Origin of the sequence: Pandoraea sp. LA3 (assembly GCF_022696215.1) — a bacterium.
In the GTDB taxonomy this organism is placed as follows: Bacteria; Pseudomonadota; Gammaproteobacteria; order Burkholderiales; family Burkholderiaceae; genus Pandoraea; species Pandoraea capi.
Genome location: NZ_PTPY01000030.1, coordinates 346030 through 403245 on the forward strand (window position 1 = coordinate 346030; position 57216 = coordinate 403245).

Annotated in this window: 50 protein-coding genes (2 of these 50 cut by a window edge); 20 read left to right on the forward strand and 30 right to left on the reverse strand. The window is 64.4% G+C overall.

What is annotated here, in order from left to right; translation table 11 throughout:
- The 3 genes in view from adeC to C5N93_RS11625 are tightly spaced (at most 15 nt apart) and all read right to left on the reverse strand, a layout consistent with a single transcriptional unit that may run on beyond the window.
- Positions 1 to 1111, reverse strand: partial view of an AdeC/AdeK/OprM family multidrug efflux complex outer membrane factor gene (gene adeC / locus C5N93_RS11615; RefSeq protein ID WP_069342658.1) — the 5' portion only. Its footprint begins 371 nt before the window's first position; only the first 1111 of its 1482 coding nucleotides appear in the window; it begins with the start codon at positions 1109 to 1111; the stop codon falls past the left edge of the window.
- A 3-nt stretch (positions 1112 to 1114) separates the two neighbouring features.
- The gene (locus C5N93_RS11620; RefSeq protein WP_242559375.1) at positions 1115 to 4294 is read right to left on the reverse strand and encodes an efflux RND transporter permease subunit; all 3180 of its coding nucleotides are present in this window, start codon (positions 4292 to 4294) and stop codon (positions 1115 to 1117) included.
- Positions 4295 to 4309: 15 nt separating this feature from the next.
- The gene (locus C5N93_RS11625) at positions 4310 to 5542 is read right to left on the reverse strand and encodes an efflux RND transporter periplasmic adaptor subunit (RefSeq protein WP_242559376.1); all 1233 of its coding nucleotides are present in this window, start codon (positions 5540 to 5542) and stop codon (positions 4310 to 4312) included.
- Between the two features lie 491 nt (positions 5543 to 6033).
- Between C5N93_RS11625 and C5N93_RS11630 the strand changes: the two genes are divergently transcribed.
- The 4 genes from C5N93_RS11630 (at position 6034) to modC (ending at position 9862) form a co-directional block, all read left to right on the forward strand.
- Complete coding sequence (locus tag C5N93_RS11630) at positions 6034 to 6702, forward strand: TetR family transcriptional regulator (RefSeq protein ID WP_069342655.1); 669 nt, start codon at positions 6034 to 6036, stop codon at positions 6700 to 6702.
- Between the two features lie 471 nt (positions 6703 to 7173).
- A complete protein-coding gene (gene modA, locus C5N93_RS11635) occupies positions 7174 to 8007 on the forward strand; it encodes a molybdate ABC transporter substrate-binding protein (RefSeq protein ID WP_242559377.1) in 834 nt (277 codons plus the stop codon).
- Positions 8008 to 8058: 51 nt separating this feature from the next.
- Complete coding sequence (gene modB / locus C5N93_RS11640; protein WP_242559378.1) at positions 8059 to 8757, forward strand: molybdate ABC transporter permease subunit; 699 nt, start codon at positions 8059 to 8061, stop codon at positions 8755 to 8757.
- Positions 8747 to 9862 (forward strand): molybdenum ABC transporter ATP-binding protein, encoded by a 1116-nt coding sequence (gene modC / locus C5N93_RS11645; protein WP_242559379.1) that lies wholly within the window; start codon positions 8747 to 8749, stop codon positions 9860 to 9862. Before modB ends, modC begins: the two co-directional genes overlap by 11 nt.
- 110 nt (positions 9863 to 9972) lie before the next feature.
- Here modC and C5N93_RS11650 read toward each other — a convergent pair whose 3' ends face one another.
- The 5 genes from C5N93_RS11650 to C5N93_RS11670 all read right to left on the reverse strand — a co-directional run bounded on the left by C5N93_RS11650 (position 9973) and on the right by C5N93_RS11670 (position 13178).
- On the reverse strand, positions 9973 to 10257 hold the full coding sequence (locus C5N93_RS11650; protein WP_242559380.1) for a pentapeptide MXKDX repeat protein: 285 nt from the start codon (positions 10255 to 10257) through the stop codon (positions 9973 to 9975).
- Positions 10258 to 10366: 109 nt separating this feature from the next.
- Positions 10367 to 11185, reverse strand: a complete 819-nt coding sequence (locus tag C5N93_RS11655; RefSeq protein ID WP_242559381.1) for a molybdopterin-dependent oxidoreductase — start codon at positions 11183 to 11185, stop codon at positions 10367 to 10369.
- 50 nt (positions 11186 to 11235) lie between these two features.
- Positions 11236 to 11871: a cytochrome b/b6 domain-containing protein gene (locus tag C5N93_RS11660; RefSeq protein WP_242559382.1), complete on the reverse strand. Its 636-nt coding sequence runs from the start codon at positions 11869 to 11871 to the stop codon at positions 11236 to 11238.
- A 154-nt stretch (positions 11872 to 12025) separates the two neighbouring features.
- Positions 12026 to 12541 carry a winged helix-turn-helix domain-containing protein gene (locus C5N93_RS11665; protein WP_242559383.1) on the reverse strand — a complete coding sequence of 172 codons (516 nt, stop codon included), beginning with the start codon at positions 12539 to 12541 and terminating at the stop codon, positions 12026 to 12028.
- 19 nt (positions 12542 to 12560) lie between these two features.
- Positions 12561 to 13178, reverse strand: a complete 618-nt coding sequence (locus C5N93_RS11670; protein ID WP_242559384.1) for a carbon monoxide dehydrogenase subunit G — start codon at positions 13176 to 13178, stop codon at positions 12561 to 12563.
- Between the two features lie 323 nt (positions 13179 to 13501).
- On the opposite strand from C5N93_RS11670, the gene C5N93_RS11675 reads away from it, so the two are divergent.
- Positions 13502 to 14554: an XdhC family protein gene (locus tag C5N93_RS11675; protein WP_242559385.1), complete on the forward strand. Its 1053-nt coding sequence runs from the start codon at positions 13502 to 13504 to the stop codon at positions 14552 to 14554.
- 266 nt (positions 14555 to 14820) lie between these two features.
- Here the strand turns inward: C5N93_RS11675 and C5N93_RS11680 are convergent, their stop codons facing one another.
- Positions 14821 to 15270, reverse strand: a complete 450-nt coding sequence (locus C5N93_RS11680) for a carboxypeptidase regulatory-like domain-containing protein (protein ID WP_242559386.1) — start codon at positions 15268 to 15270, stop codon at positions 14821 to 14823.
- 102 nt (positions 15271 to 15372) lie between these two features.
- On the reverse strand, positions 15373 to 16917 hold the full coding sequence (locus C5N93_RS11685) for a DegQ family serine endoprotease (protein ID WP_242559387.1): 1545 nt from the start codon (positions 16915 to 16917) through the stop codon (positions 15373 to 15375).
- A 306-nt stretch (positions 16918 to 17223) separates the two neighbouring features.
- Here C5N93_RS11685 and C5N93_RS11690 point away from each other — a divergent pair, with 306 nt between their 5' ends.
- Positions 17224 to 17610 (forward strand): hypothetical protein, encoded by a 387-nt coding sequence (locus C5N93_RS11690; RefSeq protein WP_150721343.1) that lies wholly within the window; start codon positions 17224 to 17226, stop codon positions 17608 to 17610.
- A 128-nt stretch (positions 17611 to 17738) separates the two neighbouring features.
- On the opposite strand, the gene C5N93_RS11695 is transcribed toward C5N93_RS11690, so the two are convergent.
- Entirely contained in the window at positions 17739 to 19157 is a 1419-nt protein-coding gene (locus tag C5N93_RS11695; protein ID WP_242559388.1) for an ATP-binding protein, read from the reverse strand.
- Complete coding sequence (locus C5N93_RS11700; RefSeq protein WP_242559389.1) at positions 19157 to 19879, reverse strand: response regulator transcription factor; 723 nt, start codon at positions 19877 to 19879, stop codon at positions 19157 to 19159. Before C5N93_RS11700 ends, C5N93_RS11695 begins: the two co-directional genes overlap by 1 nt.
- A gap of 365 nt (positions 19880 to 20244) precedes the next feature.
- Here C5N93_RS11700 and dacB point away from each other — a divergent pair, with 365 nt between their 5' ends.
- Both dacB and C5N93_RS11710 read left to right on the forward strand, forming a co-directional pair.
- Entirely contained in the window at positions 20245 to 21834 is a 1590-nt protein-coding gene (dacB, locus tag C5N93_RS11705; protein ID WP_242559390.1) for a D-alanyl-D-alanine carboxypeptidase/D-alanyl-D-alanine-endopeptidase, read from the forward strand.
- A 254-nt stretch (positions 21835 to 22088) separates the two neighbouring features.
- Positions 22089 to 23036 (forward strand): sterol desaturase family protein, encoded by a 948-nt coding sequence (locus tag C5N93_RS11710; protein ID WP_242559391.1) that lies wholly within the window; start codon positions 22089 to 22091, stop codon positions 23034 to 23036.
- A 73-nt stretch (positions 23037 to 23109) separates the two neighbouring features.
- Here the strand turns inward: C5N93_RS11710 and C5N93_RS11715 are convergent, their stop codons facing one another.
- The 5 genes from C5N93_RS11715 to C5N93_RS11735 form a co-directional block, all read right to left on the reverse strand.
- Positions 23110 to 24171 carry an L-threonylcarbamoyladenylate synthase gene (locus C5N93_RS11715; protein ID WP_242559392.1) on the reverse strand — a complete coding sequence of 354 codons (1062 nt, stop codon included), beginning with the start codon at positions 24169 to 24171 and terminating at the stop codon, positions 23110 to 23112.
- A 3-nt stretch (positions 24172 to 24174) separates the two neighbouring features.
- Positions 24175 to 25368: a 5-(carboxyamino)imidazole ribonucleotide synthase gene (locus tag C5N93_RS11720; RefSeq protein ID WP_242559393.1), complete on the reverse strand. Its 1194-nt coding sequence runs from the start codon at positions 25366 to 25368 to the stop codon at positions 24175 to 24177.
- A 41-nt stretch (positions 25369 to 25409) separates the two neighbouring features.
- Complete coding sequence (gene purE / locus C5N93_RS11725) at positions 25410 to 25916, reverse strand: 5-(carboxyamino)imidazole ribonucleotide mutase (RefSeq protein ID WP_069342641.1); 507 nt, start codon at positions 25914 to 25916, stop codon at positions 25410 to 25412.
- Between the two features lie 16 nt (positions 25917 to 25932).
- Complete coding sequence (locus tag C5N93_RS11730) at positions 25933 to 26823, reverse strand: phosphoribosylaminoimidazolesuccinocarboxamide synthase (RefSeq protein WP_150721403.1); 891 nt, start codon at positions 26821 to 26823, stop codon at positions 25933 to 25935.
- A gap of 159 nt (positions 26824 to 26982) precedes the next feature.
- Positions 26983 to 28686 (reverse strand): hypothetical protein, encoded by a 1704-nt coding sequence (locus C5N93_RS11735; protein ID WP_242559394.1) that lies wholly within the window; start codon positions 28684 to 28686, stop codon positions 26983 to 26985.
- A gap of 229 nt (positions 28687 to 28915) precedes the next feature.
- On the opposite strand from C5N93_RS11735, the gene C5N93_RS11740 reads away from it, so the two are divergent.
- On the forward strand, positions 28916 to 29485 hold the full coding sequence (locus C5N93_RS11740; RefSeq protein ID WP_242559395.1) for a hypothetical protein: 570 nt from the start codon (positions 28916 to 28918) through the stop codon (positions 29483 to 29485).
- A 112-nt stretch (positions 29486 to 29597) separates the two neighbouring features.
- Here the strand turns inward: C5N93_RS11740 and fba are convergent, their stop codons facing one another.
- From fba to C5N93_RS11765, 5 genes are all read right to left on the reverse strand, one after another.
- Complete coding sequence (gene fba / locus C5N93_RS11745; protein ID WP_042112359.1) at positions 29598 to 30662, reverse strand: class II fructose-bisphosphate aldolase; 1065 nt, start codon at positions 30660 to 30662, stop codon at positions 29598 to 29600.
- Positions 30663 to 30794: 132 nt separating this feature from the next.
- A complete protein-coding gene (gene pyk, locus C5N93_RS11750; RefSeq protein ID WP_150721349.1) occupies positions 30795 to 32228 on the reverse strand; it encodes a pyruvate kinase in 1434 nt (477 codons plus the stop codon).
- Between the two features lie 239 nt (positions 32229 to 32467).
- Positions 32468 to 33673: a phosphoglycerate kinase gene (locus C5N93_RS11755; RefSeq protein ID WP_069342637.1), complete on the reverse strand. Its 1206-nt coding sequence runs from the start codon at positions 33671 to 33673 to the stop codon at positions 32468 to 32470.
- Between the two features lie 86 nt (positions 33674 to 33759).
- Entirely contained in the window at positions 33760 to 34083 is a 324-nt protein-coding gene (locus C5N93_RS11760) for an AzlD domain-containing protein (RefSeq protein WP_069342636.1), read from the reverse strand.
- A complete protein-coding gene (locus C5N93_RS11765; RefSeq protein WP_242559396.1) occupies positions 34080 to 34943 on the reverse strand; it encodes an AzlC family ABC transporter permease in 864 nt (287 codons plus the stop codon). Before C5N93_RS11765 ends, C5N93_RS11760 begins: the two co-directional genes overlap by 4 nt.
- Before the next feature lie 425 nt (positions 34944 to 35368).
- On the opposite strand from C5N93_RS11765, the gene C5N93_RS11770 reads away from it, so the two are divergent.
- The 5 genes from C5N93_RS11770 (at position 35369) to C5N93_RS11790 (ending at position 39037) form a co-directional block, all read left to right on the forward strand.
- Entirely contained in the window at positions 35369 to 35563 is a 195-nt protein-coding gene (locus tag C5N93_RS11770) for a zinc-finger domain-containing protein (RefSeq protein ID WP_069342635.1), read from the forward strand.
- Between the two features lie 120 nt (positions 35564 to 35683).
- The gene (gene waaF / locus C5N93_RS11775; protein WP_150721352.1) at positions 35684 to 36709 is read left to right on the forward strand and encodes a lipopolysaccharide heptosyltransferase II; all 1026 of its coding nucleotides are present in this window, start codon (positions 35684 to 35686) and stop codon (positions 36707 to 36709) included.
- Between the two features lie 81 nt (positions 36710 to 36790).
- Positions 36791 to 37246, forward strand: coding sequence for a nuclear transport factor 2 family protein (locus tag C5N93_RS11780; RefSeq protein ID WP_069342633.1), 456 nt, complete (start codon positions 36791 to 36793; stop codon positions 37244 to 37246).
- A gap of 16 nt (positions 37247 to 37262) precedes the next feature.
- Positions 37263 to 38294, forward strand: coding sequence for an alpha/beta fold hydrolase (locus C5N93_RS11785; protein ID WP_242559397.1), 1032 nt, complete (start codon positions 37263 to 37265; stop codon positions 38292 to 38294).
- Positions 38295 to 38353: 59 nt separating this feature from the next.
- Entirely contained in the window at positions 38354 to 39037 is a 684-nt protein-coding gene (locus C5N93_RS11790; RefSeq protein ID WP_242559398.1) for a DUF2946 family protein, read from the forward strand.
- Positions 39038 to 39178: 141 nt separating this feature from the next.
- Here the strand turns inward: C5N93_RS11790 and C5N93_RS11795 are convergent, their stop codons facing one another.
- Positions 39179 to 40759, reverse strand: coding sequence for a M48 family metalloprotease (locus C5N93_RS11795; protein ID WP_242559399.1), 1581 nt, complete (start codon positions 40757 to 40759; stop codon positions 39179 to 39181).
- Positions 40760 to 41099: 340 nt separating this feature from the next.
- Between C5N93_RS11795 and moaC the strand changes: the two genes are divergently transcribed.
- Positions 41100 to 41579 carry a cyclic pyranopterin monophosphate synthase MoaC gene (gene moaC / locus C5N93_RS11800; protein ID WP_150721355.1) on the forward strand — a complete coding sequence of 160 codons (480 nt, stop codon included), beginning with the start codon at positions 41100 to 41102 and terminating at the stop codon, positions 41577 to 41579.
- A gap of 149 nt (positions 41580 to 41728) precedes the next feature.
- Here the strand turns inward: moaC and C5N93_RS11805 are convergent, their stop codons facing one another.
- Entirely contained in the window at positions 41729 to 42601 is an 873-nt protein-coding gene (locus tag C5N93_RS11805; protein WP_242559400.1) for an EamA family transporter, read from the reverse strand.
- Between the two features lie 78 nt (positions 42602 to 42679).
- Between C5N93_RS11805 and C5N93_RS11810 the strand changes: the two genes are divergently transcribed.
- Positions 42680 to 43240 (forward strand): MarR family transcriptional regulator, encoded by a 561-nt coding sequence (locus tag C5N93_RS11810; protein WP_242559401.1) that lies wholly within the window; start codon positions 42680 to 42682, stop codon positions 43238 to 43240.
- A gap of 175 nt (positions 43241 to 43415) precedes the next feature.
- Here C5N93_RS11810 and C5N93_RS11815 read toward each other — a convergent pair whose 3' ends face one another.
- Complete coding sequence (locus tag C5N93_RS11815; RefSeq protein ID WP_242559402.1) at positions 43416 to 44630, reverse strand: MFS transporter; 1215 nt, start codon at positions 44628 to 44630, stop codon at positions 43416 to 43418.
- Positions 44631 to 44732: 102 nt separating this feature from the next.
- Between C5N93_RS11815 and C5N93_RS11820 the strand changes: the two genes are divergently transcribed.
- Positions 44733 to 45737 (forward strand): LysR substrate-binding domain-containing protein, encoded by a 1005-nt coding sequence (locus C5N93_RS11820; protein ID WP_242559403.1) that lies wholly within the window; start codon positions 44733 to 44735, stop codon positions 45735 to 45737.
- Between the two features lie 186 nt (positions 45738 to 45923).
- On the opposite strand, the gene groL is transcribed toward C5N93_RS11820, so the two are convergent.
- The 3 genes from groL to C5N93_RS11835 form a co-directional block, all read right to left on the reverse strand.
- The gene (groL, locus tag C5N93_RS11825; protein WP_039396571.1) at positions 45924 to 47570 is read right to left on the reverse strand and encodes a chaperonin GroEL; all 1647 of its coding nucleotides are present in this window, start codon (positions 47568 to 47570) and stop codon (positions 45924 to 45926) included.
- 48 nt (positions 47571 to 47618) lie between these two features.
- The gene (groES, locus tag C5N93_RS11830) at positions 47619 to 47909 is read right to left on the reverse strand and encodes a co-chaperone GroES (protein WP_069343957.1); all 291 of its coding nucleotides are present in this window, start codon (positions 47907 to 47909) and stop codon (positions 47619 to 47621) included.
- A 278-nt stretch (positions 47910 to 48187) separates the two neighbouring features.
- Positions 48188 to 50695 carry a DUF4157 domain-containing protein gene (locus C5N93_RS11835; RefSeq protein ID WP_242559404.1) on the reverse strand — a complete coding sequence of 836 codons (2508 nt, stop codon included), beginning with the start codon at positions 50693 to 50695 and terminating at the stop codon, positions 48188 to 48190.
- 754 nt (positions 50696 to 51449) lie between these two features.
- Here C5N93_RS11835 and C5N93_RS11840 point away from each other — a divergent pair.
- Both C5N93_RS11840 and C5N93_RS11845 read left to right on the forward strand, forming a co-directional pair.
- A complete protein-coding gene (locus C5N93_RS11840; RefSeq protein WP_242559405.1) occupies positions 51450 to 52829 on the forward strand; it encodes a DASS family sodium-coupled anion symporter in 1380 nt (459 codons plus the stop codon).
- 166 nt (positions 52830 to 52995) lie between these two features.
- Positions 52996 to 54198, forward strand: coding sequence for a hypothetical protein (locus C5N93_RS11845; protein WP_242559406.1), 1203 nt, complete (start codon positions 52996 to 52998; stop codon positions 54196 to 54198).
- On the opposite strand, the gene C5N93_RS11850 is transcribed toward C5N93_RS11845, so the two are convergent.
- Positions 54182 to 55687 (reverse strand): HAMP domain-containing sensor histidine kinase, encoded by a 1506-nt coding sequence (locus C5N93_RS11850; protein WP_242559407.1) that lies wholly within the window; start codon positions 55685 to 55687, stop codon positions 54182 to 54184. The two genes, C5N93_RS11845 and C5N93_RS11850, sit on opposite strands and share 17 nt — an antisense overlap.
- On the reverse strand, positions 55684 to 56436 hold the full coding sequence (locus C5N93_RS11855) for a response regulator transcription factor (RefSeq protein ID WP_242559408.1): 753 nt from the start codon (positions 56434 to 56436) through the stop codon (positions 55684 to 55686). The genes C5N93_RS11850 and C5N93_RS11855 overlap by 4 nt, the downstream gene beginning before the upstream one ends.
- A 300-nt stretch (positions 56437 to 56736) precedes the next feature.
- On the opposite strand from C5N93_RS11855, the gene msrB reads away from it, so the two are divergent.
- Positions 56737 to 57216 carry the 5' portion of a peptide-methionine (R)-S-oxide reductase MsrB gene (msrB, locus tag C5N93_RS11860; RefSeq protein ID WP_242559409.1) on the forward strand. 159 nt of this gene lie beyond the right edge of the window, so 480 of the gene's 639 nt are visible here — the first part of the coding sequence; the start codon lies at positions 56737 to 56739; its stop codon lies off the right edge, out of view.

Genomic DNA, 57216 nt, shown 5'->3' on the forward strand with positions numbered 1-57216 from the left:
GATCGAGGTTGGCGATGTTCTGCCCGCCCGCGAAGATCGGCAGCGTGATGGTCGGTGCGAACGACCAGGCACCCTGCCCGCCCTTGAACAGATTGCTCAGCGACGCGCTCGCCGTGCCCGCATTCGCCGTCAGCGAAATCGACGGGAAGAACGCGGCACGCGCAGCGCCGATGTTGGCGTTGGCGCCCTTGAGCGTGTGCTCGGCGGCGGTCACGTCCGGACGACGCAGCAGCAGATCCGACGGCAAGCCGGCCGGCAGATCGGCCAGCAGGCCCTGCCCGTCGAGCGGACGTGCCGGCGGCAGATCGGCCGGCAACGGCTGACCGATGAGCAGCGCCAACGCGTTTTCGTCCTGCGCCACCTGACGCGTGTACTGCGCGAAGTTCGCCCGCGCCGTATCGACCGGCGTTTGCGCCTGACGCAGATCCAGCCCGGAAGCCGTACCCACGTCGAAGCTGCGCTTGGTCAGGTCGTAAGACGATTGCTGACTCTTGAGCGTGTCGGACGTCAGCTTGAGCAGTTCCTGATCGGCCAGCCACGTGAGATACGCCGTCGCCACTTCCGAGACGAGCGTGATGTGCGCTGCCTTGGCCGTGTCCTCGCTCGCCAGATACGTCTCCAACGCCTGATCCTTCAGGCTCTGGATGCGACCGAACAGATCGAGTTCGTACGACGTGAAGCCCACGCCGACCTGATAGCTACGGCTGATACCGGCACGTCCCGACGACGACAGATCCGCCGGCGAGCGCTGAACCGACGCCTGACCTGCCGCCCCCACCGAGGGCAGCAGCGCCGAGCGCTGGATCTGGTACTGCGCACGTGCGGCTTCGACGTTGAGCATCGAGACACGCAGATCGCGGTTGTTCTCCAGCGCGATCTCGATCAGCTTTTGCAGACGCGGATCGGCGAAGAACTCACGCCAGCCCAGCTCGGCGGCCACGACATTGCTGTCGGTGGCGCCGTTCTGGTTCGCCGCTGCGGGCGTCTTGTAAGCCGGGCCCGTGGGGAACGACGTGGCAACCGGTGCCTCGGGCCGCTCATAGTGCGGCGCGAGGGTACAGCCTGCCAGGAACGCTGCCGCCAAGGCAATCGGCAATGCTTTGTGCTTCATAGGTCAGTTTCCTTCCTTGGCGGGGCCGTCGGTTGCGTCCGGTTTTTCATGACGTGCTTCCGGATGCTCCACCGTATCCAGATCCTCATGTGCGAAGCGCTTGCGCACCAGCACGAAGAAGACCGGCACGTAGTAGATCGCGAGGAACGTTGCGGCCAACATACCGCCGATCACGCCCGTACCGATCGCGTGCTGCGAAGCCGAACCGGCGCCGTTCGAGATCGCCAGCGGCAGCACCCCGAGAATGAACGCCATCGACGTCATCAGAATCGGGCGCAGACGCAGTCGCACCGCTTCCATCGTGGCTTCCATCAGTGTGCGGCCCTGCTCTTGCAGATCCTTGGCGAATTCCACGATCAGAATCGCGTTCTTCGCCGACAGACCCACCGTCGTCAACAGACCCACCTGGAAGTACACGTCGTTCGACAACCCGCGCAGCGTCGCGGCCAGCAGTGCACCCAACACACCCAGCGGCACCACCAGAATCACCGAGAACGGGATCGACCAGCTTTCGTACAACGCGGCCAGACACAGGAACACGATCAGGATGGAGATCGCGTACAGCGCCGGCGCCTGCTGACCCGAGATGCGCTCTTCGAACGACAGACCCGTCCACTCCAGACCGATACCCGGCGGGAGTTGCTTGGCGATCTCTTCGACAGCCTTCATCGCGTCGCCCGACGACTTGCCCGGTGCCGGCATACCCTGAATTTCCACGGCAGGCACACCGTTGTAACGCTCCAGACGCGGCGAGCCGTAAGTCCACTTGCCGGTGGCGAAGGCCGAGAACGGCACCATCGTCCCGCTGGCGTTACGCACGTACAGCTTGTTGATGTCCTGCGGCAGCATCCGGTCCTTCGGTTCCGCCATCACGTACACCTTCTTCACACGACCGCGGTCGATGAAGTCGTTCACGTACGACGAACCCCACGAGGCCGACAGCGTCTGGTACACGTCGGAGATCGACAGGCCCAGTGCGGAAGCCTTTTCTTCGTCGACATCGACCTTGTACTGCGGCGTGTCGTCCAGACCGTTCGGACGCATGTTCGCCAGGTTCGGGTTCTTCGCCGCCATGCCAAGCATCTGATTCCGGGCCGCCATGAGCGCGTCGTGGCCGAGGCCTGCGCGATCCTGCAACTCGAAGTCGATACCGCCCGCGTTACCGAGTTCCGGCACCGACGGCGGGTTGATGGCGAAGATCATGGCGTCTTTCACGCTGGCGAAAGCCTGATACGAGCGCGCAATCACGGCCTGTACCTTGAGGTCGGACGCCTGACGGTCTTCCCACGGCTTCATCATCGTGAATGCCAGACCCACGTTCTGACCACGGCCGTTAAAGCCGAAGCCCGTCACCGTGAAGATCGAACGAACCGAATCCTTTTCCTTCTCGAGGTAGTGCTTCTCGACCTGCTTCATGACGTCGAGCGTACGTTCCTGCGTCGCACCCGGCGGCAATTGCACGAGGTTGAAGAAGTAACCCTGGTCTTCGTCCGGCAAGAACGCCGTCGGCATACGCACGAACAGGAAGCCGACCGCCGCCACGATCACGACGTAGACGATCATGAGCGGCGCGGTGCGCTTGAGCAAGCGCTGCACCTGACCCTGATACGCCTTCGAGCCGCTGTCGAACTTGCGGTTGAACCAGCCGAAGAAGCCGCGCTTCTCGTGGATTTCGCCCTTCTTGATCGGCTTGAGGATCGTTGCGCACATGGCCGGCGTGAGCACGATAGCCACCAGCACCGACAACGCCATGGCCGCCACGATCGTCAACGAGAACTGACGATAGATGGCACCCGTCGAGCCGCCGAAGAACGCCATCGGCACGAACACCGCCGAGAGCACCAGCGCCACACCCACCAGCGCGCCGACGATCTGATCCATCGCCTTCTTCGTCGCTTCCTTCGGACTGAGCCCCTCCTCGGCCATCACCCGTTCGACGTTTTCGACCACCACAATGGCATCGTCGACGAGCAGACCGATGGCCAGCACAAGGCCGAACATCGAGAGTGTGTTGATGGAGAAGCCTGCGGCACCCATGATGCCGAACGTGCCGAGCAGCACCACCGGCACGGCAATCGTCGGGATGATCGTCGCCCGCAGGTTTTGCAGGAACAGATACATCACCAGGAACACGAGCACGATACCTTCGATGAGGGTCTTGATCACTTCCTCGATCGAGATCTTCACGAACGGCGTGGTGTCGTACGGATAGTCGACCTTCATGCCCTGCGGGAAGTACGGCTCCAGCTCGGTGACCTGCTGCTTGACGGCAGTCGCCGTTTGCAGCGCGTTAGCCCCCGTGGCCAGCGTAATCGCCAGACCGGCGGCAGGCTTGCCGTTGTAACGGGCCACCACCTGATACGACTCACCGCCCAGCTCGATGCGCGCCACGTCACCCAGACGCACTTGCGAGCCGTCCTTGTTGACCTTGAGCAGAATCTTGCGGAACTGCTCCGGCGTTTGCAGACGACTCTGGGCCGTCACGGTCGCGTTGAGCTGCTGGCCCTTCACCGCAGGCGCGCCACCCAGCTCACCGGCCGAGATCTGCACGTTCTGCGCCTGAATGGCGTTCGAGACGTCGATGACGGTCAGGTTGTAGCCGTTGAGCTTCTGCGGATCGACCCACACGCGCATGGCGTATTGCGAACCGAACAGCTGGACCTGACCCACGCCGTTCACACGGCTGATCGGATCCTGCACGTTGGCGGCAATGTAGTTCGCCAGGTCGATGTCGGTCATGTTGCCGTCATCGGAATACGCGCCGATCACCAGCAGGAAGTTCTTGGTCGCCTTGGCCACCTTGATACCCTGCTGTTGCACCTGCTGCGGGAGCAGCGGCGTGGCGAGTTGCAGCTTGTTCTGCACCTGCACCTGCGCGATGTCCGGGTTAGTGCCTTGCGCGAACGTCAGCGTGATCTGAGCGGTACCCGAGCCGTCGGACGTCGACGACATGTATTCCAGGTGGTCGATACCGTTCATCTGCTGCTCGATCACCTGCGTGACCGTATCCTGCACGGTCTGCGCCGAAGCGCCCGGGTAGGTCGCGGTGATCTGCACCGACGGCGGTGCGATCGGCGGGTACTGCGAGACCGGCAGCTTCAGAATCGAAAGCGCGCCGGCCAGCATGATGACAATGGCGATCACCCAAGCAAAGATCGGGCGATCGATAAAAAACTTTGCCATGAATGAGGCTCCGCGTTATTGGGCTTTGGCGCCAGAGGCGGCGTCGGCCTGCGCTGCGCTCGCGCCGGCCGGTGCGCTCGCACCTGCCGGCGCCTGCGCCTGAGCACCCGGCAACTGCGCCGGCACTGCCTTCGCGGGCGCGCCCGGGCGCACCTTCTGAAGACCGGCCACGATCACCTGATCGCCTGCCGCCAGACCCGAACTCACCAGCCACTTGTCGCCGACCGCGCGGTCGGTCACAAGCTGACGCAGCTCGACCTTGCCTTCCTTGTTCACGACGAGCGCCGTGGGCTGACCCTTCTGGTCACGCGTCACGCCTTGTTGCGGCACCAGCAGACCACCGTCCTTCACACCTTCCTGGAGCTTGGCGTGCACGAACATGCCGGGCAGCAACTCGCGGTTCGGGTTCGGGAAGATGGCGCGCACGGTCACCGAGCCGGTCGTCTGATCGACCGTGATGTCCGAGAACTGGAGCTTGCCTTCGAGCGGGTACGTCGTGCCGTCTTCCAGCGTCAGCTCGACCTTCGCGGCGTTCTTGCCCGCGCTCTGGAGCTTGCCGTCAGCCAGTGCACGACGCAGACGCAGGCCGTCGGCGGCCGATTGCGTCACGTCCACGTACATCGGGTCGATCTGCTGCACGGTCGTCATGAGCGTGGCGGCGCCGGACTGCACGTAAGCGCCTTCGGTCACCTGCGACAGACCGGTGCGGCCCGAGATCGGTGCCGGCACGTCGGTGTAGCCGAGGTTGATCTTCGCCGTATCGACGGCCGCCTTGCCGGCCTGCACATCGGCGTCGGCTTGCAGGGCGGAGGCCACCGCGTTGTCGTAATCCTGCTTCGACACGGCTTCGACGGCGACCAGTTGCTTGTAGCGATCGGCCAGCAGCTTGGTCGATGCCTGATTCGCCACGGCCTTCGCGAGCGTTGCCTTGGCATTCTCGAATGCGGCCTGATACGTTGCCGGATCGATCTTGTACAGACGCTGGCCGGCCTTGACGTCACCGCCTTCGGTGAAATCGCGCTTGAGCACGATACCGTCGACACGCGCACGCACGTCGGCGACGCGGTAGGGCGCGGTGCGGCCAGGCAGGTCGGTCGTCAGCGTGACGCTCTGGGGTTGCAGTGTCACGACGCCGACTTCCGGCACCATGCCCTGCGGCTGCTGCGGCTTCTTGCCGCACGCGGCCAGGGTCAATACCGCGAGTGCGACGGCAGTGACCATCCCCAGTGAACTTCTCTTGACGTGCATATACGCCCCCGATAAATGGAATGCGGTCAAACAAAATGACGAATACGTTGCGACGATTGCGACGGCGAAGGCCGGTCCGCAATCCCGTCGCACAAAGGCGGGCGGCTAATGCCAAAAGGCCCGGGTGAGCGGGCCATCGGAGACAAGCCCGTCAGGCGGGCCAACAAGACGTCCCCGGGCGCGGCGTTCACCGCGCACGCTGGCACTCGTTTGAGATCGTCGAACAGGCTCCGGGACATCAGGCGACCCCGACTGGCGCACCTAACATCGATTCAGGCGGTGCGCCTTGGTCAAATCGCTTGCCCCGGTCAGGGAGTTTTCCCTTAGAGGAGGCAGCTTAAATGGTCCCTGTGCAATAGAGCAAGCGGCTGCTATTATAGATACATTCATGAATGTATGTAAATCACATTGCGTCGCACCATAGTGCGGCGCGGTTTACATGACATTTCACAAATCCCGGCGCCCTCCGGCGCTCGCCCTGTGACACGACGATGGCCCGCAGAACGAAAGAAGAAGCGATCGAGACCCGCAATCTGTTGCTGGATACCGCCGAGACGGTGTTCGCCCAGAAAGGCGTGTCGCGTACGTCGCTCGCCGACATCGCCGAAGCCGCCGGCCTGACCCGCGGCGCCATTTACTGGCACTTCAAGAACAAGATCGATCTCTTCAACGCCATGACGGATCGCATCCGCCTGCCGATGGAACGCATGATCGACGAAGAATGTACCGAGCCGGAGAACGGCGATCCGATGCAGCGCATGCACGAAATCTGCAAGCTCGTGCTCAAGGAAACCGCGCGCAACGAACGCCGCCGCCGTGTGCTCGACATTCTGTTCCACAAATGTGAATACACGAACGAGATGCTCTCGGTGCTGGAGCGTCAGCGCGAAGCCTGTGCCGACGGCAAGCAGCGCATCATGCGTGACATGGAGCGCGCCATCGAGCGAGGCCAGTTGCCCGCAGCCCTCGACACCCGCCGCGCCGCCATCATGCTGCATGCGCTCGTGGTCGGCATGATGTCGGACTGGCTGTTCCTGCCCGACTACGATCTCGGGGTGGAGTGCGACGCCGTGGTCGATGGCTTCTTCGACATGCTGCGCACCAGCCCGGCGATGCTCCGCCCCAGCGGCAAACCCGTACACAGCGCCCTGCCCGCCTGAAATCGCAGGGGCGATCGAAGCGGCACTTACCGCCCCTCGCGATTTACTACATATATTAATTAGCAGGCGCGCCGAATCCGGCCTGCCGGTCTCCGCTCGCACCACCCCGCTTTCCCGCACCTCATCACACCGATATCTGCCGCACGCTCGCGCCGCGATGTCTGGAATACGTGCACACTGTCCCGATTTTTTCGATTCGGTGCGCGGCGTCGCCGCGCCGGACGGCATTCGAGCGCCGTGATACGGCGTATACCTGTACAGCGTGGCAGCGTTATATATAATCCTACACAACGCGTTGCGCACCCCGCGCAACCGACGGTCCGGCCTCGCTGCCCGACCGTATCCATGCGCCGGCTCGCGGCAATTCGAAGGGGATCGAGGGTAATCAAGCGGGAAATCCGCCGCAACGTCACCCTCATTCGCGCCGATCATCGAGCCTGCCTTGCCCACCACACGCTGGAGACCACTTTCGTGAAAGCTGCTGTCGCAACCACCGTCACCGTTAGCCCGAAGTCCCAAGCCACACCGCGCGCCGGCACGATGCTGCGCCGCGTTCTGAGCGTTGCCGCCGTCGGCACGAGCCTGTTGTTTGCCGGCCACGCTGCGGCCCAGCAAGTGTTTGCCGCCGCCAGCATGAAAGACGCCCTCGACGATCTGTCGGCTGCCTACACCAAGGAAACGGGCAAGAAGCCGGTGCTGGTCTACGGCGCCAGCTCGACGCTCGCTCGCCAGATCGAAAAAGGTGCACCGGCCGACGTCTTCATCTCCGCTGACCAGGACTGGATGGATTACGCCCAGAAGCACGACCTGATCGACACCGGCACGCGTCGCAATCTGCTGGGCAACGAACTGGTACTGATCGCGCCGGCCACGACCACGGGCGACGTCGACCTCAAGTCGGGCGCGGACCTCGATGCCAAACTGGCGCAGGTGCCGAACGGCAAGCTCGCCATGGGCGACCCCGCACACGTGCCGGCTGGCCTCTACGGCAAGGCCGCCCTCGAGAAGCTCGGCATCTGGTCGAAGGTGCAGGGCAAGGTCGCCGCCGCCGACAACGTGCGTAACGCGCTGCTGCTCGTCGCGCGTGGCGAAGCCCCGTACGGCATCGTCTACAAGACAGACGCCAACGCCGAAAAACGCGTGCGTATCGCCGGCACCTTCCCGGCCGACAGCCATGCGTCGATCGTCTACCCGGTGGCCGTGACGAAGCAGGCCAACCGTGCCGACGCCGATCCGTTCTACAAATTCCTGCAAACGCCCACGGCGCAGGCAACGTTCCAGCGTTTCGGCTTCAGCCGTCCGTAAGCGCATCGTGCGGACAACGCTGACGCAACAAGCACCACGGAAATCACCGTCATGGGCCTGACCCCGGAAGAATGGGGCATCGTCGAACTCAGCCTGCGCGTAGGTCTGTGGGGCACGCTTTGCAGCCTGCCCTTCGCCTACGCTGCCGCCTGGCTGCTCGCGCGCCGTAGCTTTCCCGGCAAGGCGCTGCTCGATGCCATTCTGCATTTACCGCTCGTGCTGCCACCGGTCGTCGTGGGCTTCGCGCTGCTCGTGCTGTTCGGCGCGCAAGGCACCATCGGCAAATTGCTGCGCGAGTGGTTTCACTTCACGTTCGCCTTTCGCTGGACGGGTGCCGCGCTGGCCGCCGGTGTGATGGGTTTCCCGCTGCTTGTCCGGGCGATCCGGCAGGCGCTGGAAGCGTCCGACGCCAAGCTGGAACAGGCCGCGCAAACGCTCGGCGCCGGCCCCTGGCTCACGTTCCTCACGGTGACGTTGCCGCTCACCGCCACCGGCGTGCTGCACGGCTTCGTACTGGCGTTCGCCCGTGCACTCGGCGAATTCGGTGCGACGATCACGTTCGTCTCGAACATTCCGGGGCAGACGCAAACGCTGCCGCTGGCGATCTACACGGCCACGCAAGTCCCCGATGGCGACGCGATGGTCTGGCGCCTGTGCGCGATTTCGGTCGTGCTCGCGGTCGCCACACTCATCTTCTCCGAAGTCATGATCCGCTTCGGCAATCGCAAGGCGCTCGGTTATGACGGTTGAAGTGCGTCTCAAGCATCGCTTCGGCGACTTCTCGCTCGACGCCGAGTTCGCCGCCGGTATGGGCGTGACGGCGCTGTTCGGGCCGTCCGGCAGCGGCAAGAGCACAGTGGTCAATGCGGTGTCCGGGCTGCTCAGGCCGGATGCCGGGCGCATCGTCGTGGGCGACGACGTGCTCTTCGACAGCGCCGCCGGTGTCGCGCTGCCGACCTGGCGTCGTCGCATCGGCTACGTGTTTCAGGACGCGCGGCTGCTGCCGCATCTGACCGTTCGCCAGAACCTGCTCTTCGGCCGCTGGCTGAGACGGCGCGACGTGGCCGCCGCCGGCAGCGGCGCCATCGCGCTGGAACATGTGGTCGATGTGCTCAACCTCGGGCACCTGCTGAGCCGGCGTCCCGGCGCGCTGTCGGGCGGAGAGAAGCAGCGTGTGGGCATCGGCCGCGCGTTGTTGTCTTGCCCGCGCATGCTGCTCATGGACGAGCCGCTTGCCTCGCTCGATCACGCGCGGCGCATGGAAGTGCTCGACTACCTGAACCGCATTCGTCACGAGTTGAAGTTGCCGGTGCTGTACGTCACGCACTCGCTGGACGAAGTGATGCGACTGGCCGATCAGGTAGTGCTGTTCAAGGAAGGACGTACGATCTCGCAAGGCGCCCCGGCCGACGTGCTCAACGTGCATCGCGACGCGCTCGACGGCACTGCGGAGTCGCCGGGCACGGTGCTGGAGACGCGCATCGTCGCGCATGACGCGCAGTACGGCCTGACGGAACTGGCCGTGAACGGCAACGACGCGATCCGGCTGCGCGTGCCGCGTGCCGGTGGCAAGGCGGGCGACGCGTGTCGCATTCTCGTGCGCGAGCGCGATGTCGCCGTGGCCACGTCGCCCCCGGTCGACACCAGCGTACTCAACGTGTTGCCCGCCACCGTGAGCGCGCTACGCGACCTGGGCGATTCGGTCGAGGTCACGGCAACGCTGACGGGCAGCAATCACCACGACAGCGGTGTCACACTGCGCGCACGCATCACACGCTTCTCCGCAGACCAGTTACGTCTCACACCGGGACGTGACGTGTATCTGCTGATCAAGTCGGTCGCGCTGACTCGCTGAGCGGACTCACACCGCGCGAGCTGTGCGCGCGTGAGAAAAAGTAGAAAAAGCACAAGGCGTCGCAACGGAATCCCGTTGCGACGCCTTGTCGCTGTACCACGACGACGAGCTTACTTGCTCATCGCATCGCCCTTCTTCATGGCGTCGCCTTTGCCCATCGCGTCGCCCTTCTTCATGGCGTCGCCCTTGCTCATCGCGTCGCCCTTCTTCATGGCATCGCCCTTGCCCATCGCGTCGTGCTTGGCCATGGCATCGCCCTTGCCCATCGCATCGTGCTTGGCCATGGCATCGCCCTTCGACATGGCGTCACCCTTGCTCATGGCGTCCTGCGCAAAGGCTGCGCCCGTGCCGAGTGCCAGACCCATTGCCATCACTGCCAGATATCGCGTCTTCATTGCTGTTACTCCTTGAGTGAGAAATTTCCAGTGAGACGTTTCCTGTCCGTCTCCTAAATCGTGCAGTCATGCGCACCGGAGGGTTTCAACGCCGCTCCGGTTTTTCGCATCAACTGCCTCCGAACCAGTTGTAGCCCTGGTCCTCCCAGTACCCACCCGAGTACGTGTTGGTCACGTAGATCGCCTGGATATGTTTGGGATTCTTGTAGCCGAGCTTCGTGGGCATGCGCAGCTTCATGGGGAAGCCGTACTCCCGCGGCAGCGTCTGGCCGTCATACGTGAGCGCGAGCAGCGTCTGCGGATGCAGCGCCGTCGGCATGTCGATGCTCGTGTAGTAGTCGTCCGCACATTTGAAGCCGACGTACTTCGCCGTGGTATCCGCGCCGATGCGGCGCAGGAAGTCGGCGAACGTCACGCCGCCCCAGCGGCCGATGGCGCTCCACCCTTCCACGCAGATGTGCTGCGTGATCTGCTCGGCAGCCCGCACGGACGCAAACTCACGCAGGGCGTCGAGCCGCCACGGCGCCTTGTCCGCGATGAGTCCCGACAACTCCAGCCGGTAATCCGCTTCGTCCACGACCGGCGCTTCGTCGATCGAGTAGAACGCATTGAACGGGAACGGCCGGGTAATGGCGGATGCGGGGAACGTCGGAGCCAACGCGTCCTTGCGGAAGAGCGCGGCCTGCACACGATCGTTCCAGCGCGAGATCTTCGTCAGCGCCGACTCCACGCTCGCGTTGTTGTCGAGCGAACACCCCGTGAGCATTGCCACGCCGCCGAGCGACAGGGTGCGCGTGAGAAAGGCCCGTCGCGAAGGCTCCGTCACCCGGCGCGACACCAGCGCGCGCGCCTCGCGGAGAATCGCGTCGCCGTCCTGGATGACCGGCGCATTGGGCGTCATGATGTAGGGTTTGCGTTCTGAGGTCATGGCAGTGCCGTCCGTCTCTCTAGTCTTTCGCTGTCGGTACGCTGAGGGGCTTAGCGCCCGGTGATCATGGTTCGCAGCGTGCGCGGCACGAGCGCCACCATCGCCACGTGAATCACGATGAAGCCCACCAGTCCGGCCATCGCGAGGAAATGCACCAATCGCGCCCCCTGGAAGCTGCCGAAGAGCACGAGCAGCCAGCCGAGCTGGATCGGCTTCCAGATCGCAAGCCCCGAAGCGACGAGCAGGATGAGATCGAGCACCGCAAACAGATAAGCGGCACGTTGCACCTGGTTGTAGTGACGGGGATCGTCATGCGTCAGACGGCCACGCAGGGCGGCGAACAGATCGCGCACGATGCCCAGCGGCGTGAGCGGGAAAAAGCGCCGGGAGAAGCGACCGCTCGTGAGGTTGCTCAGCAGGTAGATCAGGCCGTTGGCGGCCAGCAGCCACATGGCGGCGAAGTGCCATTGCAACGCACCGCCGAGCCAGCCGCCGAGGGTGATCTCGTTCGGGAAGCGGAACGCAAAGATCGGCGACGCGTTATAGATGCGCCAGCCACTCATGATCATCACGATGACCGCCAGCACGTTGAGCCAGTGCGTGACACGCAACCAGGCGGGCTGGACGGGTGCACTCCGCACGGGAGGCTGTGCCGCAGGCGGCACTGACTTCGTCAAGGTGGACATCGGAATCTCCATCGCAGAGGTGTCTTTCGATGGAGTTAGTGTCGCGTCGCAGCGATGCCAAAGTCCTCACAAAAACTTAACGTTTTCGTGAAAATCGTTGAAATCGCGGAATAACGGATGAAAACCGGTGTTGTTGCGGCGCGGGAGGCGCCCCCTAGGACGCCGGGTCGGGATCGACGCTCCCGCCGCCCTCGCCGCTCTCGCGTTTGAGATAGGCGTCGAAGGTCGGCACGTGGGCGTCGAGCAACGCGCGGATTTCCTTGATGAGCGTGTCGTAATGCGCGACGAGGTTCTGCGCGAAGGGCGTGAGTTGCGCCCCGCCGCCGGACACCCCGCCGATATGCCGTGTGACGAGCGGCTCGCGGAATTCGTGGTTCATCGCCTCGACCAGCAGCCACGCACGGCGGTACGACATGTTCATGCGGCGCGCCGCCGCCGAGATCGAGCCGGTTGCGTCGATGGCCCGCAACAGCGTCACACGCCCCGGTCCGAACACCGGCGTCTCGCCGTCACGAATGCGCACGCGCACGTCATATCCCGCCACGCCTGGAGTCACCGGCTCCTTGCCCGCCGCCTCCAGCGCATCGGCGGTGGCGAGCAGTTCACGGGCCAGCGAGTCGCGTGCCGTGTCGTCGCCCGTGTCCGGACGTCCCGCGTCCGACGTGTCCATCCCCTTCTCCTGACGTCGCTCAGCCGGCATGATTGCCCCACATCACGATGAAGATCAGGATCAGCAGCGCCGCCGCCCACGGCCACCAGCGCGCCATCTTGCCGCGCGTGGACGGCATGTCGCGCATCGCGGCGTCCGTGGCGAGCGCTGCGGCCACTTCGCCATCGGCCGCGACGGGGTCGTTCAGTTTGTGATGCGGCGCAATGGCCGTCGTCAGACGACGGAAGAAGGTGTCGGCAAGCTTGCTGGCGGCGCCATCCACCTGCGGCGTGTCGAGCCCGGCGAACTCGCCGCCGAACTGCGCTTTCAGGTCATACGTGATCAAAGTGTTCATCGGTCCTTGCGGCTGCAACGTGACCACAGCCCGGCCGTGCGTAAGCCCGGCAGACGAGCCCAGTCCGTCGAAATTCAGTGTGTACGAGGTCGGGACGACCACATCGGTGAGCTTGATGCGACCGGTCCAGCGGCCGCCCACCGGGCCAAGCGTCGCAGCCACGACGATGGTCCACGTCGTGTCGTCGATCCGCTCGATGGATTCGCATCCTGGAATGCACCCCTGCAAGACGCCCGGATCGTTGAGCGCAATCCACGCGACGTCTCTGGCGACCGGTAGTTGCCGACTGTTTCGAAGTTCCATTGCCCCTCTCCCTGGTATCCGTTGTGTACGGACGCTCGTTCCGCCTTCAGCGTTGTACGGAGTTGTCGTGGCCTTGTCTCGAACATCGAACTATTGTGACACGAGTTACCGCCCGGCGATTGACACCGCCCCTCGTCGCGCTCGCATCGCACCGACATCGCGCTCGCGTCGGGCTGACAACCGGAATATCCCCTGAAATACAGCGCGAGCCAAGGCGAGATATACTCGCCGCATCACATTGAGCGGCGCCCCATTGGAAACCACGCCTCATTCGGCCTGTGGATCGACGGTCGCCGCTCGCGTATTGGCGAAGGAAGCGTGTTATGGACAGTGTCGATCTGGAAGTGCTGAAGTCCGCCGTACAGTGGACCCGCGCAGGCTTTTTCGTCACGCTGGGCACCGTTGTGCGCACCTGGGGCTCGGCCCCCCGTCCCGTGGGCTCGATGCTCGCGATCCGTGAAGACGGCCACATGGTCGGCTCCGTGTCGGGCGGTTGCGTCGAGGACGACCTCATCCTCCGCATTCGTGGCGGCGACTGGCCGCAGGATCGGCCGCAGGTCACGAGCTATGGCGTGACGGCCGAGGAAGCGCATCGCTTCGGCCTGCCCTGCGGCGGAACGCTGCAACTGGTGCTCGAACCGGTGCGCGAGAGCTCGCGCATCGCCGAGCTGCTCGACACCATCGGAAAATTCCGCCTCGTGGTGCGGGAACTGGACATGAAGACCGGCGCGGTGCGCATGGCGCCAGGTCACCAGACGCCGTCGGTCGAATTCGACGGTGAACGCCTCATTACCTCGCACGGCCCGCGTCATCGGCTGGTCGTGATCGGTGCAGGACAGTTGTCGAAGTACGTCGCCAGCATGGCCAGTGCGCTCGACTATCACGTGATCGTGTGCGACCCGCGCACCGAGTATGCCGACGAATGGCAAGTGCCCGGCACCGAACTGTCGCGCGAGATGCCGGACGACCTTATCGTGCGCCTGCAACTCGACTCGCACAGCGCCGTGCTCACGCTCACGCACGACCCGAAGCTCGACGACATGGCGCTGCTCGAAGCGCTCAAGTCGCCGGCGTTCTACATTGGCGCCATCGGCTCGCGCGTGAACAATGCGCGGCGTCGCGAGCGGTTATCGCTGTTCGATCTGAGCACGACCGAGATCGAGCGTCTGCACGGCCCCGTCGGCATGCATCTCGGGGCGCGCACACCGGCCGAAATCGCCGTGGCAATCCTGGCCGAGATGACAGCCATCAAGAACGGCATCGCCGTCAAGCAAACCTTCGCCGTCCGCCGCGATGGCGACGAAGATGCCGGCGCGAATGCCGACGACGGCGAACCGCGGGACAACACTTCCGCCGAGTGCCGCAGCGCCGCCTGATTCGCGTGGCCTGATTCAAGGGACTGATTCAAGGGACTGATTCAAGGGACTGATTCAAGGGACTGACTCACGGGACTGAAATCGGCACCGGTCGAGGTTCGCCCACCCATTCCCGCACAAGATCCCGCACAAAAAAAGCGCCGCCATGATGGACATGGCGGCGCAACTCGCTCACTCGTTGCAGAGTGGTACTGCTCGGTACTACTCGGTACTGCCTGGGTTACCTCGTCATCCGTGGAACGTCACTCGCCCGACCGATCGGCACATCAGTCGTGCGGCCACAGAAATGTTGCGACGGCATGCCCCTTGGCCGAAACCTTCACATCCTTCGTCATGGGCTTGCCGTTGTAGGTCGCCTTCACGGTGTAGTTGCCTTCGGGCAGCTTCACCAGCATGAACGGACCTTTCGAACGCGTGTCGAGCACGGTCGTGCCCCCACGCATGATCTGCACCTGCGCATCGGCGACGTATTCGTTCGCGCCATCGCCGCGTGCCGCCATCTCGATCGACAGCGGCCAGCGCGACGCTTCACGCTTGAAAGTCCCCGACTCGTCGCTGTCGATACCGCCCGAGACGTACGTCACGTTGCCCTGCTGCATCGACGGGGGCAGCGTGCCACCCTGTGCATGGGCGACAGAGATGCCGCCCAGCCCACCCGTCAGTGCTGCGGCGGTGGCCGCAGCCACCGTCCAGCGTTGCCATTGGTTCTGCCGCATGTTCAACCTCCCCTTGCATGACTTCACGATGCCGGATCGTACCGAGGTTGCGGCCTCGGTACTCAGGTAGCGCATGGCATCCCTTGGCGGTCTTCGCGACGTTTAGCCGAGATCGACCGGGATGAAAATCTGTTGCCCGTCGCGCTGTACGAGCAACGCGACATTATTGCCCGCTTTCTTGAGCCTATCGCTCAGTTGCGCGGCGCTGGTGACCGGGGTGCCGTTGAGCGACAGAATGATGTCGCCCGCCTCCACACCCGCCTGTGCCGCAGGACCGCCGGCACGCGCGACCAGCAGTCCGTTCGTGACCTGCGCCGAACGCTTCTCTTCCGGCGACAGCTCCCGAACCGCCAGCCCCAGACGGCCGTGCGTGGCGGAATCGTCGGCATTCGCAGCGTCCTTCTTCTCGTTGAGCGCCGCGACCTTCACACTCACGTCCTGCTTCGCGCCGTTGCGCCAGATCGTGAGCGTCGCCGTCTGCCCGGGGCGCATATCCGCGATCTTTTCCGGCAACTGCACCGAATCGTCGATGGTCGTGCCGTTGACTGCGAGAATCACGTCACCCGGCTTGAGATCCGACTTCGCCGCAGGCCCGCTCTTGTCGATGGACGACACGAGCGCGCCCGTAGGCTTGGGCAGACCGAACGACTTCGCGAGCGACTGATTCACTTCCTGAATCGCGACGCCGATGCGACCGCGACTCACCTTGCCGTACTGCTGCAACTGCGTCTTGACCTTCATGGCCATGTCGATCGGAATCGCGAACGACAAGCCCTGGAACCCGCCGGTACGCGAGTAGATCATCGAGTTGATGCCGATGACCTCACCATTCAGATTGAACAGCGGACCGCCCGAGTTGCCCGGGTTGACCGGCACGTCCGTCTGAATGAACGGGGTGTAGTTCTCGTCCGGCAACGCACGCGCTTTCGCCGAGACGATGCCCGCCGTCACCGTATTATCGAAGCCGTACGGCGAACCGATGGCCACGACCCACTCGCCCGCCTTCGACTTCGACGGATCGCCGATCTTCACGGTCGGCAGGTCCGTCGCGGCAATCTTGAGCAACGCCACGTCGCTCGCCTTGTCGCTACCCACGACCTTCGCCTTGTACTCGCGCTTGTCGGTGAGCTTCACCGTCACCTGACTCGCATCGTCCACGACGTGCGCGTTGGTGAGGATGTAGCCGTCCGGGCTCACGATGAAGCCCGAACCGAGACTGCGCGTCGGCCCGCTGCTGTCGTCGCCATCTCCATTGTCACCGCCGTCGTTACCGGGCGCGCCATAGAAGTGACGGAAGAACTGGAACAGCGGGTCGTTCGGATCCATGCCCGGCGGCAATTGGTTCGCAGCCGAGCCACGTTGCGCCGAAGGTTTCCCATCGTGCGTCACACTAATGTTGACTACGGCCGGTCCGTATTGTTCCGCCAGTTGCGAGAAGTCCGGCACGAGCATGCGCGGCGCGGTGTTCGGGGCGTTTTGCACGTTAGCGACGGGCGTGGCCGCTGCCCCGCTTGCCGCGCTCGCATCGCTGACCATCTCCGAGGCGAGCGGCGCCTGCCAATGCTGACGTCCCGCGACGTACCCGCCCGTCAACGCGACGAGCACAGCACCAGCAACCAGCGTACGAGTGAGCTTTGAGGTCCGCATGAGTCTCTCCTTACCGACAACCCTGTTTAACCACGTTTGAACATGATTGCCATCGTAGAGACGCTCCCTTAAGACAACCTTAAGAGCCAGCTTCGTGCCTAAATGCCGGCAAAACATCGGACGTCGACCTCAAAACGTCACCCATCGGAACCCAATTCGGCCCGTGCTGCGTGCTATGCGTTACGGCTTCAGGCGTTTGAAGGCGCAGCTCACGTGGTTCTCCTTGCGAATGCGAGGCACCGCTGTCTACGGTGGCACAGTGGCGCAATTCCGCGTCGCAGGCTTTTCGTCTACAGGAGAATCACGATGCCTACGCAATCCGATCGCAACTTCCGCAGGACCACTCGCTGGATGGGGGCTGCCGCTTTGTGTCTGACGTTCGCCGTGTCGGCACATGCCGCGTCAGGCAATGGCAATGGAATGGGCACACAGGGACCGGCGGATTCGACGCCGATGCAAGGGCAGATGTCCGGTCAGATGCAAGGGCAAAACGGCGCCTGCTCGAAGGATTCGCCGTCCGATCAGGCGATCGTCGGCAAGTCGCTCACCGAAGCGAAATCGATGCTGCAAGGATGCCCGTGGCGCATCGGCATGCAGGACGGCAAGGCCATGCCAACCACGCGTGACCACCGGCCGGATCGCCGCACGCTCACCATCGAGCACGACAAGGTCACGGACGTGACGCGCGGATAAATACGTCGACTTTCACGTCGACACTCACGCAGATAACACGCCGATGCGTGCCGCCGTACGTCGTCAGCGCGGTGTCGGGCGAGGTCATGCCTGCACCGCGCGCTACCTCGCCCGTCACGCCAACGCCATCAGAGCGCGGGCGGCACCGACGTCGCACCGCCAAAGCTCACGCGCACGCGAAGTCCCCGACCGTTGCGTCCATCGAACAACTCCACGCTCGCGCCATGCGCTTGCGCGATGTTGCGCACGATGGCAAGACCCAGACCGCTGCCTTGCGCACGCGGCGCGGCGTTGTCGTGCTCGGCGCTCGCTGAGGACGGCGCCTCCTGCGTGGCCGCAGCGGATGACGAAGCCGCCTCCACCGACGCCGCGCCACCACGAAAAAAACGATCGAACACGCGCTCTCGCTCAGCAGGCGCAATGCCCGGCCCGGTGTCTTCGATTTCGACGACCGGAGACGGTGTCGCCAACACCAGACGCACATCCACATGTCCGCCGGGCGGCGTGTACTTCAGCGCGTTGTCGACGAGATTGCCGAAGAGCGTCTGCAACGCATTCGCATCGCCGCGCACGCGACTGATCGCCGCGAGCGCATCCGGCGCATCGAGCCCCAGATCGATACCGCGTGCCACGGCCAGCGCCGCGTGATGCGCCACCACATCTTGCAGCAACGGCGCGAGCGGCATGTCGACGAACGCCGATGCCGCTCGCGTGGCATCCGGCTCCTGACGCGCCAACGTGAGCAACTGCGCGACCATATGCGACGAGCGCCGCACGCCGTCACGCAGATCGCGCATCGCCTCGGCGCGCTCCTCGTTCGTCTGCGCGCGTTCGAGCAGTTGCACCTGAAGTTGCAGCGCAGCCAGCGGCGTGCGAAGTTCGTGCGCGGCATCGGCAACGAACGCCTTTTGCTGCAAGAGCGCTTCGTCGAGTCTGCCGAGCAGGCTGTTCAGCGCGCGCACCAGCGGACGGACTTCGTCCGGCAAGCCTGCCTCGGGGAATGCCTCCAATGCGCCGGGCGCACGCGCGTCGAGCGCCTTCGTGACGCGACGCAACGGCCGCAGGCCGCGTCCCACGACGATCCACACGAGCAACCCGAGCAGCGGCATGGCGATCACCAGCGGCAACAAGGTGCGTAGCGCCATCGAGACGGCGAGCGAATCGCGGATGACCATCGGCTGCGCCAGTTGCACGACGTTGTCGCCCACGAGCGCGGCGTAGACACGCCAGTCGCCAGCGGGCGTCTGCACCGTGGTGAAGCCGAGTTCGGCGCGCGGCGGCAGCGGCGTGCGCGGGTGCGAGTAGTACAACTCCACCCCGTTGCGGCTCCATATCTGAATGACGAGCCCTTCCGTGTCGTTGTGTTCGCCCGGCACGCGCGAGAACGATTCGGCGGGCAGCGACAACGCCATCTGCTGCAACTGGAAGTCGAACAGCTCGTTGGCTTCGGTACGCGCTTGACGGAAGATGGCGATGCCCGCGAGCACCAGCGCTATCGCCAGCGTGATCAGCAACCCGACGAGAAGACGACGGCGGATCGAGCGCATCAATTCGCCTCCGACGCCGTGCCGGAGGCCGGTGCGATGCCTTCCTGCGGCCCGGCGGGCGACATTTGCGCGGGCATCATATAGCCCACGCCGCGCACCGTCCGGATGGCCTCCGCGCCCAACTTCTTGCGCAAGCCGTGAACGTGCACCTCGACGGCGTTACTGGCCACCTCTTCCCCCCATCCGTAGATGCGCTCTTCGAGTTGCGATTTGGACAGCACCGCGCCCGGGCGATTGAGCAACGCTTCGAGCACCGCATATTCACGCGCGGAGAGCACGACCGGTGCGCCGTCACACGTGACCTGACGCGTGGCCGGATCGAGCACGATGCCGCCATGCCGCAGCAAGGGCTCGCTGCGCCCCGCCTGACGCCGCACCAGCGCACGCAACCGCGCGGCCAGCTCATCGAGATCGAACGGCTTGACGAGGTAGTCGTCGGCGCCGGCGTCCAGTCCCTTGACGCGATCGGCCACGGCGTCGCGTGCCGTGGCGATCAGCACCGGCAACGTCTGGCCGCGCCCACGCAGGGTGCGCAACACATCGATGCCGTCGCGACGCGGCAAACCGAGATCGAGCAGCAAGGCGTCGTAGGACTCGACGGAAAGTGCATCGAGTGCACGCTGCCCGTCGCCGACATGGTCGACGGTCCAGCCGTCCTGGCGCAGACCTTTCGAGACCGCCGTGGCGATCATCGTATCGTCTTCCACCAACAAAATTCGCATGGTTCAGGCACCGTTTGAGGCGTTGTCCGGGCTCAGCGCGTCGCATCGTATGAAACGCATGCCACGTTGCGTGATGTTGTCTTCGAGTGACAATTGCCGGATTTCGACTCATTGTAGCCACAGTTCGTTGCACGGCGGATTTACAATGTCACGCACGCGCCGCGCGCTCAGACGCACTCGCGGCCTACCTTTATGCCTAACTGCGTTGCCGCGTGTGCATCGCCCGACTCCGGTCTGTCGTGCATTCCGAGCGTCACCCCGAGTCTTCCGAAAAGCACCGCACGCAACGCTGGAGAACCTCGCCCGTCATGCGCGTCCCTCGCCTGCCCCGACATTCCTCGCCGCTGCTTCGCTCTGCTTCCCTCGTGTTCGCTTCCTCTGAAATGCCCCATCTCCAGATCGTCAGCCCCCGTCAGATGGCGCGCGCCTGTTGCGCCGCGTTGGCGCTGGCGATGGTTGTGAGTGTCCCTGCGCAGGCCAGGCCCGAGAAGTCGGCGAAGTCCGCGAAGTCGACCAGACTCGTGAAGGCCAAAGTGCCGAAGGTGCCGGTCACGCCCGCGCGTGCCACGGCGCTGCCCGCGCCGCTCGCGCGCGCGCTCGCCGCCAGCAAGGTACCGGCGTCGCACATCAGCCTGATCGTCGCCAAGGTCGACAACCCGCTGCAAACGCGCGGTGCGGTGCCGGCGCCGATGCTCGCGCTCAATCCGAACGTGCCCCGCAATCCCGCGTCGACGATGAAACTCGTCACGACGATTGCCGCCCTCGACACGCTCGGCCCCGATTACCGCTGGCGCACACAGGCGTACACCGACGGGCAATCGGATGGCCGCACACTCAACGGCAATCTCTACTTCAAGGGCACCGGCGATCCGAAGCTCGTGCCCGAAGAGATGGAGAAGTTCATCGCCGAGCTGCATAACGCGGGGGTGACGAACATCAACGGCGATATCGTGCTCGACCGCTCGGCGTACAGCGCGGACATCGGTGCGCAAGGCCCCATCGACGGCGACACCGACCGTCCGTACAACGTCTCGCCGGACCCGCTGCTGTACTCGTTCAAGGCGATGTCGTTCAGCTTCACGGGCAACCCGAACGGCACCGTCGATGTCGGCGTGCTGCCCCCGATGGCCAATCTGCAAGTCTCGAACGAGATGTCGTCGACGGCCGCCGGCAACTGCGGCGACTGGCTTGCTCGCATTCATCCCACCCTGAGCACCACACCCGACGGCGCCTACGTGGCGAGTTTCTCCGGGACCTACCCGGCGTCGTGCGAAGACAAGGGATGGAACATTGCCGCACCGGATCGCGACCGCTTCTTCCTTGGCGGCTTCCGTGCGCTGTGGCAAGCCTCCGGCGGACAGTTCAACGGCAATGTGCGCACGGGCGTCGTGCCGCCGGGCGCACGTCTGCTCGTCACGCATCGCGGCCAGACGCTGGGCGAAGTCGTGCACGACATGAACAAGTTCAGCAACAACGTGATGGCGCGCCAGTTGTTCCTCACGCTGGGCCTGCCTGCCGACGGCAAGACGCCCGCAAGCATTGCGCGCTCGCGTGAAGTGCTCAATCGCTGGCTCGACAAGAATGATCTCGCCGCGCCGGGCCTCGTCGTGGAGAACGGCTCGGGGCTGTCGCGCATCGAGCGCATCAGCGCAGCAGAGCTGGGACGTCTGCTCCAACACGGTATCAACAGCCCGACCGGGCAGGTGCTCGTCGAGTCGATGCCGACGGTCGGCGTGGACGGCACCATGCGCAATCGTCTGACGAATCGCGACGTGGCGGGTAACGCCCACATCAAGACGGGTACGCTCGATGATGTCGGTGCCGTGGCCGGCTATGTCGCGGCGCGCTCGGGCAGCGTGTACGTGGTGGTCTCGCTGGTCAACGACCCGCGGGCGAGCAACGCGCGAGCCTTCAACGATGCGCTGATCTCGTGGGTGTTCGAGAACGCGCCCTGAAGCAAGACAGTCGCAAGTCTCAAGCCGTCCGCAGGATCATCGTCAGCACGCGATAAGCACACCGTAAGCCCGTAACTCCGCATGAAAATGCGACATATCGGGCTTACGGCGCGTATTTGATGTTTTCCTCTAACCCCGACGCCGACGCGCCACATTCGCGTCAGAATAGACGTTCCATCGGTGCCACCCGCGCCAACCCTACGAGATGCGGGGACACCGGTTCAGATGACCCTATCGTGAGGAGACGCGAGGTCATGAACGTCGAATTGATCCTGCTGGCGCTCGCGCCGGTATTCGTGCTGTGCATCGGCGTCGAGGCCTGGTACTGGCGACGCCGCCGCCCCGGCATGTACAGCCTCAAGGACACCCTCAGCAACGCCACGCTCGCACTCATGCATCAGGGCGCGGACAAGCTGGCCTGGCTGCTCATCGTGCCGTTCTACGCGTGGCTGTACGACCATCACCGCATCTACACGATGCCCACCGGGTGGCTCGGCTTCCTGCTCCTCTTCATCGTGCAGGACTTCCTCTACTACGTGTTTCATCGCGCCAGCCATCGCATTCGCTGGTTCTGGGCGGCGCATGTCGTGCATCACTCGTCGGAGCGCCTGAACCTGTCGACGGCCTTCCGGCAAAGCCTGATGTATCCCGTCGCCGGGATGTGGCTGTTCTGGACGCCGATGGCACTCATCGGCTTCACGCCCGTGCAGATCGTCGGCGTGGTGCTGCTCAATCTCGCGTTCCAGTTCTTCGTGCATACGCAGGCGATTCCCAAGCTCGGCTGGCTGGAGTACGTGCTCAACACGCCGTCGATTCATCGTGCGCATCACGCGCGCAATCCGCGTTACATCGACAGGAATTACGCGGGCGTGCTGGTCATCTGGGATCGTCTTTTCGGATCGTACGTCGAGGAAAGCGACGCCGAGCCATGCGAGTACGGCATCGTCGACCCGATCCATACGCACAATCCGATCACGCTGACGTTTCACGAATGGCGCACGATGGCGCGCGACGTCTTCACGATGCCCGGGTGGCGTAACAAGTGGATGGCGTTGTTCGGACCGCCGGAGTGGCGGCACGCGTGGCAGGTGTCGCATGCGGGCGCAGCGACGGGCAGCGGTTCGGGCGTGTCGGGAACAGGGGAAGTGGTAACGCCCGATGCACAGGCACCGGGTGTCGGCGCCGTGCAGAAACACCTCTGACGTTTCGATGCGATGAAGCCGTGGTGTTGCCCCGCATCGAACGGCGGGGCAGCCGCTTCAGCGCTTGTACGCTTCAGGCGCGCTCGAATGCCGCCGCAGCGCGGCCGAGGCGATCGCCCACTGCCGCCCACGCAGGCGTATCGGGCAGACGTTCGAAGAGGATATGCGTGACGTTGGCGCGATCGAGGCGTCGCAACATCGCGTACAGATCGGAGGCGAGCGCCGTCGGCGTTGGCGGCAGCACGATCGTCATCACGTCATCAGATGCGGTCACAGCGGACGGCAGTGTCGCCAGCGTTGGCGCGAACGCCACGACCGCCACGCGCTCACCCGCCGGATGCACGGCCAGCGCTGCCGCGAATTGCGCGGCGTCGCACAGATACAGCGGCGTGCGCGGCGCGTAATGCGCCTTGAGCGTGCCCGAGGCACGCGGCGCATTGCTGTCCTGTCCGGGCAGACGCGGCATCTCGCCCAGCACCTCGGCAATCTGCTCGGGCGTGATGTGGCCGGGGCGCAGCAGCGCCGGGAACCCACGCGAGAGATCCACGATCGTCGATTCGATCCCGACGGCCGCCTCGCCGCCATCGAGCACATGAACCGTGATGCCCGGCAACCCGGCGAACTCGTCGCGCACGTGTTGTGCGGCCGTCGGGCTCACCTGACCAAAACGATTGGCCGACGGTCCGGCCACACCGCCCTGCCCGCCCTTCACGCGCTCGAACTCGCGCAGCAACGCCTGCGCCACCGGATGCGACGGGCAACGCAGCCCCACGGAATCCTGACCGCCGGACACGGCATCGGGAATGTGCGGGGCTCGTTTGAGGATGAGCGTGAGCGGACCGGGCCAGAACGCGTCCATCAGCTTGCGCGCTGCGGGCGTGACGTCGTTGCTCCAGTAGCCGGCGTCGCCGTCCGGAGAAAAATGCACGATGACCGGATGGTTCGCCGGACGCCCTTTCGCCGCGTAGATCGCTGCCACGGCCGCCGGATTCTCGGCGTCGCCGCCCAGGCCGTAGACCGTTTCCGTCGGGAAGGCGACCAGCTCACCGGCGGCCAGTTGCGCCGCCGCTTGTGCGATAGCCTCGGCCGGCGGCATGACGATACGCGGCACGGCAGGCGTCGTGGACGTTGCCATCGCTCAGTCTTCCAGCGGGATGTCGAGGCTTGCGGCCGCCGTCACACACGCATTGCGCGCTTCGTCGAGCGATGCGCCTGCGAACGTGATGTGACCCATCTTGCGGCCTACGCGCGCGTCTTCCTTGCCGTACAGATGCAGGCGAGCGGACGGCAGCGCCGCCACGTCGGCCCACGCGGGGGTACGCGGCAGATCCTTGCCCGGCCCTTCGAACCAGACATCGCCGAGTACGTTCAGCATGACCGCCGGCGAGTGCTGACGTGTCTCGCCGAGCGGCAGCCCGGCCATCGCGCGCACTTGCTGCTCGAACTGGCTCGATGCGCAGGCATCGATCGTGTAATGACCGCTGTTGTGCGGACGCGGCGCCATTTCGTTCGCCACGAGCGAGCCGTCCTTCAGAATGAAGAACTCGACGCACAGCACGCCCACGTAATCCATTTGCGACGCAATCGCGGCAGCCGCCGCACGCGCGGCATCGGCCAGTGCCGGGGCGGCATCGGGCGCAGGCACCGTCGTGGTGGCGAGAATGCCGTCGATATGCACGTTCTGCGCGAGCGGATAGGTCGCGACAGTGCCGTCTGCACCGCGCGCGCTGAGCACCGACACTTCGAATGCCAGCGCCAGACGCTTCTCCAGCACGCACGGCACGCCGCCAAGTGCGGCGTAAGCCTCGCGGGCCTCGGCAGCCGTATTCACGCGCACCTGCCCCTTGCCGTCGTAACCGAGGCGCGCCGTCTTCAGAATACCCGGCAGCACGCTCTCGATCGCGGCGTCGCCAATGGCGGCGAGCCCCTCGTTCGATTCGATGACCAGATGCGGCGCCACCGGCACACCGCAGCGCTCGATGAAGCGCTTCTCGGCGACCCGGTCCTGGGCGATCGCAACGCAGCGGCCCGCCGGGCTCACGGTCGTGGTTTGGGCGAGGAAGTCGAGCGACTGGGCCGGCACGTTCTCGAACTCGGTCGAGACGGCAGGACATAGCGCGGCGAGTTCGGTGAGGGCCGTCTCGTCACGGTAATCGGCGACGATCAGGCGGTCGGCGACAGCGCCGGCCGGACAACGCGGGTCCGGGTCCAGCACGCAAACCTTGTAACCCATCGACTGGGCGGCAAAACAGAACATGCGGCCGAGTTGGCCGCCGCCCAGCATGCCCAGCCATTGGCCGGGAAGGACAGGCGCAGCGGAGGCAGAATTCATCTTCGGTCGGAAGCAGACGGTAGCAGGGACGTTCTTTTCTTTTACAGCGCGGGCAAGGTCATGCCGCGCGCCGCTTCGGTCTGCTTCGCACGGAACGCGTCGAGCTTGTCGGCAAGCGTCTTGTCGTCGGCAGCCAGCATCGAGACGGCGAACAGGGCCGCGTTGGCCGCGCCCGCTTCACCGATGGCGAAGGTGGCGACCGGCACGCCCTTGGGCATCTGCACGATGGAGAGCAGCGAATCTTCGCCGCGCAGGTACTTGCTCGGCACCGGCACGCCCAGCACCGGCACGGTCGTCTTGGCGGCGATCATGCCCGGCAGGTGCGCGGCACCGCCGGCACCGGCGATGATCGCGACCAGACCGCGCTCACGCGCCGCTTCGGCGTAGCGGAACATGTCGTCCGGCATACGGTGCGCCGAGACGACCTGCGCCTCGTACGGCACCCCGAACTCGGCCAGAATGGCGGCCGCGTTCTTCATCACTTCCCAGTCCGAATTGGACCCCATTACCACGCCAACGCGCGGGGCCACGGCTTGTTTGTCGCTCATGTCTTTCCTGCCCCGCTCAGGCCAGTTGCTGGCCGGTCAGGCGCTCGAGCGCCTCGCGGTACTTGGCCGCCGTCTTCTCGACGACTTCGGCCGGCAGAGCCGGTGCGGGCGGGGTCTTGCCCCACGGCTGCGTTTCGAGCCAGTCGCGCACGAACTGCTTGTCGAACGACGGCGGGTTGCTGCCCACGGCGTACGAGTCGGCCGGCCAGAAGCGCGACGAATCGGCGGTCAGCGCTTCGTCCATCAGGTGAAGCTTGCCGTCGTCGTCCAGACCGAATTCGAATTTCGTGTCGGCGATGATGATGCCGCGCGTCGCGGCGTAAGCGGCCGCTTCCTTGTACAGACGGATCGAGATATCGCGGATCTGCTCGGCCAGCTCACGACCGACGCGGCTCACCATGTCGTCGAAGCTGATGTTCTCGTCGTGCTCGCCCAGTTCGGCCTTGGCCGCCGGGGTGAAGATCGGTTCCGGCAGTTGCTGCGCGTTTTGCAGACCGGCCGGCAGCTTCACGCCGCACACGGCGCCCGTTGCCTGATAGTCCTTCCAGCCGCTGCCGGCCAGATAACCGCGCACCACGGCTTCGACGAGGATCGGCTTCAGACGCTTGACGACGACCGCACGGCCGGCGACCTGAGCGACTTCATCTGCCGAGACGACCGTCTCCGGCGCCACACCGGTCAGGTGATTCGGCACAACGTGGGCGAGCTTGTCGAACCAGAAATTGGCCATCTGGTTGAGCACACGGCCCTTGCCCGGAATCGGCTCGCCCATGATCACGTCGAACGCCGAGAGGCGGTCCGTCGTCACGATCAGCAGCTTGTCGTCGCCAACGGCGTAGTTATCGCGCACTTTGCCGCGCGAGAGCAGCGGCAGGCTCTTGAGGGAGGATTCGTACAGGGCGTTCAGAGCGGGGGTAGTCACGGCGGGACCCAATATCAGGAAGGGCAAAGGCGTAATTATACGCGCGTCGGGGGGCGTTTCACGAAGATGTCGGTCTGGCGCGTGCCGGGCGACGACATCTTCCCGACATCCCCGGGTCCTATGGCCGGCTGTCAATCATGAAAGTCAGTCACGAAATCCAGCCGCGAGCCGCGCCTTCTCGCCCTCGGTCACCAGCAAGGCGACGACCGGCGAGCGCGAGATCGGGTTCGTCATGACCCTGCCGCGCCCCCGGCAATGACGGTACCAGTCGACGACCGACCCGACGTCGTAATACTTGTTGTCGCACGTCAGCCCATAGTCGTCAAACGACACAAGACGCACGGCATCGGGACTCCCCGGATCGATGGCCTCCTGCGAAATCCGGTCGGTGTGAGCGCCGACGTAGCCGGGACTGAGGAATCGCACGCCGCTGAGCACGCCGATCTCTTCACGTAGCCACAGCAACGCCGTACCCGGCGGCAGACCGCCTGCCGCCAGCAGCGGCGCGACGCGTTCGAAGTTCGCTTCGAGCATGCCGGCCAGTTGACGCCGCCCCTGCGTGCCATGCCAGTCGACGTCGCCATTCGCGATCAAATCGGGCAGATGCTGCGTGAGCAGCGCCACCTTCCGCTCCCAGCGCGGATCGCCGCGCCCGGGGGTGCGCAGCATCGCCGTGAGCCGGGATAGCTCCGCCACCAGATCCATGCTGCGCGCCGCCGCGTTGATGTGATGGTCGCTGGCCTCGGAGCGCTGGGCGACGACTTCCGTGGCGAGCTGACTGCGCAGCCGTGCGTCGCCCGCCCGGAGTTGCAGCGCGGCACTGGCGATGACCGCGCAGGGTCGCGCAATGCCGTGCTCGGAACACACCAGCGCGATCTTGCCGGGATGGCGTCGCATGAAATCCGCGATGCCCTTGCCGGCACACCACAGCGTTGCGCCGTCAATCTGCGCGTCGAAGCGCTCCATGCCCGCGAATTCCATGAACTGCACGTGCGACAGACCCCCATCGAGATTGCCGTGGGATGAAGCGACGGCGGACGTCGATGACGAGGCCGCAGCATGACGCCGGCTCGCCCCGCGACGGGTAACCGCAGCGATGTACTCGCCGATGGGCCGCTCGCGGTAACCCGATCCGGCTGCGGCGCCGTCCGCTCCCTCACGCCCATCGAGGCCATCGCACCCATCACGCCCCACGGCCCCCACGTCAGCCAAGTCACGCACACCCGCACGCATCGCGCCCGGCTCGACGCTGAAAACCGCGCCGATCTGCGGATGCGCCTTGAGCATACGGGTCAGCGAGCGCGCCTCGGCCGGGGTGGCCGTGGGTCCAACGATGAAGCGACAGCCGCCCAGTTCGAGCAGGCCGTAGCGCGTACATTCGCTCCCGACGCGAATCAGCGTGGCCGTGTTCACGCCGTAGCGTTCGGCCCAGCGTTGCGCGCCCTCCCGAATCGGCTGCACCCAGCCGGGTGCCGGATCGTCACAGCCCCAAAGTCGGATCGGTAATGCCAAGACGGCCAGGGCGGCGTGATCGTCGGTCTTGAGGGCACGCCCGGCACCCGCCCTGACGCCACCTCGCCAATCGGCGGCCATCGTCATGCGCAGATCGGCCGAAACGTCTGCTGATCTGCCGGTCGACGTCGGTGCGCCAGGCATTTGAGATTTTTGGGACGCCCGCGCCGACGCATGGGACACGGCGCCCGGCCCGCGCAGTGCCGGCGTACGGTTGAGGGTGCCTGTCAGCGACGTCGCCATGGCACCGGTACGCGACGGTGGCGGCGAGGATTCCTCGGGGCTGGACAGCCCAAGACAGCGGGTGACGGTCTTGGGAAAGCGATTGAACGGCATCGAAAACTCCGGGTGGCCCAGAACGGGCGGGTTGGCGGGAGGCACGGAGACTGCCACGCCCCCTGCCGCCGGACTTCCGGGATTGACCGCACCGCTGTCGTTTCATGCCGACGCCGGCGCCACCGCATCGTCAGGCCCAGCGCCAGCCGGGGTTTCGCCGTCCTTCGCCGGCCGAGGATGTTGCCTAGAATGGAAACGTTCACCCGCCAAAGAGGCAAAGGGGGCTGCCGTGACGCTCGTCAGTTTCGTGACTTATGTCACTTTCACCGCTTTCGCCCTGCTGGGCGGTGTCCCGGCGTGGGCGCAGACGGCACCGATGCACCCGAGCGCCTCCCCCTCGACCGTGCCCCACAAGCCGTCGCCTCGGGCCAAGGCACCACACGCGGCATCCGGCAGCCGCGCGTCGAGCGCCCCGGCCGATGCCGACGAACGCCTCACGCTCCCCCGGCTGATCGCCATCGCCACGTCTGACAACGACGACGACATTCCTCGCTTCGCCCTGTATGCGGCACGCGATATCGAACAATTGGGGTTGCAGTTTCCGGCGCAGACGGCCAATGCGGCGCCCGACAGCGAGGTCGTCATCACCATGCGCCTGCGTGACAGCGCGACCACGCGCATGCGGGATTTCTCACGCCAGCATATGAACGAGCCGATGACGCTGATCGTCGACGGCGTGGAGATGCTCACCGCGACGATTCGCTCGGAGCTGGGCGGCAAGTTTCAATTGCAACTGCCCAAAGAAAAAGCCCGGCTTCTGTTCCAGCGGGTGCTGGCGAAAGCCGGGCCTGCGACCTGAGCGGGGAAGTCCGAGCGACGTAACGTGCAACGTAACGGTCCGTCGACATCTCCCGGCTCAGGCAGGGCAACGCGCCATGCGAGACGTATCTCGTATGGCGTGAGTTGCCTGATTACTTCACGATCTGTGCGAGGTCGCCGCTCTTGTACTTCTCGGCCATCTTCTCGAGCGAAACCGTCTTGATCTTGCCTGCCTGACCTTCGCAGCCAAACGACAGATAGCGCGCCTTGCAAACCTGCTTGGCGGCTTCACGTGCCGGCTTCAGGTAGTCGCGCGGGTCAAACTTGCTCGGGTTTTCGAACAGATAGCGACGGATCGCGCCGGTCATAGCCAGACGGATGTCGGTATCGATGTTGATCTTGCGCACGCCGTGCTTGATGCCTTCGACGATCTCTTCGACCGGCACGCCGTACGTTTCCTTCATGTCGCCACCGAATTCACGGATTTCGGCGAGCAGTTCCTGCGGCACCGACGACGAACCGTGCATCACCAGGTGGGTGTTAGGAATGCGGCGGTGGATTTCCTTGATGCGGTCGATGGCGAGAATGTCGCCCGTCGGCTTGCGGCTGAACTTGTAAGCGCCGTGCGAGGTACCGATGGCGATGGCCAGCGCGTCGCACTGCGTCTGTTGCACGAAGTCGGCAGCCTGATCCGGATCGGTCAGCAGTTGCTCGCGGGTCATCGTGCCGTCGGCGCCGTGGCCGTCTTCCTTGTCGCCCTTCATCGTTTCGAGCGAACCCAGCACGCCCAGCTCGGCTTCCACCGTCACGCCGATGTAGTGCGAGAACTCGACGACCTTCTTCGACACTTCGACGTTGTACTCGTAGCTGGCGACCGACTTGCCGTCGGCTTCGAGCGAGCCGTCCATCATCACGCTCGAGAAACCGCTCTTGATGGCGGCCATACACACGGCCGGCGACTGGCCGTGATCCTGGTGCATCACCACCGGGATATGCGGGTAGGCTTCCACGGCGGCCGAGATCAGGTGACGCAGGAACGCTTCGCCGGCGTACTTACGGGCACCGGCCGAAGCTTGCATGATGACCGGCGCACCGACTTCGTCGGCGGCGGCCATGATGGCGGAGACCTGCTCCAGATTGTTGACGTTGAAGGCCGGCAGACCGTAGCCGTTTTCGGCGGCGTGGTCGAGCAGCTGTCGCATAGAGACTAGGGGCATGATGTTCTCCTTGGAATCAAAAACTAAGCAAATCTTTCCTCGATCCAGAGGCGCCCCTCATGACGACGGCTCGCGAGCGGCGTGACGCGTGCAAAGCACTGCGCCCTCGCCGCCATCGCGCGGCCCGCGTCGTCATGCGTGGCCCACCTGGACGATCTTCAACGTATTGGTGCCGCCGGGTTGTCCCATCGGCTCGCCTACCGTCAGCACAATCGTGTCGCCGCGCTTCACGACACCGCTCGAGAGCAGCAGTTGTTCCGCCTGCTTGAGCGCCTGGTCGCGGTCATGCGCGGCGTCCGCGCGCATGGCGTAGACATTGCGATACAGCGCCATTTTGCGATGACTGCTGAGCTGCGAAGTCAGGGCAAAAATCGGCACATGGATCTTGTGACGGGACAGCCACAACGCGGTCGCGCCCGACTCGGTCAGCGCCACGATGGCTTTCGCGCCAAGATGATACGCGGTAAACAAGGCACCGGCGGCAATCGTTTGATCAATGCGCGTAAAAGTTTGGTCCAGCCAGTCGCGATCGAGTTCCACCGTTTCCGAGCGCTCGGCTTCGACGCAAATCGCCGCCATCGTTTCGATGGTTTCGACCGGATACTTGCCCGCGGCGCTCTCGGCCGACAGCATCACGGCGTCGGTGCCGTCGAGCACGGCGTTGGCGACGTCCGACACTTCGGCACGGGTCGGCACCGGATTGTGGATCATCGACTCCATCATCTGCGTGGCCGTGATGGTCGTCTTGTTCATCTCGCGCGCTAGCCGGATCATGCGCTTCTGAAGCGCCGGGACCGCCGCATTGCCGACTTCGATGGCCAGATCGCCACGCGCGACCATGATGCAGTCCGACGCCGCCAGAATCTCTTCGAGCGCCGGAATCGCTTCCGCACGTTCGATCTTGGCGATCATCAGCGGCTTGATGCCGTAGGGCTCGCCGGCCACGTTCGCCAGACGACGCGCCATTTCCATATCGGTGGCGTTCTTCGGAAACGAGACCGCGACGTAATCGGCGCCCAGCGCCATCGCGGTCTTGATGTCTTCCATGTCCTTGGCGGTCAGCGCCGGCGCCGTCAGCCCGCCGCCCTGGCGGTTGATGCCCTTGTTGTTCGACAGATCGCCGCCGACCTTCACGGTCGTGTGGATCTCGGTGCCGAGCACGCGATCGACGATCAGCACGATCAGGCCGTCGTTGAGCAGCAGCACGTCGCCCGTGCGCACGTCACGCGGCAGTTCCTTGTAGTCCAGCCCGACGCGCTCGTCGTTACCGAGTTCGCATTCGGCGTCCAGAATGAAGCGGGCACCGGCTTCGAGCGTCGTCTTGCCGTTCTCGAACTTGCCGACGCGAATCTTCGGGCCTTGCAGGTCGGCCATGATGGCCACTTCGCGGCCCGCCGCCTTGGCGGCCGCGCGCACCATCTCGGCGCGCTCGATGTGGTCTTGCGCCTTGCCGTGCGAGAAGTTCAGGCGAACGACGTCGACGCCTGCGGCGATCATGCGCGAAAGCACTTCCGGCGTGCTCGATGCCGGACCGATGGTGGCGACGATCTTGGTGGAGCGGTTCATTACATCCATCTCTTCATCCTCTTTTGGTAGCAGCGCTTTCGACATTACTGGCGCTTAGAGGTTTGTAACGCAATTAGGCCGCCGCAGGTTAACCAAAAAGTTCGTATTGTCCGTACGAAATCGTTTGATTCGATCCCAAACGTTCGCAATAAAGCGGCCGAAACCACCGTCTGCCAACGTCTGCGGGACCGTTCAACCGGCCCGCGAGCCCCGCCCCACCTGCCTTCGCGTATGCGCGATCAGTTCGACTGGGCGGCGCGTTGTTGCAACACGTCGACGGCCGGCAGCGTCTTGCCTTCCAGGAATTCCAGGAAGGCGCCGCCACCGGTCGAGATGTAGCTGACCTGATCGGCGATACCGTACTTGGCGATGGCCGCGAGCGTGTCGCCGCCACCGGCAATCGAGAAGCCCTTGGCGGCAGCGATGGCGCGCGCCAGCGTTTCCGTGCCGTGACCGAACTGGTCGAATTCGAACACCCCGACCGGGCCGTTCCACACGATGGTGCCGGCGCTGCCCAGTTGCTCGGCCAGCTTGGCGGCCGTTTGCGGGCCGATGTCGAGGATCATGTCGTCGGCAGCCACGTCGGCCGCGGCCTTCACGGTCGCTTCGGCGGTGGCGCTGAATTCCTTGGCGCAGACGACGTCCGTCGGGATCGGTACCGACGCGCCGCGTGCGGCCATGGCGTCGATGATCGCGCGCGCCTCGCCGACCAGATCGGCCTCGGCGAGCGACTTGCCGATCGGCAGGCCGGCGGCCAGCATGAACGTGTTGGCGATGCCGCCGCCCACGATCAGTTGATCAACCTTGTCGGCGAGCGTCTTGAGAATGGTGAGCTTGGTCGAGACCTTGGAGCCGGCCACGATGGCCACGAGCGGACGCGCCGGCGCGTTCAGCGCCTTGCCCAGCGCTTCGAGTTCCGCGGCAAGCAGCGGACCGGCGCAGGCAACGGGGGCGTACTTGGCGATGCCGTGCGTCGTGGCTTCGGCGCGATGGGCGGTGCCGAACGCGTCGTTCACATAGACGTCGCACAGCTTGGCCATCTTCTGCGCCAGTTCGTCGTTGTCCTTCTTCTCGCCCTTGTTGACGCGGCAGTTCTCCAGCAGCACGACCGTGCCGGGGGCCACGTCGAAGCCGCCGTCGACCCAGTCGGCCACCAGCTTCACGTCGCGGCCGAGCAGTTCCGACAGACGCTGCGCCACCGGGGCGAGCGAATCGGCGGGCTTGAATTCGCCTTCGGTCGGGCGGCCCAGATGCGAGGTGACCATCACGGCAGCGCCGGCGTCGAGCGACATCTGAATGGCGGGCACCGAGGCGCGGATCCGCGTGTCTTCCGTGATACGGCCGTTATCGTCTTGCGGCACGTTCAAATCGGCGCGGATGAAGACACGTTTGCCCGCAAGGGCGCCCTGAGCGATCAAATCGGAAAGACGTACGACGGAAGCCATGAGAATCCGGAATAAATGGTGGGAAAAACATGCATTTTAACTGATCCGACCCACCGGATGCCCATTTTCACGGCGAGAGGTTCCACCTACAGGAACAGTCGTCCCAGCGTGTAGACGACCATGCCGATCGCGATCATCTCGATCATGTTGCGCCGCCAGACGAACCAGCCCGTAGCCGCGACCGCCGCCGCCAGCTTGTGATTGCCCAGATGCAACGCAAACTGATGATCGAGCAGCATGACCTCGGGCACGACGATCACGGCCAGCGCCGCCGCCGGTGCATAGCGCAGCGCACGTTGCAGACGCTGGGGCAGCGCCACACGGTCGCCGCCAAGCAGGAAGAGCGTGCGCGTGACGATGGTGACCGCCGTCATCGCGACGAAGGCGAACCAGATTTCAAAGGTGCTCATCGACGGCGCTCCCCGGCATGACGGCGTTCCTCGTCCATGACTTCCACGGCTTGCTCGGCCTGCACGACTTCATTTCGAATATCGAGGGGACTCGCCGCTGTCGGCGGCGCCACCGGAATCGGCACTTTCACCGGATTCGCCAGCGCCAGCCGCTTCGCGTGACGTGAGGCCAGTTCATCGCACACCATGCCGGCGGCGAGCGCACCGATCACGCCCAGCACGAGATTGAGACGGTACGGCAGATCGAAGGCCAGCACGCCGATGAGCGACGCGAGCGCCACGGCGAGCATCGTCGAGCGGCTGTTGATCGTGTGCACCATCATCGGAATGAGCGCGAGCGTGCCCGCAAAGCCCAGCCCCCAGCTATCGGGCACGAGCGCGCCCAGCAAGATGCCGAGCGTCGACGAGATATGCCATACCGCCCAATTGCTGAGCGTAATGCCGTAATAGGTGCCCTCTTTGCCCGGCACGTAGCCGTTCGCGAAATTCTGGTTCATGAACATCACGAACCCGAGGTCGCCGTTCACGTAGCCGAGCGCGATGCGGCGCGGCAACGACAGATAGGAGAAATGCGGTTGCAACCCGGCGCTGAAAATCACGAAGCGCAGATTGACGATGCCGACCGTCAGCAAAATCGTCCACAACGGCATGCCCGCAGCGAACAGGGGCAGCGACGCCAACTGCGCCGAGCCGGCGTACAGCATCAGGCTCATGCCGATGGCCTGCGGCACGGTGAGCACCGATTTGCTCATGGCGACGCCCGTGACGAGCCCCCATGAGAAGATCGCGGGCAATAGCGGCGAAATAATGCGAAAACCCGCCGCGAACCCTTCACGTTCGGCGGCTGGCAAGCGAAACATTGGCATGGTCGGCTGGGGGGGCGAGCGCCGTGACGAACGACGCGGTGTCTGGCATTGCGGGGCAAAGCGGTCCCGACGGCGCCCGGCACGCCCAAGATGACCGCAGGCGGTCATGGCGCCCGCCAGGGTTGCCGGAGTGTCTCTTGAATAGGTGTATCGGTGGCGGCGGACGACAGGCCATTATAGCCACGGTAAATGGTTACTTAGTACGTGAAATACCGTCGTCGGCCTGTTTTTTCTGATGCAACGGGCGAGTTGTCGCGTGCGCACCACGCGGACCCATGAGGCGAGGCAGCGCCGCACCGCGCGAGGCGCTCGCCATCCGCAAAGGGCTGCTGCTGCTTTACAATAGCGACTTTTGGTAAGCGGGCAGACGCTCGCGACGCCAGCGAATACCAGCGAATACCCATCACGGTCCGAACCCCATGAGCGAAGTCAAACAAATGCCGGTCGTCGAAGTCGGCGCCGAAGATTTGCCCGTCCACTGCCCGAACCCGAAAATGCAGTCCTGGAGCAGCCATCCGCGCGTGTTCATCGACGTGAGCCACGGCGAAGCGGCCTGCGCCTACTGCGGCACGCGCTATCGCCTGAAGCCCGGCGTCGTGATCAAGGGTCACTGATCGCTGCCTGCCTCGTGATCCGGCCCCGGCCGGCGACGCGCAGCACGCAACCGTTGCCCCGCGCCTGCCGGCTGGTCGTCCGTTTCATCGTCACGCTTAACGTATAGAGTCTCCGCCACGATGCATAAAGCCTTGGTGATCGCCCCCAACTGGATTGGGGACGCGCTGATGGCGCAGCCGTTGTTTACCCTGCTCAAGCGTCTGCATCCGCGTCTGACCATCGACGCGATCGCGCCCGGCTGGGTCGCCCCGGTGCTGGAACGCATGCCGGAGATTTCGCGCGTCGTCGCCACCGACCTCGCGCACGGCAAATTGCAGCCGCTTGAGCGCTACCGGCTCGCGAGCGTGCTCGCCGACGAAGGGTACGACGCCGCCTATGTGCTGCCGAACTCCCTGAAGTCGTCGCTGATTCCGTGGCTGGCGCGCATTCCGTTGCGCATCGGCTACAAGGGCGAGCAGCGCTACGGCCTGCTCAACGTGCGCCACACCAACCCGCGCAAGGACGAGCGCCCGCCGATGGTGCGGCACTACGCTGCGCTCGCGTTCGCGCCCGGCGCCAAGCTGCCCGAGACGCTGCCCACGCCGCGCATCGAAGCCGATCTGAACGAGTCGGCCCGCGTCTTCGCCCGCTTCGGGCTCGATCTGCGCGTGCCGCTCGTGGTGTTCTGCCCCGGTGCCGAGTTCGGACCGGCCAAGCGCTGGCCGCCAGGCCATTTCGCCCAGCTCGCGCAACTGGTGCGCCGCTCGTTCCCGTATGCGCAGATCGTCGCGCTCGGGTCGGGCAAAGACGGGGCGCTGGCCCAGCAGATCGCCGCCGACGCGCCGTTCGTGCGCAATCTCTGCGGGCAGACGTCGCTCGCCGAAGCTTGCGCACTGCTCGCGCGCGCCAACGCCGTGGTGAGCAACGACTCGGGGTTGATGCACGTCACGGCGGCGTTGCGCCGCCCGCAGATCGCCCTGTTCGGTTCGTCCGATCCGCGCCACACGCCGCCGTTATCCGACCAGGCGCATATCCTGTGGCTACAATTGGAGTGCAGCCCGTGTTTTGCCCGCGAATGCCCGCTGGGTCATACGCGCTGCCTGAACGAGCTGATGCCCGAGCACGTGTTCGCAAATCTGCGCAACATCCTGCTCACGCAACGCTGAGGCGCACAAAGCCTCTTGCGAAACACGAGACGTCGGAAGCTGCAACAGTTCGACCCCGGTAACACTCAACGGTAAATCCTCATGCCACGTTTTGTCCGTCTGTTCGATGCCGCCAGTGAAACCATCACGGCCTTTTATGACGCGCTGCGCCGGGGACAGACGGATCGCGCGATGGCGCTTTGGGCGAACGAGGATTTCGTCAGCTACATTCGCGCCGACGGCACCCGCTGGGACGGTCTTGAACAGATCCGCAGCGGCCTCGTCGCCCAGTTCACGCAAAGCGTCGTGCTGATCGACTCGCTGGACACGACCGAGTACGACACCGTCGGCACGGTCGTGCATACGGCGACCGAAGCGATACGCGTGGGCAACGAAGACGCCAAGCAGAACACCGCCCAGCTCATCCATACGACCTACGTGCTGGTCCACGAGCAGGGCGACTGGCGCTTCGCCCACATCCACTCCAGCCCGCTGCCGCCGCATGCCGTCGAGCAATTCAGCCTGATGATGCACGCGCGCCCGGACGGGCTGCACTGATCCGCCCGGCGTCTCGATGACAGCGCGCCCGGCGGTCTTTCTCCCCCAGGATTACCGGTCGCCACGGTGGCTGCCCGACGGTCACAGCCAGACGATCTATCCCGCACTGCTGGGCCGTCGCCCATCGGTGGAATTCCGTCGCGAGACATGGGATACCCCCGATGGCGATTTCGTCGACGTCGACTGGCTGGTCGCGCCGCCCGCCTCGGAGAAATCGCCGCCCGCACCGGAAGGTCTCGTGCAGACACCGCTCGTCGTGCTCTTTCACGGACTGGAAGGCGGCTCGGGCAGCCATTACGCCCGCACCCTCATGCGGGAAGTCGAAGCACTGGGCTGGCGCGGCGTCATCCCGCACTTTCGCAGTTGCAGCGGCCGCATCAACCGCGCGCCGCGCTTTTACCATTCGGGCGACAGCACCGAGATCGACTGGATGCTGCAACGTCTGCGCGAGAACATCTCGGGGCCGATCTTCGCCGCCGGCGTGTCACTCGGCGGCAACGTGCTGCTGCGCTGGCTAGGAGAGCGCGAGGGGCACGCCACGCGAATCGTGAGCGCAGCCTGCGCGATTTCCGCCCCGCTCGACCTGCGCGCCGGGGGTCTCGCGCTCTCGCACGGCTTCAACATGGTGTACACGCGCAACTTTCTGGGCACGCTCAAGAAGAAGGCGCTGGCGAAGCTCGATCAGTACCCGGGCCTCTACGACCGCGATCTGATGATGGCCGCCCGCGATCTGGGCGAGTTCGACCACGTGGTGACGGCGCCGCTGCACGGGTATCACAGCGCCTTCGACTACTACACGCGGGCGTCCAGCAAACCGATTCTGCCGGCCATCGAAGTGCCGACGCTGGTCATCAACGCACGCAACGACCCGTTCCAGCCCGCCAGCGCCTTGCCCGGCGAAGACGACGTTGGCCGCTTCGTGCAACTGCTGCAACCCGCCAACGGCGGACACGTCGGCTTCATGAGCGGACCGTTCCCGGGAGGGCTGACGTGGATGCCGCGTACCGTCGTCGACTATTTCCGCCAATTTTTGCCGAACGCTGCATGATCGTGGACCACGCTCGTGCGAGCGATAGACGTCGGCACGACAGACATTAAGGTTTCCTAATGGATGAAATCGTTCGTCAGGCAATGGCCAAATGGCCAAATGTGCCCCATTGCTACGGGTGGCTGGCGCTGGATCGTCGCGGACAGTGGCGCATGCGCGACGAGCAGGCGCAGGCCGAAGGCACGGCGGGAGACCCGATTCGTCACGAGGCATTGATCGCGTTCATTGCGCGCAACTACGCCAGCGACGACGCGGGACGCTGGTACTTCCAGAACGGTCCGCAACGGGTGTACGTCTCGCTGGCCTATGCGCCCTTTGTGGTGCGGCTGACGTGGGATGCCAGCGCGAACGATGGCCGCGGCGCACCGGTGCTGACGGATCAGTTGGGCCACGCATTTGTGCCGCAGGCGTGTCTGCTGGACGAGGACGGCAGCGTCGCATTCGAGGGAGCCTCCGGCGCTGCGGAAACCCTTGGCGCGAACGACGGCACGGGCACCACCGCAACGACGACGCTCGCGCTGCTGCACGATCACGACATCGATTTGCTTACCGAGGTATCGGATCTGACGCAGGCCTATGAGGTCGCCGAAACCGCCGACGATACGGCCGACGCCAAGGCGGCCGTCCGTCTGCACTGGCGCAATGGCGACTCGCTGCCGCTCGCAACGACCCACGCGGGCACCCTGCCGCAGACCTACGGCTTCGAGCGCGTCCCGCAGGCGCCCGACACGTCGACGGCGTGAAGCGACAAGGACGCGCGTGGAACCAAGGCTGCGAAGATCGCGGCGGTTACGAAGTCGTCGCCTGTCGACGCCCCATTGATTCCCGCTTGATGCTCGCTTTATGTCCGCGTTATGCCCGCGTTGTGTCCGCGTGGTGTCCGCTTAACCAAACTGCTTGTTGAAGTCCTTCTCGTCTTCCTTGTCTTCGCGGTACCGACGCTGGAACTCATGCAGTTTTGCGTCGATGGTCGACATCTCGTAGAAGTCGGCGTCGCCCGCATCGCGTGCCAGTTTCAACTGGCTGACGGCCGCCATCCACTGCCCCTGCAAGGCGTATTGTTCCGCCAGCGCCTCATGCTGACGCGCCCGCTTGCCGCCCGCCGCCCACGCGCCTGCCAGCGCCCGCCACCAGATCGGCTCACTGCGATAGCGTTCGACCTGCGCTTGCAGAAACTTCGTTGCGTCGGGAATGCGCTGGCTCGCGACCAGCGCGTCGGCATACGCCATGTCGGCCGCCTGTGACAGCGGGAATGCCGCGCGCGCTTGCGTGGCGACGCGCAACGCTTCATCCGGCCGGCCTGAGAGTCGTGCGATATCCGACGCGAGCACCGCCAGACTCGGCGTGCCGGGGCCGGTGCCGCCGAAGGCCGCACGCGACTTCTCCAGCGCCTCGCGTGCCGGTTCCCAGCGACGCTGCTTGAACTCGGACAGCGCCACCGCGTACCAGGCGCCCGCCACGCTCGGCGTCGTCTGCGTGCGAATTGCGGTGCGCTGCGCCTCGGCAATCGCCGCAAAGTCGCTCGCCGACTTCTGCTGCAACACGAGGGAGCGGGCGCGCACGAACACATATTCCGGCGACTGTTCCGGCTGACGATAGCCCGCGGTGCGGGAGCGGTTCAGCATATCCGCGATGCGTTCGGTCGTGAGCGGGTGAGTCCGGACATATTCGGGCACACCGGCTTCGTTGATGGCATCGGCACGCTGGAGGCGCTCGAAGAACGTCGGCATGGCGTACGTATCGAAGCCCGCCGCCTGAAGCAACTGAAAGCCGACGCGATCGGCCTCGCGTTCGGCGTCACGAGAAAAGCGGAGTTGGCGATCGATGGCGAGCCCCTGCCCGCCCATCGCGATGCCCATGCCGAGATCCGAGCTGCGCGCGCCGATCCCGGCGAGCAGGCCGAGCAGCATTCCGCCCAGCGCGAGCCACGAGTTCTGCGCCTGCTGACCGAGCATCCGCGCGATGTGATGTTGCAGCACGTGCCCCGTTTCGTGCCCGACGACCGAAGCGAGTTCTGACTCGGTACGCGTCGCAACGATAAGCCCCGTGTTGATGCCGATGAACCCGCCCGGCAGTGAAAAAGCATTGATCCCCGCGTCGCGCACCACGAAGAACTCGAAGCTCTGGCTGGCGTCGAGCCCCACCTTGCGGGTGGCCGAGACGAGTCGGCTGCCCAGCGCGTTGACGTAATCGGAGAGCAGCAGATCGGCAAGGTAGTCCGGGTCGGCGCGGATCTCGCGCATCACCCGCTCGCCGAGCTTGCGCTCCATCGCGGGCGAGAGATCGTCTGCCGAACTCTGGCCCAACGTCGGCAACCCCTGCGCGGCCGCTTGCGTCGGCACGATCGCGGTCGCAAACGTGGTCGCCGTCATCACGGGCAACATGACCCACGCGATCGCGCGGCGCCAGCGGCCGGGGGCGGCAACCTGCGCGGGACGGCGAGCGCGCGTCGGCATCATGGTCATGCGAGGGAAGACAGACGAAGCAGGCAAAGCGCACGGCACGCCCGCACAGCGTTCGAGCGATGCGTGAAGCGAACGGTTGCGCCGAACGTGGCAAGGGATGTGGAGCCGAATGCGGCGAGGAATGTGGCTCGGAAGGAAGGTAGCGAACGCGTCATGGAAGTAGGCGCAGCGCGGCGCAGATCACTCGGGGCTGCTGCTATGATAGCAGCCAGACGTAGACGTTCCGCACCATCGCCTGGACGTCGAAAACATCGGCAAATTCACATTCACGACCGACGCAATAACGGGGCACGCAGACCGTTTTCGTCATCTTCCCAGCATTCTCTCAGCATCGACGCTCATGGCAGAACTCACCCACTTCGATACCGCCGGACAGGCTCACATGGTTGACGTTGGCGGCAAGGACAGCACGCATCGCATTGCGGTCGCACGCGGCACGATCCGGATGAAGCCCGAAACGCTCGCGTTGATTCGCACGGGCACCGCCAAGAAGGGCGACGTGCTGGGCATCGCGCGAATCGCCGCCATTCAGGGCGCCAAGCGCACGGCCGATCTGATTCCGCTGTGCCATCCGCTCGCGCTCACGCGGGTGACGGTGGAGTTTCTGGTGGACGACGGCGCCAACGCCGTCCATTGCCGCGCACAGGTCGAGACCATCGGACGCACCGGCGTCGAAATGGAAGCCCTCACGGCCGTGCAGGTCGGCCTGCTCACGATTTACGACATGTGCAAAGCGGTCGACCGAGGCATGACGATGACCGACGTTCGCGTGCTGGAGAAGCACGGCGGCAAATCGGGGGATTGGGTGGCGTCCGAATAATCGACGGACACGAAAGAACTCGGACTCAGCGGGGCGGTGTCTTGCACCAGGCATGGCACCGTCGGCACTTCAGGCCCGCCAGGTCCTTGATCCTTGATCCTCCTACCCCGGTCCCTGATCCCCTAGCCTTGAAGCATCGCAGATGATCGTCAGGCCCGCGCGGCCGTCCACTGCACCGCCAGAATGCTCGCGAACACCACCGCGAGCCCCACGAAGGCGAGGCCTTTGATTGCCTCCCCCAGCAGCATCCATCCGAGTACGACCGCCGTCAGCGGACTGAGTAGTCCGAGCGACGACACGGCCACCGGGGCCAGACGGGCGATGCCACGAAACCACAACGCATACGCCAGTAAAGCGCCCGCCATCGACAGATAGGCATAGCCCGCCGTCTGCCCAATCGTAAGCGACGGCAACGGCGGATCTGCCAGCCACGCGACCGGTACGAGCATCGCGCCGCCGAGCAGCAACTGCCAGCCCGTGAGCGCGAGCACCGGCATGTTCAAGCGCCAGCGACGCGTGAGATACGTGCCCGTCGCCATACTCGCGGCCCCGGCCAGTGCTGCCAGAATGCCGACCGGCTCGAACACCGTCCCCGGCGAGAGCAACAGCACGCCCATGCCGACGACACCCGCCACCGCCGCCCACACCGTGCTCGCCAGCGGACGCCGTTGCTCCACGCCCCATGCCAGCCCCATCACGAGCAACGGCTGAATCGCGCCGACGACCGCCGCCAATCCGCCCGGCAAGCGATAGGCCGCCACGAACAGCAACGCCTGAAATGCCCCGATGTTCAGCGCCGAGAGCACCAGCAAGCGCGTCCACTCGCCACGTGCGGGCCAGCGTCGCGCATACATCAACAGCAGCAATCCAGAGGGCAGCACGCGAATGAGCGCCGCCGTGAAAGGTCGGTCGGGCGGCAACACCTGCGTCGTCACGATATAGGTCGAGCCCCAGATCACGGGTGCCAGCGCCGTCAGCAAGACGTCTAGCCACGTCGATCGCACACGGGTTTTCGTCGTCATGATGATTTATCTTCAATTCAAGATAAATCGCAGTTTGGTATCCTTTTGTCTTGATGTCAAGACAACTGGAGTCAAGGGATGGCGAATCGGCCAACGGGAGATAAAGCGCAAGATGCGCACCGCGCCGTATCACGGGAACCTGCGAACGGCGACGCCGTCGACCGGATCCTCGCGCAATGGCATCGGGAACGTCCGGATCTCGACGTATCGCCCATGGGCGTGATCGGCCGCCTCAAGCGTTGCGCAGCACTTGTGCAGCAGCAACTCGACGCCACTTTCGCCGAGTTCGAGATGAGCGGCTGGGAATTCGACATGCTCGCGACGCTGCGACGCGCCGGCGAGCCTTACCGTCTCGCTCCCACTGCCCTGTTTTCGGCGCTGATGGTGACCTCGGGGACGATGACGCATCGTTTGCAGCGTCTCGAAGGGCGGGGCTGGATCGCACGCGTTGCCAATCCGGACGATGCCCGCAGCACGCTGGTCCAGTTGACCGAGTCCGGCTTTACGGTGATCGAGCGCGCGGTCGAGGCGCACGTCGCCAACGAACATCGCATGCTCGCACCGCTCTCGGGAGCGTCGCTCACGAGTCTCGAAGCCGGGTTGAGCGACTGGCTCCGGGTGCTCGAAGCGGAGCAGTGACGACAAACCTCGACGTGGAATGTGAAAGAGGCTCGCCATGCGAGCCTCTTCGTTGATGCGAATCGCTCATGCGCGCCGCTTATGTGCATCATGAGCGCACGCTATGCATCCGCGTGCTTAGTGCGCGCCGTCATCCGATATCGGGACGACGCGCCGCACCGCCATCACGCCGTCATCACGCCGCCGCGGCCGCCTTGCCGGCGCGCTGACGCTGCGGCCAGAAGTACCACACTGCGCCAATCACTTGCAGCACGATGAGTGCCGTCCAGGCCGAGAAGTGTCCCTGTGCGCTGTGCGCCGGGTAAGCGCCGAGCACCGCGCCGATGCCAACCTGACACAGGAAGATCAGCAGGAAGATGATGAGCGTGAGCGACGTGTTCACGCGTCCGATCAGCGTGCCGTGGAAGTACTCCGCGAGCACGGCATACGACAGAATGCCCGTACCGCCGAAAATTCCGTAAGCCGCCCACAGCCAGACCGGGGGAATCGGTGCACCCAGCATCAGCAGCAACTGCACCAGCACGAACACCAGCATGCCCACACCCGAGAAGGCAAAGACACTCACGCCGCGTCGCTCCAGCGAGCGGGCTGCCGCACCGAACACCACGCTCCCCGCCATCATCGCGAGCCCCACGACCGACACCAGCGAGGCGGCCTGCGCTTCGGACAGCCCTTCTACGTCGCGCATGAACGGCGCCATCCACAGCGATTGCATCGCGTAGAACACCCCCTGCGTGATCCCCGAGAGCGACGTCACTTTCCAGAACATGGCGCTGCCGAGCACCTCACGCACGCCTTGCAACGCTTCGGACAAACCACCCTGCGCATGCGAACCCGGCTTCTCGGGCGCGCCGAACCAGAGCGCCACCGACATGAACACCGTGAGCGCCGCCAATCCGAACGACACCACGCGCCAGTCCGTCAGGCCGAGCAGCCAGTTCAGCGGTGTGCCGACGACCACGCCGCCCATGCCGCCCACCGCCATCACCAGACCGTTGAGCAGCGGCAGACGAGCCACCGGAAACCATTGCGCCAATGCCTTGAAGGCGCTGCCCAGACACACCGACACGCCGACACCGATCAGCAGACGCCCGACCATCAGCGCGCCCACGCCCTGCGCCAGACCGAACAGCGCTGCACCGGCGGCTGCCAGCAGCAACACCAGCGACGCCACACGGCGGGGCCCGAACTTGTCGAGCAACACGCCCGCAGGCAATTGCGCCCCGGCAAAACCGAGGAAATAGAGGCTCGTGAGCAGACCGAGGTCAGCGGACGAGAGGCCGAGTTCGCGCGTCATGAATGGCGCAAATCCGATGTTCACACCGCGATACACGTAGGAGACGAAGTATCCGCAGGCAAACAGCACGAAGATTCTGAGTGCTTTCGACATGGAGTAAACCCTAATCACTTGCTTGGGTATCGATTGTCTGCGGAACCGTGCGTTGAAGCCAACGAAACCTTTGCGCTCGTATTGTGAGTAGAATTTGACATCATGTTCCAGCACCTCCCTCCCCTCCAATCCCTGCGTGCGCTTGAAGCGGCTGCCCGTCACCGCAGTTTCACGCGCGCCGCCGAAGAATTGAATTTGACGCACAGTGCTGTCAGCCATCACATGCGCGCGCTGGAGCAGCAGTTAGGCACGGCCCTCTTTCGCCGCGTGGGGGCACGGATGATTCCGACCAGCGTCGGCGCCCGCCTGGCCGAACGAGTGCGCATTGGTATGTCGGAACTCGACGAAGCAATGAACGAGGCCAAGGCCGGCATTGCGCCCCATGCGACACCCGCCATCGTCCGTCTGGAAATCAGCGTGATGACCGATCTTGCGGCGCAATGGCTGATTCCCCGGCTATCGCGATTCAGCGAGCGGCACCCGGGCATCGATCTGGTCGTGCGCATTCATGCAGATATCGCCGCGCCCGATCCGTATTCGGTCGACGTCGGTATCTGGCATCAGCGCGTAGAAGAAACCGGGTTCGTGACACGCAAGTTGCTCGACGACTTTGTCATCGCTGTCTGCCATCCTGACGTCGTCGCGCAGGTACCGGACTTTACGGTGGCCGACATCCACAAGTTGCCGATGCTGCGTTTCGCCCACCGCTCGTGGCGCGACTGGCAGGTGGCTGCCGGTTTGCCGCCGCACGAGCCCACGCGCGGGCCGATCTTCGACGATTCGGGGTTGCTCCTGCGGGCCGCCATCGCGGGACAAGGCGTTGCGACCTCTCGCAGCCTGCTCGTGCGCGATACGCTCGCTGCGGGTGAACTGGTGCAGATCGGGGACGTCTGTATTCCGCCGAGTCTGGAATACCATGTGAACTGGCGGGAAAATCATCCGCGCGAGCGCGCGATCCACGCCTTCTGGGACTGGATGCAGGACGAGATCGCGGCCATGACACCGCTTGCCGGCTCTCCATTCCCGCTCAGGCGCGACGATGGGGCAACCGAGACTGTCGCACCGCCGGATATCGCCGCCCGCCCGAAAGCATCGGGGAAAGACTGACGGCGAACGCCCGCGTCGTCAGAGCTCAAACGGCGGCGCATAAAAAAACGGCAACGCATTCGGGAGAATGTGTTGCCGTTTTGGCGTTGGGCGACGGTACGTAGATCGATGATCTTGCACCGACGCCCGGAGGCCAGACATTCGAAGCGCCTCACGGCGCTCCGTGCATGCCGTCTCTTGCGAGACTTACATGCCCATGCCCATGCCGCCCATACCGCCCATGTCGCCCATACCGCCGGCCATCGGAGCATCTTCCTTCGGCAGTTCGGCAACGGCGCAGTCGGTCGTCAGGAGCAGGCCCGACACCGAAGCGGCGTTTTGCAGTGCGGTGCGGGTGACCTTCGTCGGGTCCACAACGCCCATTTCCACCAGATCGCCGTACTCGCCCGACGATGCGTTGTAGCCGTAGTTGCCCTTGCCGGCAACCACGTTGGCCACGACGACGCTGGCTTCTTCGCCACCGTTGGTGACGATCTGACGCAGCGGCTCTTCCATCGCGCGCAGCACGATCTTGATACCGGCGTCCTGGTCAGCGTTGGCACCCTTGAGGTCCGACACGGCAACGCGAGCACGCAGCAGCGCAACACCGCCGCCCGGGACGATGCCTTCTTCCACGGCAGCGCGGGTAGCGTGCAGCGCGTCTTCCACGCGTGCCTTCTTTTCCTTCATTTCGACTTCGGTCGCAGCACCGACCTTGATCACGGCAACACCGCCGGCCAGCTTGGCCACGCGCTCTTGCAGCTTTTCACGGTCGTAGTCGCTGGTGGCTTCTTCGATCTGGGCACGGATCTGCTTGACGCGTGCTTCGATGTTCACGGCTTCACCGGCGCCATCGATGATGATGGTGTTTTCCTTGCCGATTTCGATGCGCTTGGCTTGACCCAGCTCAGCCAGCGTAGCCTTTTCCAGCGTCAGGCCGATTTCTTCGGCGATGACCTGGCCGCCCGTCAGGATGGCGATGTCTTCCAGCATGGCCTTGCGGCGGTCGCCGAAGCCCGGAGCCTTGACGGCGCAGGTCTTCAGGATGCCACGGATGTTGTTGACCACCAGCGTTGCGAGGGCTTCGCCTTCGACGTCTTCGGCGATGATCAGCAGCGGACGGCCAGCCTTGGCGACTTGCTCGAGCACCGGCAGCAGGTCACGGATGTTCGAGACCTTCTTGTCGAACAGCAGGACGAACGGGTTCTCCAGGATCGCGACTTGCTTTTCCGGGGTGTTGATGAAGTACGGCGAGAGGTAACCGCGGTCGAATTGCATACCTTCGACGACGTCCAGCTCGTCTTGCAGCGACTTGCCGTCTTCGACGGTGATCACGCCTTCCTTGCCGACCTTGTCCATCGCCTTGGCAATGTAGTCACCGATCGAGGTATCGCTGTTGGCCGAGATCGAGCCGACTTGAGCGATTTCCTTGTTCGTGGTGCAGGGCTTGCTGATCTTGCGCAGTTCTTCGATGGCGGCAGCAACGGCCTTGTCGATACCGCGCTTCAGGTCCATCGGGTTCATGCCCGAGGCAACGTACTTCATGCCTTCGCGAACGATCGACTGCGCCAGCACCGTTGCGGTGGTGGTGCCGTCACCGGCGTTGTCGCTGGTCTTGGAAGCCACTTCCTTGACCATTTGCGCGCCCATGTTCTGGAGCTTGTCCTTGAGTTCGATTTCCTTGGCGACCGACACACCGTCCTTGGTCACGGTCGGGCCGCCGAAGCTGCGCTCGAGCACGACGTTACGGCCCTTCGGGCCCAGGGTCACCTTGACGGCGTTGGCCAGGATGTTGACACCCTCGACCATCTTGGCACGAGCGGCATCGCCGAAAACGACTTCTTTAGCTGCCATTGCTGTAACTCCTTGAATACTTTACGTAGATGTCTTTGGGGGAAAGACTTACTGGGCCACGACGGCCATGATGTCTTCTTCGCGCATGACCAGCAGTTCCTGGCCATCGACCTTCACGCTCTGGCCGGCGTACTTGCCGAACAGAACGCGGTCGCCCACCTTCACGTCGAGTGCGATCAACTTGCCTTGATCATCGCGCTTGCCCGGGCCGACGGCCAGGATCTCGCCCTGGTCCGGCTTTTCAGCAGCCGCGTCCGGGATCACGATGCCCGATGCGGTCTTCGTTTCGTTGTCCAGGCGCTTGACAATAACGCGGTCATGCAAGGGACGAAGGTTCATTACAAGCTCCTCTTTCTCTCAGTGAGATCGTCAAAACTAAATATGCAATCATTTGCATATCTGGTGAATTCATGGCGTTAGCACTCTGCGCCAACGAGTGCTAATTATAGGGACGGGGTTTTACGATTTCAAGACGCGGGGTTTTCCCGGGGGTGAAGAAAAGTGAAATTACTGACGAGATGCACTGAATTCCGGACTTTGCTCACTCAACTTTGATCTCGTCAGATCGACATCAGACGCAAACTTTTTGAAATCAACCACATACGTGACGATCTCAGCTAGAGGGTGTGGGGGATGCGGGGTACGCCAGGATCCAGTGCCGCCTGGAAGGCGGTCGGATCACCGAACAGCGGCGTGAAGTGATTGCCGGTGTGAAGGATCGTGAGCACTGGGCCACCGCCGAGATTGTAGGTCTCGTAGCTCGAAAACCCCCCAGTCACCGGATTCACGCTGACAACGTGCAACGTGAACGCGCCAATCTGATTGACGATCATTTGCAGCACCGCCTGCCCGCCGCCCTGATTCAGATCGAACATGTCGAGCAGCCCGACCAGACCGAGGTCCATCGCGCTCGCCCGGATATGGTCCACTTGCTGCTGTGTCGGATTACGCCCGGATGCCAGCAGGACCGCATAAATCAGGCAGTTCATGCCACGCCCGGGTGCACGCCCGACGCCGAAATGGTGCCGGACGTTCTGCAACGAAGCATCCATGGCCTGTTGCGCAGTAAAGACGTCGCTGTGTCGATGGCCGAGGTCGTGCAAGGTTTGCTGCTTGCTCGACGGATCCGGCGGCGTGTCGAGTTTTTCGCGTTTGAATCGACTGAGCTCAGGCACCGAGACCTGGCCGGCTTCGCGCGACGCCTTGACGAAGTCTTCGGCACCCACGTCAGGCTGCGCTGGCAAATGGCCGCTACCGAACACGGGAGACGCCAGATCGTAGCGAACGTTCATCCGGACGTTCCTCACGTTGTCGATGCCGAAACGTTGCACATACTCCAGCACGTTTCCTAACACCTGCTCGATTCGGCTCGTAGCGTCTCGGCCTTCCATCCAGGCCTGCCCCAGATTGCTGTTGACGTCGTAATTTCCAAGGTGCCGCAATATGGCGCTCCGATACTCGGTCGCCGATTGCCGGTATCGGGCCGATATCTCGGTCAACTGCCCTTCGAGCGTACCCAGCGTTAGGGTCGCATCCTGCAGTTCCTGCGCCAGCGTATCAGGTGATTTTGGCGCCGAGGCGGGCATACGGAATAAGGCGCTGAACCGATTGGAATCGTTAACTTTCGCGAGATAAGCCCCCCGGTTTTCAACGTCATATCGCTTCTGCGCGACCGACTGCCGTTGCGTATGGCACGCGCTGGCCAGCCGCGCATATTCGTCGCGAAAGCGTCGGAAATTCTCTTGCAGCGTGGCGACGGCTTCTTCTTCGCGGCCGTGCCAAAGAATGGCCATCGGTCCGCCGATACATTGGTCGGGATTGTGAAGCACGGCATTGCGTTCGAGAGCACCGCCGTTGGCTGACGCAAGGTGAATGCCGTCGGCGAATTTGGCACGGAACCACGTGTTGTCGCCTTCGCCCGAATTACGTCCGACACCGCCTTCCAGACCATTTTTAGCGAGCCAGTCGAGGTACATCTGGCCGTTCATGTTCCGGAAAATCAGGTAGACGTTCTTGCCCACGGCAATGGCCGTTTGCGCGGCCCGGATGATCCCTTGCACCGCCGCGTTGCCTGCATATTCCTTATGCTTGCTCACAATGTCTTCAAGACGCCGCAAGACGGTATTCATGAAGAACAGCGCGAGCTCATCGTCCTTGAGCAGATACCCATCGATGGTCTGCGCGACACGCTTGCCGGTATCGGTGGCAAATTTTGACGATATCTGCGTATCCGTGGACTTCATCCGGTTCAACAGGACATTGCCTAGCCATTGCTCGACCGACAGCGAGTTGATGCCTTCGATCTGAAGTCGAATCTGCCGTGCATGCTCTTGCCGTACGGGCAGCGGAGTCTCGTGCGGCAGATCGAGCGGATCGACAGTCACTTCCAAACCAGGCGGGGGACGGCGATTGCGCGCCGTCCACTCGTACCAGGTCTCGAACGTATCTTCGAGAATCTCAAAGAAATGGTCTTCGCCGTCGAGTGATTTCTCCGTGTACCGCTGATCGATATCTTCGACGACCTCGCGCAGAATCTCGGGCTGCGCGATCAGCGGCCGGAAGCGCGCGTCGATGCGGGGGGCGGGAGTCCCCAGTTCATCCAGCACTGCTGCGATGGCCTGCTCCACCGAGTATTGATGCCCGCTAATGTTCACCCGCTGGACGGTGGGGGTGGCCCGTGCACTTTGCAACGAACCCGGTGCGCCGGCGCGGCCGCGAAGTTGCAGCGCCCGCTCGCCCATGATGTCGGCTTCGCGTTCGAGCCCGGCGTCGTCGTTGAGGGCGGTGCCATTCCGGGTTTGCGCGTTGGGCTGGACTCGGCCTTGCTTCTGCTGGACGACGTGCCACGCTTCATGAGCAAGGTGCTTTTCTTGCCCCGGGGCGAGGTGGATCTGAGTGTCCTGCGTGAAGGCATGCGCCTGAAGCTGCGCAGGCTTTGTCGAATTGGCGTGGACGGTGACGTCGTCCATCGTGAATCCCGATAACAGCTCGATAGACGACTTCAACCCGCCCGGCAGACCGCCTTCGGGCGGAGACTCCGGTCCCGCCGATGTGTCGGCCGCACGTTGCAGCGGCAGCATCGCGCCAAACTTGTCCCCATCGCGGTCCGTGCTGGCGTCTGCCATGCGTTGAATAGCGGCCGAGTGACGTGTTCGCGGACTTGCATCGGCCATGTCCTGAATCTGACGTTGACGTAGGGCGCTGGGGCGATTGTCACTGAGCGTCTGACCAGCGAGGCCTCCGCCAAGACCTTGCTGCGGCAAATAGCCGCCGTCCCGTCTCGCTTGATCATCATGGGAATGCATCGCCCGCCCCCCGTATCCGACATGAAGTTGTGCCGTGTTTTGCTCGGCGATTCTCGGGGAGGATCAAAGGATTGTCAAAAGCAGGGGGCGATCTCGCCCGGGCATAAAAAGAGCGCTGCGTACCGACATCTCGCAGCGCCGCTCCATCGCACAACAGAACTAACCCCGTGCTACCTCTTATGAATCGTTGTGGAATCTTGCAACGATGTCGGTTATGCCATCGAGACCCAATACTTGAGCGTTTGCATGTTCGACGAATTCACGACGCTCGCCACATCGCTATCTCGCCATGCAAACTCATGCCCGCCAACTGTCAACGTTGACAGGCGAAACAGGGCATAGGCCCGAACTATCGCTCCCCACCCCACGTATGAGCGATTTCCTAAGGCACCGCAGCGGCATTCGCGATATCAAAGGCTGGCACGTAACCAATGGAGAGCGATGGACAGTCGTCTCGGAACGCCATCGGTGCCGGACCTCGCCGCTACCGGTCCGGCGCGTGCCCCGCCCCCTCGCTCAGTTTGTTACGACGGGAAACGCCAAGGAAAACTATCGCAACTCGAGGAATCTGGAGATGAACCAACTTGCTGGAACCGTCGCCCGGCAGTGGGCGATGTCCGCCCGCGACGCCTGGATACTGCTCGCCAATCTCGTTCTGATGGTGACGCTGATTGTCGTCCTGCCCTTCGAAGACAAGACCAATCGCGGGCTGGCGCTCGCCGTCTTCATCGCCGTGCTGTGGCTCTCCGAAGCCGTCCATCTGACGGCCACCGCGCTGATGGTGCCGGTGCTGGCCGTCATGCTCGGCATTCTCGACACACCCGCCGCACTCGGCTCGTTCGCCCATCCCATCGTCTTCCTGTTCTTCGGCGGCTTCGCGCTGGCGACCGCCATGCGAATTCAGGGGCTCGACCGCTTTCTCGCCAACTGGCTCCTCCATCTGGCCGGCGGCCATATGGGACGCGCGGCGTTGATGCTGTTCGGCGCGACCGCCCTGCTCTCCATGTGGGTGAACAACACCTCGACCACGTCGATGATGCTGCCGCTCGCCCTGGGCATCCTCTCGCAGCTCGACGCCAGCCGCGACCGCAAGACCGTGACGTTCCTGCTGCTCGGCATCGCCTACAGCGCGAACATCGGCGGGTTGGGCACGGTGGTCGGCAGCGTGCCCAACGCCATGGTCGCCACCCACCTCGGCATCGATTTCCTGACGTGGGCGAAATTCGGCGTGCCGCTGGTCGCCGTGTTGCTCCCGCTCATGATCGCGACGACCTGGCTGGTGCTGCGTCCGCGTCTGGACCAGACGGTCGACATCGAGACCGAACCGATGACGTGGACCGGCCAGCGCATCGCCGCCGTCGGCATCTTCGGTTTCACGGTCCTGTCCTGGATCTTCAGCCAGCACATCTCGGCGTGGCTTGGCGGCGTGAAGCAACTCGACACACTGATCGCATTGCTCGCCGCGATCCTCATCGCCACCACAGGCGTCGCCTCATGGAAGCAGATTCAGGCCCATACCGACTGGGGCGTGCTGCTGCTCTTCGGCGGCGGTCTCACGCTCAGCGTGGTGCTGCGCGACTCCGGCGCCAGCGTCGTCATGGCGCACGGCGTGTCGAGCGTCTTCGCAACGAGCCCCGTCCTCGTGATTCTGCTCATCACGGCCGCATTCATCGTCTTCCTCACCGAGTTGACGAGCAACACGGCCAGCGCCGCGATTCTGGTACCGATCTTCGCCGCCATCTCGCTGTCGCTGGGCCTGCCCGAGGCATTGCTGACGATGGTGATCGGCATCGGCGCATCGTGCGCGTTCATGCTGCCCGTGGCCACCCCGCCCAACGCCATCGTGTTCGGCACCGGCAGCGTGCCGCAAAGCCAGATGGTCCGCGCAGGGCTCGGGATCAACCTCGTCTGCATCCTCGTCATTACCGCGTTTGCGTGGTTTCTGTGGCGCTAATGCGGTCGACCGAAGGCGCGCCGTCGATCCCCCGTAGACGCGCCTTCGGCCCATCCCGGAACGGGCTGGCGCGGACACGTCACACGGAGCCGGTACAATTGCAGAAAAACACCTCCGGCAATCCGTTGCGATGATGTCTGCTTCACCTGCCCGAACTGTCCAATCCATGCTTTCTTTACGTCCCGTGCGCGGTGCTCTGGCACTCGCCACACTCACCGCCGTGCTCGCCGGCTGCGCCAGCACACCGCCGGGCACCGCCCCGGCCAGCCAGAAAGTGACGCATACGCCGGTATCGGCGCCCGCGAACGCCGCGCCCCCGGCCACTGCCGTCGAAGCGGCTCAGGCCGTCACACCGCTGCCGTGGTGCGTGCAAACCTCCCTTCGCGAAGAAGACGACCTGATGCGCAACTTCGGCGGCATTCCCGCCGGCGTTCGCAAAATCGAGGAAACGCGCTTCATCGCCAGCTACGACCGCGCGACCGGCAAGGTCGGCCCGCTCGATAACGGCAACCGCATCGTGATGGAGTTCGACCTGCAAGGTCATCTGCTCGCCAGCACCGACCGTGGCCGTTACACGTACGGCGCAGACGGTCGGCTGCACAGCATCGACGGTGCAACCGTAGACTGGGAGGGGCCTGACGCGTGGATCGTGCACGCGGTGCGCCATCCGGCATGGAAGGAGCAGGTGCGTCAGGAGGATGGGCACCTGGAATGGACGCGCAGCATCGTGTCCGCGTCGAGCAGCCTGCATCACCGCCGCCCGGGCACCGTGCAGGCGCGACAGTTCGACGACGAGTGCTTCGCGTTGTCGCGTCAGTGGGAAGCGCCGAACGAAGCCCGGCGGGTGATCACGGCGGATGGCCGGGCACGTCCCGCGCCGAAGATGGTGTCGTATCGCACCTTCGCGAGCGTCGAGCGCAAACCCGATGGCGGCCGAATCGTGCGTGATAACGGCGCTTCGGCCTTTATCGACGGACAGTGGCTGCCGCTAGCCTGGGACAACGAGGTCTCGGAATATTCTCCGAATCACGAGCTGATGCGCGTCACCCGCACCGATGCGGCGACCGGCGAGCGTCACGTGTCCGAGTATCACTACAAGTACGACAGCCACGGCAACATCGTGCGTATCGTTATCACGTCGCCCGGCGACAGGGTCGACCCGTTTGCCAACGTGTTCGTGCGCAAGCTGACGTATTTCGACGCGACAACCGGTGTCGCACTCAATGGCTCGAACGGTGCATCGACGCCCGCCCCGACCCTGCCTGTCGTTTCGGCACCGGCAGTGACTGCAACGCCCCCAGCCACAACGGTGGCGTTGCCTGCGGCAGCTTCTGCCGCCACCGGCAACGCGTTTACGTCGGCAAAGTAAAGCGGAACGTTGCGCCCTGCCCCGCCTGACCGGTCGTATCCACTAGCGTGATGCGCCGGTCGTGCAGTTGCAGGATTCGGTGCACGATCCGCAGTCCGAGCCCGCCTTCGCGGCGAGCGCCGCCCACCGTGAAGGGACGCTCGAAGAGCCCTTCGCGCGCATTCTCCGGAATGCCCGGCCCCGTGTCGCTCACGCGCACTTCGATTTCCGAGCCGACCGGCGCCACCGCCACCGTGATCTCCCCGCCCGACGGCGTATAGCGCAACGCGTTTTCCAGCAGGTTCGTGAACACGCGCTCGATCAGTCCGAGATCGGCACGGGCGGCCGGAATCTGCGGAGCCAGTTGTGCGCGCAATGCCACGCCGCGCGACTCGGCGCTCAGTTCGAATTTCTGAAAGACGTCCTGAATCAGATCCGTCACCGAGAACGGCTCCGCCTCGGGTTGCACGAACCCGTGCTCCAGACGCGCCAGTTCGAACAGCGACTGCGCCAGCGCGCCCACCTTACGGCTCTGATCCAACGCGATGCCCAGATAGCGCCGCCGCTCGGCGGGCGTGAGCGTGGCGTCCTTGAGCGAGAGCGTCTCCAGATAGCCGTGCATCGACGAGAGCGGCGTTCGCAGATCGTGGGAGATGTTGGCGATGAGTTCGCGCCGCTCCTGATCCTGACGCGTCAACGTGCGCCACTGCGTGCCCAGTCGCTCGGCCATCTGGCGGAAAGCACGCTCCAGCACCATGATTTCGTCGCTGGGCCGCGACTGCTGTGCCGCCAGTTCCTCGGCCGACATCGACGACATGGGGGCAGGCGCGGCAACCGGCGGTGCGGCGTCGATATCGAATTCGCGCACGGTATCGGTCAGGCGACGCAATGGGCGCGTGATGAGCGCGAACGCCGCCAGACCGGCGATCAGGCACAACGCCGCCACCAGTCCGATCGACCACAGCGCCGTGTTCAGTGCCGCGCTCGTCGCGCCACGCTCGGCGAAGCGGTCGTGCGCCTCACCCAACAGCACCACGTACACGTAGCCGACTTCGCGCCCATCCACACGCAACGGGGCCGCGCTGAACACTTTGCGCACATCGCTGTTGCGCGGATCGTCGCCGTAAATCGGCAGCGCTTCGCCATCGATCAATTGATGCACCGGCCCGAGATCGACCTGCGCGCGTCGCAGGCGTCCCTCCGGTGCGGCGTGCCCGGTGATGCGGCCCTGTTCATCGAGCAGATAAACCTCGACGCTCGGGTTCACGACCATGAGTTGACCGAACAGACGCCGCACGGCGTCGGGCTTCATGCCGTTCGCGTCCATCAGTTGCGCGTTCGCGGCGATATGTTCGGCCAGCCCGCGCGACAGCCCCTGAATCACTTCGGCTTCGTGCATGCGGTTCGCCTGCACCTGCATCCACGCGGACGTGCCGCTGCAAATCAGCAGCAGGACCGCGAAAACGACCGACAGACGTTGAGTCAGTGTGAGATTCCAGCGACGCATCATGCAGCTCCTGCCTCGCTACCGGCGCCACCCGCGCCATCGGGTGCGCCGTCGTTCGCGAACTTGTAGCCGCGGCCCCAAACCGTCAGGATGCGCGTCGGCTGCGCCGGATCGGCCTCGATCTTCGCGCGCAACCGGTTGATGTGCGTGTTGACGGTGTGCTCGTAGCCCTCGTGCTGATACCCCCACACGGCGTTGAGCAGATCCATGCGTGAGAACACCTTGCCGGGCTGGCGAGCGAAGAAATACAGCAGATCGAACTCGCGCGGCGTGAGATCCAGCAGCTTGCCGGCGAGCGACGCCTCGCGGGCGATCGGATCGATGAAGAGACCCGCGATCGCCAGACTGCCCGCTTCCATGCGGGCGTTGCGCGCCAGGGCGTCGACACGGCGCATGAGCGCCTTGACCCGCGCCACCAGCTCCAGCACGGAAAACGGCTTGGCGAGATAGTCGTCCGCGCCCAGCTCTAACCCGAGAATGCGGTGCACCTCGCTGGAGCGGGCGCTCGTAATGATGATGGGGGTGTAACGGGTCATTTCACGCGCCCGGCGGCAGATCTCAAGCCCGTCGACGCCCGGCAGCATCAGATCGAGAATCAGCGCATCCCATCCGCCTTCGGCCAGACGGCGCAAGCCCTCGTTGCCGTCGGCGCAATGCACGACTTCAAAGCGCTCGTCGCGCAGATGCAGCGTGAGCAGGTCGGCGATATGCACGTCGTCTTCGACGAGCAGAACACGGCGCGGCGATTCCATCGAACGGGTAGCTCCCGAAAAGTGAGGGCGGCGGATGATAACCGATGCTAGCGGCACTTTAGCGCCCTGATAGCAGCGTATTAGCGGATGCTAACGGCTCCCATTGTGCGCAGAACCGGCGCTCGCAGGTATCACGAATTGTTTAATTTTACGTGAGGACTTTGCCATCGCTCGCGCACTACCCTTCAGTCATCGATCCGGCGTGGATCCCCTCTGTGCCGTACCACCGCCGTCGCGCTCCCCGTTTTTGCTGCGGCGGGGCCAGCCCACCCCGGATCGTCCCACTGACCGGAGGATGTCATGAGATTGTCCGATTTGTACCCGCCCAAGCCACGCAAGCCGATCCAGGCGCTTGAGGCAAAACAGTCGCCGGCGCCGCGTCAGAGCGCGCAATCCGGCGCCGCCGACGCCGGGGCAACGCCTGCCCGCCGTCTCTTCCTGCTGAGCGCGAGCGCGGCGGCTGCCGCAGCGGCCGCCGGGCTAGTGCCGCGTCTGGTACGTCCGGCCTTTGCCGACGACAGCCGCCGTGCGGGCGCGCCCGCACATTTCGAGGTCGCCTTCAGCGACGCCGAATGGCGCAAGCGTCTCTCGCCCGGACAGTACGAAATCCTGCGTCAGGAAGGCACCGAACGCCCGTATTCCAGCCCGCTGAACGACGAACACCGCGCCGGCACCTTCGCGTGCGCGGGCTGTGCACAGCCGCTGTTCTCGTCGCGCACCAAGTTCGACAGCCATACCGGCTGGCCAAGCTTCTGGACCCCGCTCGACAAGGCCGTGGGC

What these genes read in the sequence shown, in the direction of transcription:
- C5N93_RS11620 (WP_242559375.1), bottom strand. Translation starts at nt 4,294, where the DNA reads ATGGCAAAGTTTTTTATCGATCGCCCGATCTTTGCTTGGGTGATCGCC.
- C5N93_RS11625 (WP_242559376.1), bottom strand. Translation starts at nt 5,542, where the DNA reads ATGCACGTCAAGAGAAGTTCACTGGGGATGGTCACTGCCGTCGCACTC.
- C5N93_RS11630 (WP_069342655.1), top strand. Translation starts at nt 6,034, where the DNA reads ATGGCCCGCAGAACGAAAGAAGAAGCGATCGAGACCCGCAATCTGTTG.
- modB (WP_242559378.1), top strand. Translation starts at nt 8,059, where the DNA reads ATGGGCCTGACCCCGGAAGAATGGGGCATCGTCGAACTCAGCCTGCGC.
- modC (WP_242559379.1), top strand. Translation starts at nt 8,747, where the DNA reads ATGACGGTTGAAGTGCGTCTCAAGCATCGCTTCGGCGACTTCTCGCTC.
- C5N93_RS11650 (WP_242559380.1), bottom strand. Translation starts at nt 10,257, where the DNA reads ATGAAGACGCGATATCTGGCAGTGATGGCAATGGGTCTGGCACTCGGC.
- C5N93_RS11655 (WP_242559381.1), bottom strand. Translation starts at nt 11,185, where the DNA reads ATGACCTCAGAACGCAAACCCTACATCATGACGCCCAATGCGCCGGTC.
- C5N93_RS11660 (WP_242559382.1), bottom strand. Translation starts at nt 11,871, where the DNA reads ATGTCCACCTTGACGAAGTCAGTGCCGCCTGCGGCACAGCCTCCCGTG.
- C5N93_RS11665 (WP_242559383.1), bottom strand. Translation starts at nt 12,541, where the DNA reads ATGGACACGTCGGACGCGGGACGTCCGGACACGGGCGACGACACGGCA.
- C5N93_RS11670 (WP_242559384.1), bottom strand. Translation starts at nt 13,178, where the DNA reads ATGGAACTTCGAAACAGTCGGCAACTACCGGTCGCCAGAGACGTCGCG.
- C5N93_RS11675 (WP_242559385.1), top strand. Translation starts at nt 13,502, where the DNA reads ATGGACAGTGTCGATCTGGAAGTGCTGAAGTCCGCCGTACAGTGGACC.
- C5N93_RS11680 (WP_242559386.1), bottom strand. Translation starts at nt 15,270, where the DNA reads ATGCGGCAGAACCAATGGCAACGCTGGACGGTGGCTGCGGCCACCGCC.
- C5N93_RS11685 (WP_242559387.1), bottom strand. Translation starts at nt 16,917, where the DNA reads ATGCGGACCTCAAAGCTCACTCGTACGCTGGTTGCTGGTGCTGTGCTC.
- C5N93_RS11690 (WP_150721343.1), top strand. Translation starts at nt 17,224, where the DNA reads ATGCCTACGCAATCCGATCGCAACTTCCGCAGGACCACTCGCTGGATG.
- C5N93_RS11695 (WP_242559388.1), bottom strand. Translation starts at nt 19,157, where the DNA reads ATGCGCTCGATCCGCCGTCGTCTTCTCGTCGGGTTGCTGATCACGCTG.
- C5N93_RS11700 (WP_242559389.1), bottom strand. Translation starts at nt 19,879, where the DNA reads ATGCGAATTTTGTTGGTGGAAGACGATACGATGATCGCCACGGCGGTC.
- C5N93_RS11710 (WP_242559391.1), top strand. Translation starts at nt 22,089, where the DNA reads ATGAACGTCGAATTGATCCTGCTGGCGCTCGCGCCGGTATTCGTGCTG.
- C5N93_RS11715 (WP_242559392.1), bottom strand. Translation starts at nt 24,171, where the DNA reads ATGGCAACGTCCACGACGCCTGCCGTGCCGCGTATCGTCATGCCGCCG.
- C5N93_RS11720 (WP_242559393.1), bottom strand. Translation starts at nt 25,368, where the DNA reads ATGAATTCTGCCTCCGCTGCGCCTGTCCTTCCCGGCCAATGGCTGGGC.
- purE (WP_069342641.1), bottom strand. Translation starts at nt 25,916, where the DNA reads ATGAGCGACAAACAAGCCGTGGCCCCGCGCGTTGGCGTGGTAATGGGG.
- C5N93_RS11735 (WP_242559394.1), bottom strand. Translation starts at nt 28,686, where the DNA reads ATGCCGTTCAATCGCTTTCCCAAGACCGTCACCCGCTGTCTTGGGCTG.
- fba (WP_042112359.1), bottom strand. Translation starts at nt 30,662, where the DNA reads ATGCCCCTAGTCTCTATGCGACAGCTGCTCGACCACGCCGCCGAAAAC.
- pyk (WP_150721349.1), bottom strand. Translation starts at nt 32,228, where the DNA reads ATGAACCGCTCCACCAAGATCGTCGCCACCATCGGTCCGGCATCGAGC.
- C5N93_RS11755 (WP_069342637.1), bottom strand. Translation starts at nt 33,673, where the DNA reads ATGGCTTCCGTCGTACGTCTTTCCGATTTGATCGCTCAGGGCGCCCTT.
- C5N93_RS11760 (WP_069342636.1), bottom strand. Translation starts at nt 34,083, where the DNA reads ATGAGCACCTTTGAAATCTGGTTCGCCTTCGTCGCGATGACGGCGGTC.
- C5N93_RS11765 (WP_242559396.1), bottom strand. Translation starts at nt 34,943, where the DNA reads ATGTTTCGCTTGCCAGCCGCCGAACGTGAAGGGTTCGCGGCGGGTTTT.
- C5N93_RS11770 (WP_069342635.1), top strand. Translation starts at nt 35,369, where the DNA reads ATGAGCGAAGTCAAACAAATGCCGGTCGTCGAAGTCGGCGCCGAAGAT.
- waaF (WP_150721352.1), top strand. Translation starts at nt 35,684, where the DNA reads ATGCATAAAGCCTTGGTGATCGCCCCCAACTGGATTGGGGACGCGCTG.
- C5N93_RS11780 (WP_069342633.1), top strand. Translation starts at nt 36,791, where the DNA reads ATGCCACGTTTTGTCCGTCTGTTCGATGCCGCCAGTGAAACCATCACG.
- C5N93_RS11785 (WP_242559397.1), top strand. Translation starts at nt 37,263, where the DNA reads ATGACAGCGCGCCCGGCGGTCTTTCTCCCCCAGGATTACCGGTCGCCA.
- C5N93_RS11790 (WP_242559398.1), top strand. Translation starts at nt 38,354, where the DNA reads ATGGATGAAATCGTTCGTCAGGCAATGGCCAAATGGCCAAATGTGCCC.
- C5N93_RS11795 (WP_242559399.1), bottom strand. Translation starts at nt 40,759, where the DNA reads ATGACCATGATGCCGACGCGCGCTCGCCGTCCCGCGCAGGTTGCCGCC.
- moaC (WP_150721355.1), top strand. Translation starts at nt 41,100, where the DNA reads ATGGCAGAACTCACCCACTTCGATACCGCCGGACAGGCTCACATGGTT.
- C5N93_RS11805 (WP_242559400.1), bottom strand. Translation starts at nt 42,601, where the DNA reads ATGACGACGAAAACCCGTGTGCGATCGACGTGGCTAGACGTCTTGCTG.
- C5N93_RS11810 (WP_242559401.1), top strand. Translation starts at nt 42,680, where the DNA reads ATGGCGAATCGGCCAACGGGAGATAAAGCGCAAGATGCGCACCGCGCC.
- C5N93_RS11815 (WP_242559402.1), bottom strand. Translation starts at nt 44,630, where the DNA reads ATGTCGAAAGCACTCAGAATCTTCGTGCTGTTTGCCTGCGGATACTTC.
- C5N93_RS11820 (WP_242559403.1), top strand. Translation starts at nt 44,733, where the DNA reads ATGTTCCAGCACCTCCCTCCCCTCCAATCCCTGCGTGCGCTTGAAGCG.
- groL (WP_039396571.1), bottom strand. Translation starts at nt 47,570, where the DNA reads ATGGCAGCTAAAGAAGTCGTTTTCGGCGATGCCGCTCGTGCCAAGATG.
- groES (WP_069343957.1), bottom strand. Translation starts at nt 47,909, where the DNA reads ATGAACCTTCGTCCCTTGCATGACCGCGTTATTGTCAAGCGCCTGGAC.
- C5N93_RS11835 (WP_242559404.1), bottom strand. Translation starts at nt 50,695, where the DNA reads ATGGCAGACGCCAGCACGGACCGCGATGGGGACAAGTTTGGCGCGATG.
- C5N93_RS11840 (WP_242559405.1), top strand. Translation starts at nt 51,450, where the DNA reads ATGAACCAACTTGCTGGAACCGTCGCCCGGCAGTGGGCGATGTCCGCC.
- C5N93_RS11845 (WP_242559406.1), top strand. Translation starts at nt 52,996, where the DNA reads ATGCTTTCTTTACGTCCCGTGCGCGGTGCTCTGGCACTCGCCACACTC.
- C5N93_RS11850 (WP_242559407.1), bottom strand. Translation starts at nt 55,687, where the DNA reads ATGATGCGTCGCTGGAATCTCACACTGACTCAACGTCTGTCGGTCGTT.
- C5N93_RS11855 (WP_242559408.1), bottom strand. Translation starts at nt 56,436, where the DNA reads ATGGAATCGCCGCGCCGTGTTCTGCTCGTCGAAGACGACGTGCATATC.